This window comes from Adhaeribacter terreus (assembly GCF_042657365.1).
In the GTDB taxonomy this organism is placed as follows: Bacteria; Bacteroidota; Bacteroidia; order Cytophagales; family Hymenobacteraceae; genus Adhaeribacter_A; species Adhaeribacter_A terreus.
The window spans coordinates 57,672-115,342 of the sequence record NZ_JBHSKT010000007.1; the positions used below are offsets into that span (position 1 = coordinate 57,672).

Below are 57,671 nucleotides of genomic sequence, written 5' to 3' on the forward strand. Positions count from 1 at the left end.
TCGCGGACGCATAACCCAACCCGCACGCAGTTGCAAAACGCTTTAGCAGCGCTGGAAAACGGCAAACACGGCCTTTGCTTTGCCACCGGTATGGCAGCCATAGATGCGGTAATTAAAATGCTGAGTCCCGGCGACGAAGTAATTGCTACCAACGACCTTTACGGCGGGACCTACCGCATTTTTACGAAGATCTTCCAGAACTACGGCATCAAATTCCACTTCATTCCGATGGCCGATATTGCCAACGTGGAAAGATTCGTGAACGAAAACACGAAGCTGATCTGGGTAGAAACGCCAACCAATCCGCTCCTGAACATCATTGATATTAAAGGCGCGGCGGCCATTGCTAAAAAGCACAACCTGAAACTGGTAGTAGATAATACTTTTGCTACGCCATATTTACAGACACCGCTTGATCTGGGAGCCGATATCGTAATGCATTCGCTTACTAAATACATGGGCGGACACTCCGATGTGGTAATGGGCGCTTTAATTGTGAAAGACGACGAACTGCACGAAAAACTGGCCTTTATTCAGAATGCGAGCGGTGCCACACCAGGTCCGCAGGACTGCTTTTTAATTCTTCGCGGTTTAAAAACGCTGCATTTGCGCATGCAGCGCCACTGCGAAAACGGCCGTAAAATTGCCGAATATCTGAAAGCACACTCGAAAGTCGAAAAAGTATTCTGGCCGGGCTTCGAAGATCATCAGAACCACGCGATTGCGAAAGACCAGATGCGTGATTTTGGTGGCATGATCTCGTTTGTACTGAAAGGCGATAAAATGGAAGATGCTATTAAAACGCTGGAGAAATTCCACTTCTTTGCTTTGGCCGAATCGTTGGGCGGCGTAGAATCGCTTTGCGGCCACCCGGCCAGCATGACGCACGCCAGCATTCCGCGCGAAGAGCGCATGAAAGGCGGCCTTTCAGATTCTCTGATTCGTTTAAGCGTGGGCGTGGAAGATGTAGAAGACCTGATCGAAGACCTGAAACAAGCCATCGGCTAGTTTTTGAGACGAAAACGGTACCGTTTTTATAAGAAAAAGTCCTGGCGAAAGTCAGGACTTTTTTATTGCGGCCTGTGAAGGTTGTTTTTGTGTAGCAAAAGCTGTTATTTCAGGTAAATATTCTGATATGAGACATTTTCTTACGCTGCTTTTGGTAGCCTTTTTTACAGCAAGCCTGCCGCTGCATGCCCAGGTTTACCTCGAAAAGAGCACTTCCGATACGCTGACTTTCAAAGATCTGCAACGCCAGTTTGGTAATTGGAAACGCGACAAGAAAATAAGCAAAATTAAAGGCTGGAAATATTTCAAGCGCCTGGAAATGGAAATGCTGATGCATACCGATGGTAAAGGCGATCCCGCCGATCCGGCCATTTATGTGAACGAAGCCCTTAAAATTGCCCGTGAGAAAAAGAACCTGCAGTCAGCCCGGTTTGCCAACGACTGGTACCCGGTTGGGCCGAATGCAGTGCCGAATAACCAGACCGGCTACATGGAAAACGGGGTGGGGCGTATCAACTGCATTGCTTTTCACCCCACCAGCACTTCTACTTATTTTGTTGGCGTAGCGCAGGGTGGCGTCTGGAAAACCACCAACAACGGCGTTTCCTGGACTCCGCTAACCGATAATTTACCCATCACCCGCATCAGCGACATTGCCATAGATCCCAATAATCCGAATACGATGTACATTTCCGTGTGCGATTTTGCTTACATCGGTGCCGGGCTTTTTCTGGATGGCCGCAAGCGGAATACGCATTATGGTTTAGGCGTTTACAAAACGACCGATGGTGGTTTGACCTGGAACCCGACTGGCCTCAGTTTTCAGCAAACCAACCGCGATGCTTCCCTCATTAAAAAGATCATGGTGAATCCGGCGAACAGCAACAATGTGATCGCCTGCGGGGTGAGTGGCATGTATGTGTCTAATAACGGCGGAACCAGCTGGACCAAAAACGTGACCGGGCTTTTCTGGGATCTGGTGCAGCACCCAACCAATGCCAATATTTTATATGCCGCAACCGGTTGGGTTAAAGCAGCCAATACGGGGCAGGCCGGCATCTGGAAATCTACTGATTTCGGCACCACCTGGACCCAGCAAACTACTAATATTCAGGCTACCGGTGCGGTACAACGCATAAAACTGGCCATAGCACCTTCTGACCCGAATTATGTTTATGCCATTGCTGTTGATATTTCGAACGGACTTTACGGATTGTATAAAACTACCAATGGCGGAACAAACTGGCAATTTATAAATCCGGGCCTTAATATTCTGGAAGGTGGAAACGGTTCGCAGCCCGGCGGTCAGGGAAATTACGACCTGGCTCTTATGGTTAGCGGCACCGACCGGGATCTTATTTATACCGGCGGCGTGAATATCTGGGGTTCGATGGATGGTGGCCAGACTTTTAAACCGGTAAGCCACTGGACCACAAGTTACGGCCCTACGGTGCACGCTGATATTCAATTTATGGAACGTCAGGCCAGCACCGGAAACATTTTTGTCTGCAACGATGGCGGCCTTTACCGTACTTCAAACCTCGTTTTAGGCGATTGGAATGCAGCTGCCAGCGGAACGCCCTGGCCAACCCAATGGACCAATATCAGCAACGGTATGGCCATTACTTCCTTCTACAGAATTTCGAGCTCTAAAAACAGTGCCGGAAGAATTGTAGCCGGGGCGCAGGATAACGCTACTTTTTATTTCGATGGCACTAGCTGGAACACGATCTTTGGCGGCGATGGCATGGATAATTACCTGAGCCCGGTTAACAACAACGAAATAATCGGTTCGTGGCAATACGGCAGTTTTCAGCAATCTACTAATAATGGAGCCAGCTATATCAGCCTGATAGAACCGGGCGGATACTTTGAAAAAGGAGAATGGACTTCGCCGTTAGTGGTACACGATACCCAGCCGAATACTTTATATGTAGGTTTTGAAAACGTATTTAAATCTACCAATAACGGTGTTTCGTGGAGTGCTATTTCTAATTTTACGCGGGGCTTTAATGCTACCGAGATCAGCGCAATGGCCATTGCCAACGCGAACAGTAATGTGCTTTATGCAGCCCGCCGGGTTAGGCATGAATTTAACTTGCGGGGCAGCGTTTTTAAAACCACGAATGGCGGCGCTAACTGGATCAACATTACTGCCGGCCTGCCCGATTCCTTGTATTACACCAGCGTGGAAGTGAGCGAAAACAATGCTGATATTGCGTATGTTGCTATGGCAGGTTTCAGCGCGGGGAACAAAGTTTTCAGAACGAGCAATGGCGGCGCCAGCTGGCAGAATATTTCTTATAACCTGCCAAACCTGCCGGTAAACTGCGTAAAATATATTCCGGGGCAGAATTATATCATGGTGGCTACCGATCTTGGGGTTTATGTTTTAGCCAATGGCAGCACCACCTGGGTTAACCAGAGCAAAGGTTTGCCAAACGTAATTGTTACCGATATTGAATTTAACCCGAGCCTGAATAAAATTTATCTTGCAACCTTCGGGCGCGGCATTTGGGCGAACGATCTGAACAGCTTTGTTTCCGGCACCAAAGAGAAAATTGCTGACCTCGGCATAGAATTATATCCTTCACCCAACCAAGGCAGCTTTACTATTAAATTCCCAACTGGACAATCTGCGAAAGAAACGTATCAGCTGGAAGTGATCGATGTAACCGGTAAAATCATCCATCGTGCTTCGATTTCCGGCAAAACCGAATATCAGCAGAAACTGGATGTGCCGGCCGGCCTGTATTTTGCTAAAATTACCGGTAATAACGTGTATGGCATAAAGCGATTTGTAGTAGAATAATACCTTAAAACGGTATCGATTTTAACAGAAAAAGTCGCGGAGCAATCCGGGGCTTTTTTTATGGTTCCATTTTCTGAGACGCATTGATTCAGGAAAACCAAACAGTTGCTGGCTTGTTCTTCAGGTAGTTTTTAACCCGAAAATGCTACCGTTTTAAAACCCAAAATTAACCTATGGAAAAAGCGCAAACATTACCCCCCGGATTTCAGGATATGCTTTCGTTTGGTTTGGTAGAAGCGTTGCTGGGCCGCAGGTCGCGTCGCTTTTTTATGGGTGCCGAAATTCCGGACGGAGTTTTTAAATACAAGTCAAAACACGAACCGGTACCGCTTTCCGAATTAGAGAAGTTGCTTGTAGTTACAGCTTGCGGCGGCAATACGGGCTGGAATCATCTCATTTACCGGGCTCAACGCTACGCGCCGCATCTTTCAAATTATGCCGGTGCGGCTGGCGGAAGAACGTTTCCTTCGGCGGCTGGCTTTCATACTTCCAAAACGTTTTTCACCGACGATGAAGGCGTATATGTGCTCGATGTGCGTGATGCACCGGCGCTGGCTGAACGGGAAATAAACGGAGAAATAAATCTGGAAACGCTATTGCCGGAACTCAAAAAACACGTGCGTAAACTTCAGGATGGCCGCCTGAAAGTACCTTCGGAAGTGCCGTTTGTGGAAGCGCATAATACCTGGGTAGCCAATAAACCGGGAACGCTTTTGGTAATGCCGGTCGGTGATCTGGCGCAGCACGCGTTGTTGGGTTTGTGCTACATGCTGCAAAACGGCCAGGTACTTTACGACGACATCAACAAACGCGCTATTCCGGGAATTGAAAAATTCAGCCAACTAGTTGACGTAAAAAATGTGCTGCCGATTTCGTTTGCCGACCAACTTTGCCTGTCCGAAATTACTGTAGAACTTGCCACCAGTTGCTTCGCTGGCGCCTTGCTTTTGCAGGCCATGGGCTTAGGAGGCTGGATGTACGATGGCATCGATCCGTTCAGTTTACTAGGTGCGAGCGGCAAACCTGAAGTACCTGGTTTAGGTTTCCGGTTCGATAAGAAAGAAAGCTGGAGTGTGCCGAACGTAACGGGCCTGGAAGGGATTATGGAAGGTTTTTGTCCGCCGCACTTTAAAAATATGCGCGCTGCGGTAGATGCCGTTTGCGAACGAAAATTCGGGAAAAGCGGCCCATATAATCCTGAAACGCCGGGACCCTTTCAGGATACAAAAAAAGTACGTTCAGCGGCGCAGGTTCATTCCGAAGAATTTAAGGAATGCGTGGCTTTGCAGGCACAATACATCTACGATACGTTCGGGAAATTTCCGGCTACGGTTCCTTCCATTTTTACGCACATGTTCCTACAGGCGCATCATCTGGATCTGGATCATTACGATAAATTCTACAAACCCGGCGAGTATTTGCACACGCATAAAACGCATATGGAAAGGTGGCATAAAGCGTAAAGCCTGGCTCAATAGAAATATTAAAAGTAGTTTTTAAGCAAAAAACGGTAGCGTTTTAGAACAAAAAAGCCCCGGAATATTCCGGGGCTTTTTTGTTTTTTTATAAACTGCAGAAGTTGCTTAACGCTGGATCAGTAATTTTCCGGTGTAGGTCTTAGCGCCATTTTCCAGGCGATACACGTACAAGCCGGCCGGTAATCCGGAGGTGTTTATTTTCAGTGAGCCGGTATTGTTGTTAGGCTGCAGGTTTAAAACTTCCTGACCTAAATTATTGTAGAAGCGCAGGTGAGTTTTTGTGCTTAAAACCATACCGTTCAGCTCAACTTTTACTATGTCAGTTGCCGGGTTCGGGTAAAGAGCAAGGGCGTTTTGCATAATTTCCGGACGAATACCCGTAGCTGGTTTGGTATAGATCGGCGTAAAAATTACCTTTCCGTGGTTGGCATTATCTGTTTTATGAAAGATATGATCTTCAATAACTGTGGTATCGGTAGTGCCCCAGATGTTGTTTTGGGCAAAGATCGTATCAGTGGTATTGTTGTAAACGTCCCAGATCTGGCCGGAAGCACCGTTGTTGTAATTGTTGTAGATCTGGTTCAGGCCAACATCGGCGGTGTCAATTGGGTTAATTCTGCCCAGGCTTGGTTTTGGTCCTGTTTTCACGGTTGAACCGCTCTGCATGGTAATTCCCCAGCGGTTATCGCGGATTATATTGCGGGAAACGATAATATCCTGCGGACCGGTGCTGGAGAAGAAATTAATACCGCTGCCGGCAGCCATCGGGTCCGGGTAAACTTTATTGCCTTCCAGCAGATTGCCTTTAATGTAGCCTTTCATGTTGGTGCCCGTTACGTTTACGCCGTAGCTGTTCTGACGGATCGTATTATTGGCAATCAGGAATTCAGTAATAGCCGATGAACCCAATAAATTGGCAATAGCAATACCGCCGGAACGGTTGGTTGGAGCATTTATCCCAATAATAGTGTTGCCGGTAACTTCGATCGGGCCAGATTTGGCCGGACCCAGGTTAATTTGCGGATAAAGCCCCGGCTCCTGACCATTTTCGAAGAACCAGTTATTGCGGATAGTTACCGTAGCGCCGTTGGCCGGCGTTGAAACTCCTGCGCGCGCATTGTGGTGAACTTTAGAATTAGAAATGATAACGGGTACATCGCCGGAAACGTTGATGGCGCCGCTTTGCGCCGCCCGCTCGTTAAAACGCACAATGCAGCTATCCATAATAAGGCCGGCACTTATTACCCGCACGCCGCTGCCATGCTCTACAATGGTTTTCTTTAATAATGAAAGGTTGGGCGCAGTAGCACTGGCCGAAGTTTCGAAACGCAACGTATGGAATTTATCTGCAGGATTTGCCGCTGTAATTTTTACCGAATCAGGCGGGATTACCAGCAACGTACCCTCTATCGTGATCATGATCTTATTCCCGAGTTTCAGGGTTTCGTTCGAATCGATAAAAAGGGTATCGTTCTGAGCAATGGTAATAGAATCGTTTACAAAATACACGCCGCCGCTATACGTTACGCTGCCTTTTGCAGCCGAAGCCGTTACGAGGTTGTTCAGATTCCAACGCACACCGCTATTAGGCGAGGTATACTGCGCTTTTGCTGCGGAAAATGCCAGCAGCATGATAAAAAGTAAAAGTCTGGTTTTCATAAAAGTGGATGGAATTAAGTAGAACATAAAACGGTATAAAAATCCAGCTGAAAACTACTTCAGCCAACTGGCATACAGTACATAATTATTGGCAACTTTGTCCAGGTTTTCGATCTGTTCGTTACTCAGGGCTTTTACCTTTTTTGCCGGAACACCCGCATAAATAAAGCCACTTTCGCAAACCGTGTTTTCTAAAACTACCGAACCTGCCGCTACAATGCAGTTTTTTTGCACCACCACGTTGTCCATCACAATCGAGCCCATGCCGATCAGCACATTATCTTCTACGGTGCAGCCATGCACAATAGCGTTATGGCCAATGCTCACGTTGCTGCCCACCGTTGTGGCCGCTTTCTGATACGTACAATGAATTACCGCGCCATCCTGAATGTTGGTTTTATTCCCGATCCGGATCGCGTTTACATCGCCCCGGATTACAGCATTGAACCACACGGTGCATTCGTTTCCCAAAACCACATCGCCCACGATCGTAGCATTTTCAGCCACGTAGCAATCCTTGCCCAGCTCCGGCGAAACACCTTTAATTGGTAAAATAAGCGGCATCCTTTTTAATTAAAAATTAGAAAATATGAATTAGAAACAGGCTCTCAGCCCTTTATGTTTGAGCCGCAAAGGTAGAAAAGATATTGGAGTTGGGTAGCTACTTCCGGAATTTGTAGCTGGAATGGCAAGCGGACCAGTAAATATTGTCTGAATTGGGATTTGTCAGTTTGAAGTCTAGAACAGGATTTATAGGATTTTTGGGATGGGCAGGATTTTAAAAGTGTTAGAAGCTTTTTCGATTCTGGCAGGTTTCAATGCTGTTTGACATATTTTAACCTAGAAAATCAACCACCCCTGCCCCTCCTTGAAAAGGAGGGGAGCTTTTGCTTTCTGCTATCTTCAACTCACACACATATCGCCAGCGCAGCGTTTCCTGAAAACCACGTTTGCTAGAAAGCTAAACTAAAAAGAAGCTGACTACGAAGGTGAATGATCCCAGTTTCTGTGAGAGCGGCCTCCAAGCTTACCGGTTCCGTCAGGAAAGCCGCCATGCGGCTAGGTAAGGTTGCAGCCGCGAACGCAGAAACGAAGCCCGCCCGGCTTGAGGGTGAAAATTACCGATGAAAGTTAGAAGTCAGCTGTTTAGCAGAAACAGTGTTTCAAAAACGCTATCCTTTGTAACCCAAAAACTACTTCCCGCCGATGAGGTCCTTCGCTAGCGCTCAGGATGACAGAAATGGTATGCTTTCAGCTCGAAAAAGTCTAAAACAGCAAACAAAAAATCCCTCTTCTAAGCAGAACAGCATTAAATTTTCAGAAGCCTTTTCCAGGTACCCTTATAATAATTATACTTAAGCGTACTAGGCAGCGCCTTCCAGAAATACTTATTCATTTCAACCGCAAAACTAGGCTGCATATAGCAATTAATAGTGCAGCCTTCGCACTGCGGCAACCGGCCTTCCAGCGCAATCTGCTGTTTCACTTCCGCAGAATTGTACAATTCGTAAAGTTGCCCGTTTATTGGAAATTTTTTTTCGCCTAAATGATAGCAAGGCAGCACCAGTTCGTTTTCTGGAGAAATTACGAGCGTAGTGCTGGCAGCTTTACAAACCGGATCTGCAACATGATTTCCGCCGTCACGGCGAAGTTCAATAAAACCATCGTTCAGGTACACGAATTTACGTTTCCCGAAATCAGAGAGGTAATTTAGTTCTTCGTGGTTCAATGCATCGCCAGAAGCTACATCGTTGTAAGCAAAAGCCGGGTTTATGATCAAAAGCAGTTTGTTCGGCAGAATTATTTCCTGATAGATCTTTTCCAGCTGATCCAGATTTTCTCGGAAAACGGTGAAGATGATATCCGGATGTTCGCCCAGGTTTTTAGCAATTTCTATGCTTTGCATCACAAAATCGAAGCAAGCCACGCCGCGGCCCTTGTCATGTTGCTCTTTTTCGGAAGAATCGAGCGAAAAATGCAGCATATCCACTTTTCCTTTCAGCCGTTCGGCCCATTTGGGGTACAGCATGCCGTTGGTGGTTAGCGTGGTAATAAAACCCAGTTCGTGCGCCAGCTCCAGAAACTGATCGATTTCGCGGTGTAAAAGTGGTTCGCCGCCGGTAAAATCGATCACGTTCACGCCCAGTTTTTTCAGGTCGCGCAGGTTTTGCGTTACCTGCTCCAGCGTTACGTACGGGCTCGGTTTTTCCCAGATGTCGCAGAAGCTGCATTTGGCATTGCAACGATACGTTACGTAATAATTACACAAAACCGGCCGGTGAACAAGACGCATTTTTAATGTGCTGATTTTTTAATGTGCTATTCTCTAATTTGAAAAATCAGAGAATTATTGAATGAGAGAATGCGTGAATAATTATCTGGTTTCTACGTGAAGTTAATTGAATAAATCAAATATCGGCGGCTTCATTCTCTAATTCTCTAATTTATCCATTCCATAATTTAAAGGAATAGCACATTAGCACATTAAAAAATTAGCACATTACTTCACCACCTCCTGGTAATAATTACAGATCTTGATAAGCGGGCATTTTTCGCATTTGGGTTTGCGCCACACGCAAATCTTTTGGCCGTGCCAGAGCAAATGAATATGATAATTATAAAGTTCAACCGGATCTTTGGGCAGCATTTCAAGCAGAATGGTATGCGCTTTTTCCGGCGTGTCGGTAGCAGCCAGAATTCCGATGCGTTGGCTCACCCGAAAAACGTGCGTATCGACGGGCATAACCGGCTTGTGATAATTGAAAAGCAAAAGCAACGTAGCCGTTTTCAAACCTACGCCGGGCAGAGCTGTAAGCCATTCCAACGCAGCTTCGGTATCCATTTTCTCCAAAAAACCGATGCTTATTTTGCCTTTATTCGCCGGCTGTTCTTTCATTATTTTCAGCACTTTCTGAATGTTGGCCGCTTTTTGTCCGGGAAATTGCGCAGGTTTTAAAGCATCAGCCAGGTCTTCGAATTTAGCCTGCAAAACGCCTTCCCAATCGCCGAACGTTTCCAGCATGTTGAAGTACGCTTTTTCTTCGTTGGCATGGTTGGTGCGGTGCGAAAGCATGGTAGAAATGAGTTCGCGGAATGGTTCACGGCGCGGCTTGAGCTCCAGGCGGCCGTAAAAATCATTCAGAATTTCGTGGGTCTTTAAAATTTTCCGCTGCGCTTCATTTTTCTTCATAACCATCGCGTATATATTCCGGTTACCGCTTTACGCATAATTTCTGAACAATGGCATTTCGCCTGGCCTCCCTTTTTCCTGACCCCGATTATCCGGCGCCGCAGCCTTTCCGGCAAAACCTCTTGCTGAAAATGCACCTCGCCATTTTTATACTTTTCTGGCTTTTTACCGGCGCCACCGCCACCGATTTTATAAATTGGACGCTCGAAAATTCGCTCACTATTCCGGCCGTGGTTTTGCTTATTTATTTCTATCGGAAACTGCCTTTCAGCAATACTACCTACACGCTGATCTTGCTTTTTCTGCTGTTGCATTTATACGGCAGCCAGAACGCGTATGCCAAAAATCCCTTCGGTTTCTGGTTGCAGGAACAGTTTGGCACCAGCCGCAATCATTACGACCGCATTGTGCATTTCAGTTTTGGGTTTTTGCTGGCTTATCCTATGCAGGAAGTGCTGTATAAGGTTTTCGGGCAGCGAAACTGGCCGCTTTATCTTATTCCGGTAGAATTGGCCCTTTCTCTGAGCGCGTTTTACGAAATTGTGGAATGGCTCGTAGCCGATGTGTTTTTTCCGAAGCTGGGCATGCAATTTATTGGTGCGCAGGGCGATGTCTGGGATTCGCAGAAAGATATGTTTCTGGCAACGTTGGGCGGGTTTATTACCATGCTCTACGTGTTGCTCCGCCGCAAATTCCGAAGTAAAAAACGCTAGTTTATTGCATCGGAAAAGTCTGCGAGCCTTTCACAGTTTCAATTTTCATTTCCGTTTTACTGATCCGGATGCGCACCATATCGTTTTCGGCTTTTAAGTTACCTTTGCCCTTGTAATACGGGATCCGGGTTTTCATGTAAGCTATAAAAGCATCTGGTTTCATCTGCGCGGCTTTCATGGCATCGTTATTCAAAGCGCGTTTAGCTTCCAGGTCCGGGGAAACTGCTTTCAGTTCTGCTGCCGTGGGCATGGGTTTACGGGCCGCTTTGGTTTCTGAAATTTCCGGCATTTCCGGTTCTGCTTCTTCCTGCACGGAATCTACTTTTACAGCCGTTTTATCGGGTACTTCTTCTACCGGGTTAAATTCCTGGGGGGCAGTAATTTTACCGGGCTTTTTGCTTTCGCAGGAAAAGACCAGAAACAACATGGCTGCGCAGAACGCTATGGAAATACGGGGGGAAAGTGGCTGCTTCATAATGCTCTAAAGATAAACGTAGAAAATTAAAAAACGCTATGCTTTGGGGCCGAAAAAGTAAAGACGTAAAAAAAGCTGCTCCCATCCGGAAGCAGCCTTATTCTAACATTCACTTTTAACAATTAAACTACACATTATATCTGGCCTTTTTCGGCGGCTTTTTTCAGTTTTTCGTTGGCATAAATGGCAATTTCTACGCGGCGGTTGGCTTGTTTACCGGCTTCATTGTTGTTGCTGGCTACCGGCATGCTTTCGCCAAAGCCCTGCGTGGTTATGCGGTTTGCCGCAACGCCCTGGGTAGTGGTATAAGCGCTAACCGAATTGGCCCGGCGCACCGATAACGATTGGTTATAGCTGGCAGTACCGGTAGCATCGGTGTGGCCCTGGATCAGTACATTGGTATCGCCGTATTTTTTGAGGGTTTTAGCCAGTTCGGCAATATTATTCTGGGCAGTATAGCTTAGCTGCGAAGAGTTAGTTGCGAACAGGATGCCGGAATCGAAGGTAATTTTAATGCCTTCGCCAACGCGTTCTACCGTAGCTCCTTCCATTTCGCGTTTCAGTTCTTCGGCCTGCTTATCCATTCTTCGGCCAATAATAGCGCCGGCGGCACCGCCAACTGCTGCACCCACAATAACGCCGGCGGCAGTATTTCCGGTTTTCTTACCAACCACGCCGCCAATAATACCACCTGCTGCTGCACCGATCAGGCCGCCTTTCGTGGTTTTCTTCATTGGCTTTTTAGTGCTGGTCTGGGCATAGCCCGAAGTGATCATAAAAACTGTTGCCAGTAAAATTGCGACATAAGTTCTTAACGTTTTCATAATTCAGCGTTTTCGTTTTACAAATCAGGAAGCGGCATTTATGATTTTTGAGCCTACTTCCTGTACCGGCAATAGGCAAGCGCTATGCCAAACTTTAGAACTGGTCTTTTTCTGCCCTTTCTAAAGCGGTGTTTTGCTGCATGAAAAACAATGTTTCAGATGGCTGGGAGTAGTTTTTTTAATATTTATGTGGTTTGATTTCAGGCGAAAAAAAAAGCCGTTCCAGATAAATTCCGGAACGGCTTTTTAAAGCATTATTGCTGAATCAGCTTATTTAATATCGCCACGTTCGGCTGCTTTTTTCAGTTTTTCGTTTGCGAAAATTGCGATCTCTACACGGCGGTTCGCTTGTTTACCAGCTTCGGTCGTGTTGTCGGCAACCGGTTTAGAAGAACCGAAACCCTGGGTAGAAATACGGGATGGTTCAACGCCTTGTGCAATGGTATAGTTGGCTACAGATTGCGCTCTTCTTTCAGATAAAGGCTGGTTGATAGCATCAGAACCAGTATTATCGGTGTGGCCTTCAATAATTACGTTAGTATCGCCGTATTTTTTAAGAGTAGCAGCCAGCGTGCGGATATCAGCCTGTGACTGTGGGCGCAGCTCGGCAGAGTTAGTTGCGAACAGGATACCGGAATCGAAAGTGATCTTGATACCTTCGCCAACGCGCTCTACTTTAGCACCTTTCATGTCGCGCTGTAATTCTTCAGCTTGCTTATCCATACGGCGACCAATTACAGCACCGGCCGAACCACCAACGGCAGCGCCAATAATAGCGCCTGCAGCCGTGTTGCCAGCCATTTTGCCAATAATACCGCCCACAACCGCACCGCTACCGGCACCAATAATACCACCTTTAGCAGTTTTGCTCATGCCTTTCTTTTCAGGCTCATTTTGATATGTGCTGTCGCCGCCGGTTGGCATGGTATCTTTGCTAGATTTACAGGCCGAGAAGGCCATCATTACAGCTAAGAACAAGGACAGATAAACTTTCAGAATTTTCATGTTTGTGGGTTATTAGGTTTTTAATAGCAATGTTTATTCGCTAAACATACTCAATATCGTGCCAAAATGTTTACCCTTATATAGAAAATTGAATATTGTTTCTTGTGTTTAATAGTTGGTTGCTGATTTTCAGTAGTTTAAATTTTAAAAAAAATCGGTTAAGCGTAAAAGGCAGTTTTGAAGGGCAAAAGCATAGCGTTTTGCAGAACGTTTAAACTTTCCTGTGTTTCTAACAAAAAAAGAATTGTTAATTTGGCGCAAATATTCAACTCTAATCTATTTATGAAAAATAAACTTCTGTTTGCTTTAGCGTTTCTGGGTTTAAGTACGACCGCTTTCGCACAGTTCTCCGACTCTACTGAAACACAAAATCATCTTGGTATAATTGCCAAACCGCGTTTAGAGAAAATCTTTACAGCCAATCAATCGTTACCAGTAGGTTTAATTTACAAACGTCAGGTTAAATCAGATCAAGCTTTGCGATTTTCGGCAATAGGATTTTATAACAGGACCGTTAGCGATTTTGGAAATAATAATTATGGAGAATTTTTTGATGAAACTACTGAAAGTTCGTGGCAAACAATGATTGGCTACGAATGGCAAAAGCCTTTGAGCAAGCGATGGAATTTTTATTATGGTGCTGAGCTTGGAATAAGTTCTTACAAAATATCTAAAAAGACTAAATTTTCAAATTTTCAAAATAATCTCCCACTTAATCAGGTCATATTATATCCTAATCATACCAATCATAATTCGGTTAATTACTTATTACAGCATTTCGCGGGCTTTCGACTAAATTTACACACTAAATTATACTTAGCTACAGAAACTACTATTGCTTTCAGATATTCTAAAAATAGAGATGAGCATAATGAATTTACTGTTTCCAATGACGGAACAAATGGAAAAACAGAAAAAATAAGGACTAATACATTTGAGAATTATAACCTTCGCTATTTCCCACTTTCCAACATCCAGTTAGTTTATAAATTCTGATTTCGGAAAAGGCATAAAAAAACCGGGCAGCTTTTACACTGTCCGGTTTTTTGCTTTAAAAGCCTACCGTTTTTCAGGGAGGTTTTGACATCTATTTTACTTTTTTGGTCTTTTTGCCTACCGTTTCAGTTTCAGCCATTTCTGCGTTTCCTTCCGGTTGCAGCATGGTAAGCAGGTCGGTTAATTGCTGTTTCAGTTGCTTGCGGTCTACAATAAAATCGAGGAAACCGTGCTCTAAAACGAATTCGGCGCTCTGGAAACCTTTTGGCAGGTCTTTACCAATGGTTTCTTTAATAACGCGCGGGCCAGCAAAACCAATTAAAGCACCCGGTTCCGAAATATTGAAATCGCCGAGCATGGCATAAGAAGCAGTAACGCCACCCGTCGTTGGGTCGGTCAGTAACGAAATATAAGGAACCTTCGCGTTAGCCAGCAAAGCCAGTTTCGCGGAAGTTTTGGCCATCTGCATCAGCGAGAAACCAGCTTCCATCATACGCGCGCCACCCGATTTCGAGATCATCAGGAACGGGATGCGGTGGGTGCGGGCATAGTCAATAGCGCGGGCAATTTTTTCGCCTACTACCGAACCCATAGAACCACCAATGAATTTAAAATCCATGCAGGAAACTACCAGGTCTACGCCGTTCATTTTACCGTGGGCGCTGCGTACGGCATCTTTTAAATGCGTTTTGCGCTGCGTAATGGCAATACGGCTCGGGTAAGCCTGCGTGTCCACAAATTCCAGCGGGTCGGCAGAAGTTAAGTTCGGGTCCAGTTCTTCAAACTTGTTGTCGTCGAAAAGGATCTCGAAATATTCGGCTGAATCGATGCGGTCGTGGTGGTTGCAGCTTGGGCACGTGTACATGTGCTTGCGGTGCTCGGCGGTATTGGTTACCGTTTTGCAGCTCGGGCATTTGTACCACAGGCCTTCCGGCGTTTCTTTTTTCCCTTCGGTGGGGGTTATGATCCCTTTTTCTACGCGTTTAAACCAAGACATACAATATATTCGTTAAGCGCCAGGCGCAGTACCAAAATCAATTTCAAAAAAAAGCGAGCCGTAAAATTAACGACTAAAAATGAAAAAACGGCCGGTTGCTTCGCCTTTTTTTCGGGCACCGCAACCGGCCGTTCTGTTTATACTAAATGCGTATTTTGCAACAAAGCAAATACTTACGCTACCGTGATCTGGTTGTCCAGGTAAACATCCTGAATGGCGTTCAGTAACTCAACACCAACTTTCATGTCTTTCTGGAATGCTTTGCGGCCTGAAATTAAGCCCATACCACCGGCACGTTTGTTAACTACCGCCGTGCGTACTGCATCTGCCAGATCCGATTCACCTTTAGACTCACCACCAGAGTTGATAAGACCGGCGCGGCCCATGTAGCAGTTAGCCACCTGGTAACGGGTCAGGTCAATTGGGTTGTCAGAAGAAAGTTTATCGTACATAGCAGGGTGTGACTTCGCGAAGTTGATCGCTTTGAAACCACCGTTGTTCTCTGGTAATTTCTGCTTGATGATATCGGCCTGGATGGTTACGCCTAAGTGGTTCGCCTGAGCCGTGATATCGGAAGCAACGTGGTAATCTACGCCGTCTTTTTTGAACGCATTGTTACGCGCATAGCACCACAGAATAGTAGCCATACCCAACTGGTGCGCTCTTTCGAAAGCTTCAGCAACCTCGATGATCTGACGGGAAGATTCTTCAGAACCGAAATAGATAGTAGCACCAACCGCAGCAGCACCTAAGTTCCAGGCTTCTTCAACAGAACCAAACATGATCTGGTCGAATTTGTTCGGATAAGTTAACAACTCGTTGTGGTTGATTTTTACTACGAAAGGAATTTTGTGCGCGTATTTACGGCTCATCATGGCAAGGTTACCATAAGTAGTAGCCACGGCGTTGCAACCACCTTCAATAGCCAGTTTAATAATGTTTTCCGGATCGAAATAAATCGGGTTTGGCGCGAAAGAAGCACCGGCAGTGTGCTCAATGCCCTGGTCAACCGGCAGAATTGATAAATAACCGGTACCAGCCAAACGGCCGGTATTGTAAAGCTGACCTAAGTTACGCAGCACTTGCGGCGTGCGGTTGCTCTGACCAAAAACGCGGTCTACGAAATCCGGACCCGGCAGGTGCAGCATATCCTTGGAGATCGTTTTACACTCGTGCGTTAACAGGCTCTCGCCGTCTTTGCCCAACAGGGAAACAATATTATCGTGGTTCATTAGATTGTATAAAAGAGTTTTAGGAATTGAATTCGGCTCCGAAATTTTGCGCAAATATAGCTGTAAAAATTTACCCGCCATAATTTCCGGAATATGTTCCGCCGTAGTTTTGGGCTGAATGGTAATTATGCGGAATAAAAACCGTAATTCTGTACGGTAAACCTTGTTTTTAAAAGTGCATTTAGTTTTTGCGCCAGAAAACCTACCGTTTTATGCAGTACAGATTTTTGCGCCCCGTACAGGTTTTTAATTATATTTGTGAGCAATACTCTTTCATTTATCAATACTTATGAACACAACTTTTGTACGAAGCGCCTGCACGTTTTTACTGGGCGGCGCCCTGCTTTCGGGTTGCGTAGCGTCTAAAAAATACGACGACCTACTGAGCCAGAAAATGAACCTGGAACGCGAAAAGGCCGAATGCGATAACAGCCTGGCGAAACTTCAGGCTGATAAGAAAAATTTAGACGAGCTTTACGCCGAACTGACCAAAAGCAACAATAAACTGGTAGCCGATTCTATTCAGACCGGCATAATTCTGCGCAAAACCAAGCAGCTTTATAATGACCTGAACAATACTTACGACCGCCTGAACAAAAACCACGAAAAACTGCTGGCCAACAGTGCTTCCGAAACCAGCAAACTTTCCGGTGACCTGGCGCGCCGCGAAGCTGAAATGAAAGCCCTGGATGCCTCTTTAAACAAAAGCAAAGGCCAGATAGACCAGTTAAGCACCGATCTGAAAGCCCGCGAAGAAAAACTGAAAGAACTGCAGCGCATTCTGGACGAAAAAGACAAAGCGGTAGCCAACCTGAAAAACAAAGTGAACAATGCTTTGCTCGGCTTCAATTCCAAAGACCTGACCGTGAACGTAAAAAACGGCAAAGTTTACGTTTCGCTTTCGGAGCAATTGCTGTTTAAATCGGGCAGCACCAAAGTAGATAAAAAAGGTGAAGATGCGTTGCAGAAACTGGCCAAAGCTCTGAAAGATCAGGATGAAGTGAACGTGGTAGTAGAAGGCCACACCGACGATGTGCCGATCAGCAAAGCTTCGGGCGGCATTAAAGATAACTGGGACCTGAGCGTTTTACGCGCCACAGAAATTACCCGTATCCTGGCAGACGCCGGTTTCCCGGGTGCCCGCATTACGCCAAGCGGCCGCGCCGACAACGTGCCTTTGGAAGCAGCTAAAACCGCCGAAGCCCGTCAGAAAAACCGCCGTACCGAAATTATCTTAACCCCGAAACTGAACGAGCTTTTCCAGATCCTGGAAACGAATTAATTGCCGGAAAACGGTATGTTTTTATAGTAAAAAAGTCAGGCCTGTTGGTCTGGCTTTTTTATTTTATGCATTTCGGAATTCTTAAAAAATTCTACCTTTCCTGCACGATTTTCTGAGATGTTATTATTCCCGATATTCAATAAATTTTAAGCTTTATTTTTCAATGATTCCGCGAATAGAAACAATTACCGGTAAAAAACTCATCGGCCTGCACAAAACCATGTCGCTGGCCGAAAATAAAACCGCTGAACTTTGGCGCAACTTCATGCTCCACCGGAAGGAAATCAGGAATAATATTGATACTGATCTTTATTCTTTGCAAGTATATCGGCCCGATCATTTTGTAAACTTCCGGCCGCACAACGAATTTGAAAAGTGGGCATTAACCGAAGTGGCTGATTTTAAAGATGTTCCTGCCGGAATGGAAACGTTTGATCTGCCGGCCGGCACATACGCCGTTTTCAATTATAAAGGAAAACCAAGTGAAGCAGCCCAAACGTTTCAGTATATTTTTACCAACTGGCTCCCAAATTCTGCTTATGAACTCGACAACCGGCCGCACTTCGAAATTCTGAGCGAAAAATATAAAAATGAGCACCCCGATTCGGAAGAAGAAATCTGGATCCCGGTTAAGCTGAAAGCTGATAAAAACAAGTAATAAATTTTGCTCTGTTTGCATGAAAAAAGCCAGGCCGCGCGGCCTGGCTTTTTTCATGCAAAACGGTAGCGTTTTAAGTGAAAAAACTAATCACTAATTAAAGAATATCGTCGCGTTTGTCTTCGGTAACTCTCAGTTGCACCAGTTCAATTTTGCGGTCCGATTTCTCGAGCACCTTCACATCGTACACATCAAAAACCATGGCTTCTTCTTTATCCGGAATGTGGCCGAAAATGTAGTTCACAAAGCCACCAACGGTTTCGTAATCATCACCTTCGGGAAGCGGGTAAGGCAAGAATTCGTTTACGTCGGAGATATAAGCGGAGCCTTCGAGCTGGTATTCAAAATCGGAGGTTTTCTTTACAATGGCATTTTCGTCATCGTATTCATCCTGAATTTCGCCCACCAGTTCTTCCATAATATCTTCTATGGTTACAATGCCGGCCACGCCGCCAAACTCATCGGTTACAATGGCCATGTGCAAACGTTTGCGCTGGAATTGCTGTAAAAGGCGGTTGATCTTTTTGGTTTCCGGAACGAAATAAGCCGGTCGCATCAGCTTTTCGAGCTCAATTTCTTCATTCTGCCGCATTTTTATCAGCAGGTCTTTCACGTAAAGCACGCCCACAATATTATCGATGGTTTCTTTGTAAACCGGCATGCGGGTGAACCCTTCGGCAAAAATGCGCTCCATTATTTTTTCGGTAGGCATATCTATAGCCAGGGCCGTAACGCTGGTGCGGGGCACCATGATCTGCTTTACCATCCGTTCCGAAAACTGGAAAACGTTCTCGATCAGTTCGTGCTCCGAAACTTCTATTTCGCCGCTTTCCTTGCTTTGTTCAAAAAGTAAACGTAGCTCGGCGGCCGTATGTACTTCGGAACCATGCATCGGCGAAATACCCATCAGGCGGAGGATAAAATTCGAAAAACCGTTCAGGATCCAGATGGCTGGCTGAAAAAGGAAGTAAAAGAATTTTAAGGGATAAGCTACCGCCAAACTTGTGGATTCCGGCCGCTGAATGGCTAACGATTTTGGGGCTAATTCTCCGAAAACAATGTGCAGCACAGTAATTAAAGCAAACGAAATAGGTAAGGCAATGCTGTGTGCCAGTTCCGGGGTGCCTTTGTAGCCCACCAGTTCCATCAGGTGAATGATGATTTCGGAAACCACGCCTTCGCCAACCCAACCCAAACCAAGAGAAGCCAGTGTAATACCCAACTGCGTAGCCGAAAGGTAAGCATCCAGTTTATGGGTCATTTTGTGGGCTACTTCGGCGAGCTTGTTTCCGGCCTGGGCGCGGAGTTCCAGCTGCGAAGCCCGCACTTTTACCAGGGCAAACTCAGCGGCCACGAAAAAGCCGTTAAGAAAAACCAGGAAAATGGTAATAAGAATATTCAGGAGCATAGTTTGTATGGAGCATTCCGGGAGAATAGGAATTCCCGAAGCTAAGCCAAAATTACAGTTATCCGGTTAATTTCAAACAATTGACTGGCAGGCTTTACGTTATTTTAAAGTGTTGCGGCTGAAAACGGTTTCGGGAATTCTGAAAAAATGCTATCAAAATTGCCGAAAAAGTGCGTAATTGCTTTTAATTTTCAATGGCTTAGCGTTTTTAATAATCATTTCCTTTTAAATGAAAACCCGCATATTTTTCCTGCTGCTCTTAACATTTTTTGTCCGGGTGGCGGCAGAAGCTCAAATTCTGGAACCTGTAAAGTGGAGCTTCGATGTTTCGAAGAAAGAAGTGAAAATAGGGGAGGAGATCGAGCTGATCTTTAACGCCACAATAGACCAGGACTGGTATTTATATTCTTCCGATTTCGATCCGAATTTGGGTCCGACCGTAACGACTTTTAAATTCAAAAAAAGCCCGGCTTACGAGATCATCGGTAAAATAAAAGCGGTAAACCCGAAGAAGAAATTCGATGATATCTGGGGCGGGGAATATACCTACTTTGTCAAAACTGCGCAGTTCCGCCAGAAAGTAAAAATATTGCAGGCCAACCCGGTTATTAAAGGCACTTACGATTACCAGACCTGCACCGAAACCGACGGCAAATGCATTCCCTTCAACGAAGATTTTACCTTCAACCAAATAAAAGTTAGCGGTGCAGCAGCAACCCCGGAACCAGCTAAACAAACCGGCAGCGTAACACCCGTAAAAGCGCAAACCGCGGCTACACCAGTTGTAAAAACCGATTCATTAACAGCTTCTGCCGCACCTGCCGATAACGCCGTTGCCACAAACGTTCAGGCCGAAGTAGCCAATGATTCGGCTCAAAACGCTATAGTTTCGGAGGAAAAAACTGCTGTAAGTGCCACCGAAACCACTGCTGCTGCAACAGCGGCGGTGCCGGAAAGCCTGTGGTCATTTTTCCTGATCGCGTTTGGTTCCGGTTTGGTAGCTTTGCTCACGCCCTGCGTATTCCCGATGGTGCCCATGACGGTGAGTTTCTTTACCGGCAGCAGCGGCTCGCGCGCCAGTGGTATTTTTAAAGCGGTGGTTTACGGCCTTTCCATTATTGCCATTTATACCATTATCGGTACGCTTGTTTCCCGTATTTTCGGCGGCGATGCGGCTAATTTCCTGAGTACGCACTGGTTGCCAAACGTAGCATTTTTCCTGATCTTCCTCATTTTTGCCATGTCGTTCTTAGGCATGTTCGAAATTACCTTACCGAGTTCGTGGCTTACCAGCGTAGATAAACAAGCCGATAAAGGTGGTTGGCTGGGTGTGTTTTTTATGGCGTTTACGCTGGTATTGGTTTCGTTTTCCTGCACTGGTCCCATTGTAGGCAGTATTTTAATTGCTTCGGCCTCCGGCGATATTCTGAAACCAACCATCGGCATGTTTGCCTATTCGCTGGCTTTTGCGCTGCCGTTTACCTTATTCGCCATTTTTCCGTCGTGGCTGAGCGGTTTGCCAAAATCGGGCGGCTGGCTGAACTCCGTGAAGGTGGTTTTAGGTTTTATCGAACTGGCTTTGGCCCTGAAATTCTTAAGCATCGCCGACCAGGTTTACCACTGGAATTTACTGAACCGCGACGTGTATCTGGCGCTCTGGATTGTGATCTTTGCGCTTATGGGTTTCTACTTGCTGGGGAAATTAAAACTGCCGCACGATTCCGAACTGAAGCATGTAAGTGTGCCGCGCGTTTTATTGGCTTTGGTTTCTTTTGCCTTTGTCGTGTATCTGATTCCGGGTTTATTTGGTGCGCCGCTAAAGCCCCTTTCCGGTTACCTGCCGCCGCAAACTTCCCGCGATTTTAATATGAGTTCCGGCCCGCAGCAAGCATCGCTTTTACCGGTTCAGAACGAAAACGCGCTTTGCGAAAAACCGAAATATGCCGATTTCCTGGAATTGCCGCACGGCCTGCAGGGCTACTTCGATCTGGACCAGGCTTTGAAATGTGCGCAAGCTGTAAATAAGCCAATATTCATCGATTTTACCGGCCATGGTTGCGTAAACTGTCGCGAAATGGAAGCTAACGTCTGGTCCGATCCGCAGGTTTTAAAACGCCTCCGCGAAGATTATGTGGTGGTGGCTTTGTACGTAGATGATAAAACCGAACTTTCGAAAGAAGAACAGTACGTGTCGAAATACGATGGCAAAGAAAAAACTACTATCGGCCGCAAATTCGCCGATTACCAGGTAACGAAATTCAACGTAAATGCCCAGCCATACTACGTGCTGCTCGGCCCCGACGGCGAAAAACTGAACGAACCGGTAGCGTATAATTTAGACATCGCCGCCTTCGTAAAATTCCTGGATCAGGGAAAAGCAAATTACCAAGCCAAATTCAGCAAAGGCCTCGCAAAACGGTAGGGATTTCAGGTGAAAAACTCAAAAGCCGCTTCCGGGAAAAACCTTGGAGCGGCTTTTTTTATTCGATCTGTAGAGACGCAAAGTATTGCGTCTCTACTGCATTACAATTGATAAAAACGCCAGGGATTTACCCTTAAAAACTGATGGAATTTTAGGCTAAATTTGTTTTTGTTCACTCACATTTCCAGCCCTTATTTTTGTTATATGCGCCAGCTTTTCCTTCTATGTACCTTCGTTTTTAGCCTGAATGTGGTAGCATTTTCGCAGAAGGTCTATCCGATCACGCTGGTAATTCACGGTGGCGCCGGTAATATTTCGAAGCAAAACCTAACGCCGGAAAAAGAAAAAGCTTACCAGGAAGGGCTGAACGCTGCTTTAACGGCCGGTTATGCGGTTCTGGAAAAAGGCGGCACCAGTCTCGATGCCGTAGAAGCTGCTATTCGCGTTATGGAAGATAATCCGCTTTTTAATGCCGGCAAAGGCGCCGTTTTCACCAACGATGGCAAAAATGAACTCGACGCGGCCATCATGGATGGGGCAACCTTGAAAGCCGGTTCTGTAGCGGGAGTAAGCACCATCCGCAATCCGGTTTCGGCGGCAAGAGCAGTTATGGAAAGATCGCCGCACGTAATGCTGGTACGCCGCAGGGCGGAAAAGTTTGCGCAGGAACAAAAATTAGAGATCGTTTCGCCGGAATATTTCTACACCGAGCCGCGCTACAAACAACTGCAGAAAGCCCGCGAAGAAGACAACCAAAAGCTCGATCATTCCTCCGATACCACCGGCAGCACTTTACCCATTTTACTGGAAGGAAAGAAATTCGGAACGGTGGGCGCGGTAGCTTTAGATAAATACGGAAACCTGGCAGCGGCAACTTCCACCGGCGGCATGACCAACAAGCGTTACGGCCGGGTAGGAGATGCACCTATTATTGGCGCCGGCACCTATGCCAACAACCAGACCTGCGCTGTTTCAGCCACCGGCCACGACGAATATTTTATCCGCTATACCGTTGCCTCCGATATTTCCGCGCTGATGCAATACAAACACAAATCGGTAGGGAAAGCGGCTGAAAAAGTGGTGCTGGAAAAACTCGTAAAAGCCGGCGGCGAAGGCGGCGTGATTGCCTTAAACCGCAAAGGGAAATTTGCGATGCCATTCAATTCCAGCGGAATGTTCCGGGGCTATAAAAATGCTAACGCTTCGGAGGTTAAAATTTTCAAAGAGTAGTTTTTCGGCCCCAAACCCTACCGTTTTAAAACAAATTTTCAGCAAGATAAAGCTGCCAAAATGAAAAAATGGAATAAAGCCACCGGTTTTTTCAGCCAGCGCCTTATTCCATTTTTGTTACTGAATCCAGCAATCCCGAATCACCAGATTTTAAAATTCACTAATTCACTAATTAGCACATTAATTAAGGATATTCGTTACTCGGACTGTCCGGGCGTATAAAATCACGGTTTCCCGGATATCGTTGGGCAGAATTTTCGTGCTGTTTCGGGCCACTGCGACGCAGCAGTTCGTTATCTTCCACTTCCGGAATTTCGCCGTAAACCGAGAGGTTCATTTCTTCACCGTAATATGGGTGGTTATCCAGTGGGCTTTCTGCGGAATTTGCTTTATTATTCTTTTTCCGGCGGGAAATTGCAAAAGCTGCCAAACCTGCCACGGTAATTAAACCGGCAATTTTCAGCGCTTTGGTAGCTGGCGTAGAAACGGCATCCGGTACCGAAATTACGCCTTGTTCGTTCATTACAGCCGGTTGATTCACATAACGACCGTGGGTAGGCACTGCCAGTTGGTCAAAATATTTTGCGAGTTCTTCCAGTTCATCGCGCATGCGTTCGCCGCGCATCGGCACGCCGTGGCCGCTGGCAATTACGTTCGGTTGCAAAGCCGCAATGGCTTCTACAGATTGCCGGGCCGCTGCCCAGTCAGGCGTAAAATAGGTTGGCGGGCCACAAATTTCCGGATCATCCGTCAGCACAGCCAGCGCCGATTCTGGTTTGCGCGTTACTACGGCATCGCCCACTATCAACGTGCGGTCTCTTTCCCGGAAAAAGGATACGTGCCCCGGGCTATGACCCGGCGTATGGAACCAGCGCCACTCCGGTAAACCGGGCACAGAACCATCGGTTGGTAACGGCTGCACCAAACCACCCACATTGATCGGTTTTTTCGGGTACATAAAGCTCATGTAAGCCATGGCGCCGCCGCCCACGCTTGGGTCTGGAGGCGGGTAGCTCGAAAGACCAGTGAGGTAAGGAATTTCCAGGTGATTGGCGTAGATCGGTACATTCCATTCCAAGGCCAGTTCTTTCAGCGCGCCTACGTGGTCGAAGTGGCCGTGCGTAAGAATGATGGCGCTCGGACGGGCATCTTTCCCAAAATGGGCTTCGGCTACTTTTTTTATGCGCTGCGCCGAACCGTACAAGCCGGCATCTACCAGCACCCAGTTACCGCTTGGCCCTTCGGAGCCGCGCACAAAATACACATTCACGAAAATGATCTTCATGCCCGTAACGCCATCGGCTACGGCATACAAATTTTCTTTTTTATCTACGGTTAAAGTTCTAGTAGAATGCTCCATGTTCTGTTTTTTGGGTTTTTAACTATCTTCGCGGCCGGCAATGCTGTGCTCGTTCCCTCTGTCATGCATCGAATTGGTATCGGTATCGGTGGAACGGCCGCCTTTTCCGCCCTGGCTTTCCTGCGCATCTTTACTGCTGTGCATGTCCAGGTTTTCCTGATTAAAAGGTTGTTTTTCAGGCTTTTCTTTGTTTTTGTCGGTTTCTTCGGGTTGCATCGTTTTTCAGGTTTATGATGAAAGAAAGATACTGTTTCGGAAAAATTATGTACGGATGTGCGCGTGAATTGGCTGTTTTAAGTAAGATTAATTTTAACCTGCTTTTCTGGATTTATTCCCGTAATTTTGCACCCGCAAAAATGGTAGGGTTTTTGGGCTGAAAAGTAGAGCCTAAAAATCATCCGGTTAAAATTTATGAGCAAGAAGTGGGGAATGGTTTGGTTGGTTCTGTTTTGCAGCGCATGGCAGGTTTTGCAGGCGGCTGTATTGCCAGATTCACCAGATTCTACGGCCGTTCCGGCGTATAAAAAAGCCCGTTTCGTTTTCAATTTCGATACCCGCTATACCTTATTCGATAACGGGCCCATACGCGTGAATGGGTTGAAAACCGGCGTAGAATGGCATAATAAATTCCGGACCGGGATTGGGTATTATTTCCTACGGAACCCTTTCGTTACCAAGTTTCCAGGGGCCAGCGCCGATCAGCCGGCCACCGAAGCCCGCGTAAAGTTTCATTACGGCGCCGTTTACGGAGAATATGTGTTGCTCAGAAATGCGAAGTGGGAGTTAAGTTTGCCGCTTCAGGCGGGTTTTGGTAAACTTAAAAACGAACATTATACCGCCAGTGGAAATTTGCTGCGTTCCAAAACCGAACCGCTTTACCTGGTAGAACCTTCTGTAGCGGCCCATTATAAGGTCTGGAGTTGGGCTGGTATTGGTGCCGGACTTGGTTACCGGCAAATGCTGGGCCAGCAACACCGCGAAACCAGCCACCTGAACGCACCTATCTATTACATTAAAGTGAAGTTGTTTGCCGGCGAACTTTACCGCCAGTTACGCAGCAAATATTGCCCGCCTTCTTCGGAAATTTAGGATTATTCAGTTATTTGCAATTGCAGCTGGTTTCGGTCCAAAACGGAAGGTGTATAAACAAGTCCTGCATGCGATTCCGGAAAAATAATTGCATTAGCTTTTCTAAACGGTATACTTTTGGGTGCAAAAACTGCGTTTAGTAGAAAATGGTTTTTAAGCGTTCCGGGAATTAATTGGGGCGCAAAAGAGTTTTTTTAATATGGTAAATTTAATTGTTCCCCCAAAATACCAGGCCATGTATGCCTGGTGCATCGACGATACGCTGCCGGCCTTCGAGCCCGAGGCTTGGATCGAGGAAGGCCGGGTGTATGCCGTAAAACACATTTCTGAACCGCTTAATATTTCTGAAGGCTACGCCCTGACGATTTTAGATAAAAATGGAGCCGAAATTCATCCGTCCGATTCGCACTGGAGCTTTGCTTCCAATCGCTTCGAGATGTTCTCGGTGTTTCTGAATTAAATGTTGAAAAAGGATATTTACGATCCTGAAAGATGAAAGGGCTGCCGGCGGTAGTCCTTTTATTTTCTTCGCTTTTACGGCAAAACCGTATGTTTTCTTATGCTGAAACTGTTGGAATTTAGTGCGTTGTCATCGGCGGAAAAAGCGGCTTATGTGTTGGAGCATGGCCAGTATATTCATTTCCGGATAAAAGGCTGGTGTAAAATAGACCTCTACCTGGTAAAGTGCGGCCCCGGCTCAACCGAAAGTTTTTATGCCGAACTCTGGTATTATTACGATCTGAAAAGCGTTGGTTTGGTGCGGGTATTCGAAACTGCGCCGCCACTGGAACCCTACACCGAAAACATTAATCTTCGTTTTTCCGGGAAATAAAAAAAGTGCACCGGGGAGGTGCACTTTCAAGAAGGTTACTCGCTAAGAGAAAATCAAATATCTCACCCTTTAAAAAACCCTATGAGCGGAAATAACCTTTTTCTATTAAGCACTCGGCTTAAATATTTTTAAACGTAGCAAATATAGGATTTCACTATTTCATTTCCAAATTGTTACGCAAAATAAAATAATTACCCATTATCCGAAGCCTGCAGCCAGCATAAGTAAGAAATAATTTCCGTGATAAAGAAGAAAAGAAGGATCGTTTTCTTTCTTCTGATGCTAAAATGCTGTTATATAAAATGCTTCACGCAAATTTGTAAAATTCCTGCCAGGTCATCCCTTCCGGTTACTTTGTCTCTTACGCTGGTTTGCCCGTTTTATTGTATGGCCGACTAGTAATTCTTTGTCTTTATATTCTGCTTTTCCAAAAAAGTAAATTCTTTAGCTTGTCAACTTCAGCGTTGCAGGGTCGTAATTCTTTTTCAGATTTTCCTGTTTCTCTTTGTTCCGAATTTCCGGAATCTGTTACCTATTGGCAATTTATTTAACGTAAAAACCCTGCTGCTGCATTTACGTGTAAGGGAACAAATAAATCCACTTTCATGAAAGATATTGCCGATTACGTGCCTGGTCCGCCGCCCAAGTGGGTTGAGCGTTTTGCCCGGTTTGGGCTTATTGCAAAAGGAATTGTTTATAGTCTGGTAGGCATGCTTGCTTTTATGGCGGCCTTCGAATTACGCGGAAGCTCCGAAAGAGAAGCAGATAAGAAAGGCGTTTTTCAGTTCGTGCTGGAGCAACCTATGGGCAAAGTAATGCTGGCATTAATTGGTATCGGCTTACTTTTTTACGCGGCCTGGCGCTTTATTCAGGCTCTCCGCGACAGCGAAAATAAAGGTAAGAACGCAAAGGGAATCGGTAGAAGGATCGGTTATCTTTTCAGTGGTTTGGTTTATGGCGGTTTAGCCATTTATGCGCTTAAATTGGTATTGGGCAAACCTGCGAGTAACTCCGATAGCCGTCAGACATTGGCCAGTGAATTATTATCGCAGCCTTTCGGGCAGTGGCTTTTAGGTGCAGTAGCGTTGGGAATGGCCATAATTGGAATTTACCAGATCTATTATGGCCTTTCCGATAAATATAAAAAGAATGTGCAGGCCTCGGGAATCAAATCTGAATACGAAAGTCTGATGATCCGGGCGGGCAAATTCGGTTACATGGCGCGGGGCGTGGTGTGGCTCCTGATCGGGTATTTATTTCTGCGGGCCGCCATGCATGCCAATCCTAAAGAAGCAGGCGGAACCGGAAGTGCTTTTCAATTTCTGGAAGAAGCTTCGTACGGATCTTTTTTATTAGGGGCGGTTGCATTTGGTTTGTTTTGCTACGGCGTTTTCATGTTCATGCGCGCGCGTTATCAACCCATCAGCACCTGAGTTTTTCAGCCCGAAAGCATAGCGTTTTTAAGCACAAAACGCTATGCTTTTCATGGTAAAAACTGCTAGACCATTTTAACTTTTGGCTGCGGTTGCTTTACCGAAATATTCTGCTGCCTGCGCCGGTAAAACCAGATCACAAAACCGGAAACTGAAAGCAAGCCCGGCATTAAACCAAAAAAGGCATATAAAATTTTTACACCAATACCGGCATAATTACCGAAATGAAGCACCTGCAGCATTTTTGCAAGTCGCAGATTCCAGGGCTTATTTTTTAACAGGTCCGTTTTTTCGATCTCGCCGGTTTTGGAATTGGCCTGTAGGCTGCTGTAAAATTCGCCATAAATTACCGGATCGGATCTTAAATGACCAAGTAATTGCATGGCACCGCCTTCTTTGGCCGGAAACCGCAAATAGGTAACTTCAAATTCCGGATTGGCTTGTTTTACCTGCTGCAGCATTTTATCGATCGAAACACTTACTGCCGGACTTTCAATTTTCTGATCTTTCTTTTTCAGGGTATTTTCAACTACCAGGTAACCCAGCCAGATTCCGGAAACGCTCATGAGTACATTGAAAAGCAAACTCCAGACTCCTACAATGCGGTGCAACCCGGAAAAAAAGGCGCGCCGGTTTTGCAGTGTAATTTTCTGGCGGAAAAGCAGGACTTTCAGAAGCGATTTGCGGTAAAGCAGTAAGCCGGTTATGGTTAGAACCAGGAAGGCCAACCCGCAAAGCAGTACCATAATTTTCCCGGAAGTGCCGGCAAAAAGGGTATAGTGCAGCAGCAAAAAAGTGTGGGTAAGCCGGTTTTCGGCCCGATGATCGGTGTGTAAAATTACGCCGGTTTCGGGGTGAGCGAATATCCATTTTCGCAGCGTTTGCTGCCGCAATTCATATTTCAGCGCTTCGGTATTCGTTTTGGGCAACTCCGGAATCCTGATTTCCCAACCCGGATTTTCAAGACGAACTTTTTCGAAAGAACGGTCGATCTTCAAACTTGCGGCCGGCTGCGTTAACGTAAAATGCTGCGCGTAAATGGACCGGTCTATTTCCTCTTCAAAAAGCAATACCACCCCGGAAGCACTAATAGCCAGCAGAAATATGCCGGCTATCAGTCCGCACCAGTGGTGCAGGGAAAAAGTACGTTTGGTTCGTTTTTTCAAAAGGTTACCATTTAAAGGAAGCACCTAACTGGTAACGTGCGCCGTTAGCCCGAATATAATCGGCATCGCGGCCATAAGCGTAGGCAATAGGCAGGTAATATTTTTTATTCAGCATATTTTCTACCCCAAGGTTCAGGCTCAGTTTTTCAGTAACCTGGTAGGCTGCACTCAGGTTAAAAATATCGAATGCCTGTACCGGACCTTCCCCAATGCCGTAAGTGCCGTTCTTTTTCGGATCGGTGCTTACGATCGGCTCGAAACGGTCGCGGGCGCCGGAGTACAGCCATTGCAGGTTCAGGAATAGTTTTTCGGTAGGTTTGGCTGTTACGTAAGCCGTGATCTTTAAAGGAGCAATGCGGGTACCCGTCAGGTAAACATCTTTCTCGTCTTCAAAATTATTGTTGTTGTTCAGGTCAGCTTTGCCTTCGCTCTTCGCAATGCTGGCCCCGATCTGGAATTTTTTCGAAAGGAATACATCGGCTACGGCTTCAAAACCTTCCACGTGTTCCGGCGCGCGCTGAATCTGGTAAGCAGTATTTTCGGCATTTGCTACCAGGTTGGCTCCAAGTTGGGAAGTGCTGATAAAATAAGCACCGCTGAAGGAAACGATCCCTAATTTGCTATGGAAACCGGCTTCGTAATTATTAACCACCACCGGCTTAATATCCATTTTAGCTACGTAATCTTCGGTAGCGCCACGTACGTAACGGCCTATGTCGATAATAGAAAAACCTTGCGAATAGCTTACAAATGGTTTGAAATATTCAAGGCCGGCGTAGCGCAAACCTACATTAAAAGTAGAAGCATCGAATTTTATAGTACCGCCGTTTATGAATTTACCGCCGGAGCCATTTTCATTTTTTACCTGGGTGAAAGAAGGCACATCTACCTTAACATTATCGAAACGGTAGCCGGCTTTAAAGATAAAGTCTTCATAAACGTTTAATTGTAGCTGGGCATAAGGGGCAATGTTTTTCAGGTCCATTTCCGGAACCCAGGTGCGGCCGTCTACGAGCGGCTGCGACGTTACATCGTTCAGGTAATCTGCACCGTAGATCACATTTCCTTCCACGTGGTTGCCAAACATTAATGGTGAATTGAAGTTGAAACGGGCACCGTTCTTATCCGATTTAATGGTAGACTGGCCGCCGCCCGCGAAAGAAGTCGGAGAGAAGGTCCAGCCGTAGATGGTAGAGAATCGCTGGGTGTAAACGCTGGCTTCCAGGCTGGTATTCCCGATCAGGTTGCTGGCAATATATTTGAGTTGGGCGTTGTGGTTGTATTTGGTTCCTTCGGGCGCGCCTTTCCGTTCACCTAAAACCCCGATGGTAGGAAACTGGTTATATTTACCGATCTTTTCTACATAATGGCTGGCCTGCTGGCTCCCGAAAAAGTTGTACATCCCTTCCACGCGATGGTTGGAAGTTATGTTGTAGCCGCCCTTAAAAAAGCCGTTATACATCTGGGTTTCGCCTAAGCCGTAAACCGGCGACAGCACTTTCCCTTCCGCATCTTTATAAACGCCGGTTTGTTCGTACGTGCCGCTGGTCAGGTAATCGAATTGTTTTATTTTGCCGGAAAACTGTTGCGTTATGCGGCCGCCCATGGTGTTGTTGCGGTGTACCAGCATGCCGGTATTAGCAATAGAAGTATAAGCGCTGAAAGGTTTGGTAGCATCCGGTTTTTTGGTGATGTAATTGATCAGACCACCGTCGGCCCCGTTGCCATAAATGGCGGTGGCGCCTTTTACAACTTCCACGCGCTCAATGGCTTCCGGGTCTATGGAGCGAATGTCGCGGCTACCGGCCCGTAGTGGCGTAGATTGCGGAATACCATCTACCATTACCAATACGTTGCGGCCGCGCAAAGTCTGGCCCACGTTGCTGGTTGTATTCGAATTTAGTGCCAGGCCAGGAACTGAAGTAGCCAGCACGGCAGCAATATTCGGGTTAATCTTGATCTGGTTGCGCAGGGTTTGCTGATCGATCACGTGTACGGAAGCAGGCGTTTCATCCAAGGCTTCCGGCGTACGGCCTGCCGAAACTACTACTTCATCGAGGGCTCGGCCGTTTTCTTTTAGTGTAAGTTCCAGGCTTCTTTCTTCGCCGGCACCCAGGTTAATTTCCATTCTAACGGGGCTGTATCCAATGCCACCTACGCGCAGAAAATAACGGCCACTTTTTATTTGCTTCAGCTCGAAATTTCCTTCCGTATCTGTTGTAGTGCCCAGAACCGAGCCTTCTAAAGCAACCGGTACATAAGCAACCGGCTGGCCGTTCTCATCTTTTACAACACCGGCAAGCGTGCTTAATGGAGATTGGGCAAATGTGCTAAACGAAATAAGAAGAAAAATAAGCGAGAGCAAACAACGAACTTTCATTATTCTATTTTTAATTAATCTAAATTATGCTGCAAAAGTAAAGGTCATAATCTAGTTTTGCAAGGTATTTAGACTTAATCTAAATAATGATCTTTGTCATTTTCTGAATTGCTTCCCGCTGAGCCTGTTAAAGCAGGAATATTATAAAGAAATTTCGGGTTGCTGATTTTTATAAAAAAAAGCCAGCCGGTTTGCACCAACTGACTTTTCAGGCTTAAAAGCATAGCGTTTTTACCGGATGAAAACCGGGCGGATCAGGTTTTCGAAAGTGAAGATCTCATCCCACTTTTCCTGGGTAATTATTTTGCGTTCGTTCACAGTAATATCATAAACAGATTTTCCGGTGAGCAGGGCTTCTTTGGCAATTTCGGCGGAAAGCTCGTAGCCAATTACCGGGTTTAGCTGCGTAACAATGCCAATGCTGTTACGCACCATACTTTCGGTGTGTTGGGCATTGGCCGTTATGCCCACCACGCATTTTTCGCGGAGCGTGTTGCAGGCGTTCGTCATGTAAGCGAGCGAGGTGAAAAGCGCGAAAGAAATAACCGGCTCCATCACGTTCAGCTGTAATTGTCCGGCTTCGGCGGCCATGGTAACAGTTAAGTCGGCGCCGATCACGTAGAATGCGGTCTGGTTCACAACTTCCGGAATTACGGGGTTTACTTTGCCGGGCATAATGGAAGAACCAGGCTGCATAGGTGGTAAATTGATCTCGAACAAGCCGGTGCGCGGTCCGGAAGAAAGCAGGCGCAGATCGTTGCAGATCTTCGAGACTTTTACAGCCGTGCGCTTTAAAACGCCGGAAAGTTGTACGTAGGCGCCGGTATCGTATGTGGCTTCTATCAGGTCGTGCGCTAAAGTAAGTTTCAGGCCTGTAATGTCGCAGAGGTGTTTGGTTACGAGTTCGGCATAGCCGGCGGGCGCATTTACGCGGGTACCAATGGCGGTGGCCCCCATGTTTATTTCCGAAATCAGATTCTTGCTGTCTTCAATGCGCAGCAATTCTTCGCGTAAGGTAGTTGCAAAAGCGTTGAATTCGTCGCCCATGCTCATCGGTACGGCATCTTGAAGTTGCGTGCGGCCCATTTTCAGCACATTCTTAAATTCCACCCCTTTCTGCGCAAAAGCTTCGGCTAAGGAACCTAAAGCATGGCTGTAAACGGTTAAACGATTGATGAGTGCAATGCGGAAAGCAGTAGGGTAGGCGTCGTTGGTAGATTGCGAAAAATTAACGTGGTTGTTGGGGTGGCAGAAATCGTATTCGCCTTTTTCGTGGCCCATCATTTCCAATGCTACGTTCGCAATTACTTCGTTGGCATTCATGTTTACCGAAGTGCCCGCGCCGCCCTGGATCATATCGGTTAAAAACTGGTCGTTGAATTCGCCGGCAATTACGCGGTCTGAAGCAGCAATAATATAATCGGCAATTTTAGGGTCTATTACGCCGAGATCGCGGTTGGCCATGGCTGCCGCTTTTTTTACGTAGCCTAAAGCCTGCACAAAAACCGGTTCTACTTTAATGGGAATGCCGGTAATATTAAAATTCTCGAGGGCGCGTTCCGTCTGAATGCCGTAGTAAACGTTTTCCGGAATGGCGCGTTCGCCCAAAAAGTCGTGTTCTATACGCGGTTTTTTCATAGCCTGATGTTAGCGGGAAGATTAAATCCTTAAACCTGAATATAACGGTTTAAGTTAAGGTTTTTTCAAATTGTAATTTTTATTTTACTGGAAGGCTGGTGCAGGGTATAAAGAAAAACTCCCGATGGCTGCCGGGAGTTTTTAAGAGGAAAATGATACCGTTTTTCTACGTCGGAATCTTTCGGAATTAATTTTAATAAAGCTTGAAGCGGGGCGTCGTTACTTCGTAGGTTTCGCCGTTTTTTAGTTTATAGATCACTTTAAACGATTGGTATTCTTTAGGGTCTGGTTTTTCCTTTAGTTTTACGGTAAACTCCTGAAAGTTTATTTGCTGACTGTTTTCGATTAGATAATTAGAAACCGGCAAACTATTTATTAAGATCGCATTTGTAAGAGTATCGCCGGGTAGGAAATCTGCATTATATTTCCCCAATGAGATCATATAAAACCCTGCTAATATTTCTTCTGAGCCTTTATAGCCTGCACTCGGACAAGGTTCTACATCGCGGGCAAAAGCTCGTGGGAAAATTGTAAGGCCGGGTTTCGGAATTACCCCATAGTATTCAGCTTTTAACGTGCCCGTTAAATAAAAATCATGAAAATTCGCCGAATCCAGGTCATTCAGATTTCGGTTAATATAGCTTCCGTTTTGTAATTCATACGAGTTTGCCTTCACTCCTAAGCCGGTAATATTAAAGAAGCGATTGACTTGTGGACACTCCTGGCCATTGTCGCAAGCTAGTTGCAGGAGCGGGAAAATCAATAAAAGCAGAGCGACTTTTTTCATGGATTTTGATACCGTTTTTAAAGCTTTTAAATATACTTTGAAAGGTAACTTAACATTTTGCAACATCCAATCAGTGCAATAAAAAAGTCCTGCTACATATTGTAACAGGACTTTTTCGTATTAAAACCATACCGTTTTCACGGCAGGTAAATTACATAGCTTCTACTTTTTTCTCGTAGCGTTTACGGTCGTTTTCGTCTAACCAGATCTTACGCATCCGGATAGATTTCGGCGTTACTTCCAGGTATTCATCTTTCTGGATGTATTCCATGGCTTCTTCCAGCGAGAATTGTTTCTTAGGAACGATCTTCACGTTGTTGTCAGAGCCGGAAGCACGCATGTTGGTCAGCTGCTTGCCTTTCTGAATGTTTACCGTTAAGTCGTTACCGCGCGAGTGCTCGCCAATTACCTGACCCATGTAAACATCTTCACCTGGCTCTACGAAGAATACACCACGGTCCTGCAGTTTATCGATAGAATAAGCAGTACCCGGACCAGTTTCCATGGCAATTAATGAACCGTTGATACGGCCCGGGATCGGACCTTTAAATGGTTCGTAGCTCTGGAAACGGTGGTTCATGATCGCTTCACCGGCAGTTGCTGTTAAAACGTTATTACGCAGACCGATCAGACCACGCGCAGGAATATTGAATTCCAGGTGTTGTAAGTCACCTTTCGGCTCCATGATGGTCAGTTCACCTTTGCGCATGGTTACCAGTTCAATTACTTTACCAGCAACTTCGTCCGGAACGTCAACTACTAAATGCTCAATTGGTTCGTGACGTTCGCCATCGATCTCTTTGAACAATACCTGCGGCTGACCTACCTGTAATTCATAACCTTCACGACGCATCGTTTCGATAAGAACTGACAAGTGAAGAATACCACGGCCATAAACCAGGAACGTATCTTCTTTGTCGGTTTCAGCAACGCGAAGTGCTAAGTTTTTCTCGGTTTCTTTAAACAGACGCTCACGTAAGTGGCGGGAAGTTACAAATTTACCTTCTTTACCAAAGAACGGCGAGTTATTGATCGTGAACAACATGTTCATGGTCGGCTCGTCGATCGAGATACGCTCTAATGGCTCCGGATTTTCGAAGTCAGCAATAGTATCGCCAATGTCGAAACCTTCGATACCAGTTACAGCGCAAATTTCGCCGGCAGAAACTTCTTCTACTTTCGCTTTGCCTAAACCTTCAAAAACCTGAAGTTCTTTGATCTTTACTTTTTTCATGCTGCCATCACGCTTGCACAGCGTCATGTTAGCGCCTTCCTTCAAAGTACCGCGGTGCACACGACCAATGGCGATACGACCTACGAAAGAAGAATAATCAAGGGAAGTGATTTGCATCTGCGGAGTACCTTCACGGAACGGCGCCTGCGGAATTACTTCAATAATAGCATCTAAAAGAGGCGTGATGTCTTCGGTTTTGTTGTTCCAGTCGGTGCTCATCCAACCTTGTTTCGAAGAACCGTAAAGCGTAGTGAAGTCTAACTGGTCTTCGGTAGCGCCTAAGTTGAACATCAGGTCGAAAACCTGCTCATGTACTTCATCAGGGCGGCAGTTTTCTTTATCTACTTTGTTTACTACCACAATTGGCTTCAAACCTAAGTCGATGGCTTTGCCCAGTACGAAACGGGTCTGTGGCATGGCGCCTTCAAAAGCATCAACTAAAAGCAATACGCCGTCAGCCATTTTCAATACACGCTCAACTTCACCGCCAAAGTCGGCGTGACCAGGCGTATCGATTACGTTGATCTTTACACCTTTATAACGAACGGAAACGTTTTTAGAAACGATGGTGATACCGCGTTCGCGCTCCAGGTCGTTGTTGTCCAGGATCAGGTCGTCGAACTGCTGGTGCTCGTCAAAAAGCTTAGAAGCGTGGATGATCTTGTCAACCAGGGTCGTTTTGCCGTGGTCAACGTGGGCAATAATGGCAATATTACGGATACTTTGCATTGAGTTTTTATATCAGGCCGCAAAGGTACGAAGAAAAAATCGTTTTTATAGGCAATTTTTCTAACCTTTACAAACTGCTGTTTCGTGTTTAGTTTTTTAGTTGATAATGATACCGTTTCAGAGGTATTTGTGTGGTAACGCAGCGGTTAGGCAAAAGAGTTCAAACCCCACCCCAGCTCTCCCTTAATTCAGGGGAGGAAGCTTTTTCGGGAATGTGTTTTGGAAACGCTATGGTTTTGTTGCTTAAAACTCTGGGTGAGTTTTAGGTAGCTTTTTGTCTTTGGAAATTTTCTACAATTGTTCTTAAAACGGCATCCGGATAAATGAAAATTGCTTCGTTTGGGAAATCGCAGAACTTTATAATTCAGTTGCTGCAGGCGGGCATTTCTTATTTCGTCATTTTCGAAAATCTCCTTTTCAGCATGATGGACGCCGTCCAGTTCAATAACTAACATTTCGGAAGCGCAATAAAAATCGACAATGAAATTTTCGATGCTATGCTGCCGCCGGAATTTTCTTCCAAATAATTGTTCCTTGCGCAAAAGCTGCCAAAGCGTTTCTTCGGCTGAAGTTTGATTTTTGCGAAGTTCCTGTCGGTTTATTTTTAAGTGCGGCAGGTTATGGATCTCGTATTTAGTCAGTGTTGCAGATTTCCGGCAGCAACGCGTTGATCTTAGCAGTAGTTCCACCCCACCTAAATCCTCCCCTAATTCAGGGGAGGACTTTCGACGCAAAATGCGTGAGAAATTTCAGCGAAGCTGAAAAAAAAGAAGAAGCTCCCTCCCCTGTTTTTAGGGGAGGGGTGGGGTCAAGCCAGTTTATCTGTAACCACCGCATAATGCGGATCTTCCAGGATATTTACGTCTATAACGGCGTCGGCATTTTTGAGCAGCAACAAGCAATCAGGGCTCAGGTGTTTTAAGTGCAGCTTTTTGCCGGCTTTCAGGTAGCGTTCGGTTAGTTTATTCAGCGCTTCAATACCGCTCATATCGGCTACGCGGCTTTCTTTAAAATCGATTATCACTTCCTGCGGATCGTTCATGACATCGAACTTTTCGGTGAAATTCACGACAGAACCAAAGAAAAGCGGGCCGTAAATTTCATAATGTTTCACGCCGTTTGCATCTGTGTATTTCCTGGCGCGAATGCGTTTGGCGCTTTCCCAGGCAAAAACCAGGGCAGCAATTATAACGCCGATCAATACTGCCAAAGCTAAATTATGCAGCCAGATGGTAATTACTGCCACGAGTATGCCCACAAAAATATCGTGCTTCGGCATTTTGTTTATGATCCGGAAACTGATCCACTCGAATGTGCCGATAGCCACCATGACCATTACACCAACCAAAGCTGCCATCGGCACGTTTTCGATAACCGGCGCACCCACCAGAATAATTACCAGAATGGTAAGTGCCGCAATTATGCCGGAAAGCCGTGCTCTGGCGCCGGCGCTTAAATTTACCAGTGTTTGTGCGATCATGGCGCAACCACCCATGCCGAAGAAAAAGCCGTTCAGAATATTGGCACTACCCTGTGCCACACATTCCTGATTGCTGCGGCCGCGCGTACCGGTTATTTCATCTACCAGGTTCAGCGTAAGCAAACTTTCAGTTAAAGCTACTCCGGCCATTATTAAGGCATAAGGGAAAATAATTTGCAACGTTTCGAATGTAAAAGGTACCTGCGGAATATGGAAAGGCGGGAAACCACCGCTCACCGAAGCAATATCTTTAACAGTTTTGGTATCGATGTTCAGGCCCATAACCAACGCAAAAACTACGATTATAGCAACCAGCGATGGCGGAACAGCTTTGGTGATCTTCGGAAGAAAAACAATAATGGCAATGGTTAAAGCCACAAGCCCCAGCATGGTGTAAAGCGCCTGACCGGCAAGCCAGGTTGTTTCGCCGTTTACCACAGATTTAAATTGCTCCAGCTGGCTCATGAAAATGATTACCGCCAAACCATTTACAAACCCGAACATAACCGGTTGCGGCACCAGTCTGATGAATTTGCCAAGTTTAAAAATGCCCACCAGAATTTGTAAAACACCAGTTAGAGCCACTGCTGCTAACACATATTCCAGGCCGTGGCTTTGCATTAAAGCAATTAAAACTACCACCGTAGCGCCCGCACCGCCGGAAACCATGCCGGGTCTTCCGCCAAAAGCAGCCGTAATCAAGCCCATTATAAAAGCGGCATATAAACCAACCAGCGGTGGAAATCCGGCCAGAATGGCAAACGAAAGCGACTCAGGAATCATGGTCATGGCTACGGTAAGGCCGGCCAGGATCTCAACTTTATAGTTAATTTGCTTAAAAGCAGGTAAACTGAAATTCATAAATTTTTGGAAAAGGAAATGCTATGCCTTAGCGCCTAAAAAGTATGGGCGTTAGATATTATTGTTACTTAAAATATTTGCTGGAATTATAAAAAGCAGACAAACGCAACAGCCGGGAAGCTACGCAGAATAATTGCCTGAAAGCAGGGAAAATCAGTGTGGGGCAGAAGCCAAAAGACTGGTAAGGTTTTTCATTGCGGGTGCAAAAATACGAAATTTAATGCGCTTTTTAAAACAGAAGTCGATTCCAAACTTTTTGCCTTGCTTAAACTTATTAATAAAGAGCGGCTTTCTATTTCTTTTATAACAAGATCATGTTTGCCTTTCCGGAATTTAAAATCGAACTAAACCATGAAACAAGTATTTATTTTTCTCCTCCTTCTGAATTTCAGTTTAACAGCCTGCGGCCAGAAAAGCGACACTAAAAACGCTATGCAAAATGGGCAAAAAAGTCCGGGCTATGAGGGAATAAAGATCACTAAAAGTCCGAAAACCGGCCGGGATACGGTTGTGAAATCTGAGGCCGAATGGCGAAAACAATTAACGCCGGAACAATTTGAAGTAACGCGCCGCAAAGGCACCGAAACACCTTTCCGCAACAAGTACAACAGCAACAAACAAAAAGGAATTTATAAATGCATCTGTTGCGGGTTAGATCTTTTCAGATCGGAAACCAAATTCGAATCCGGAACCGGCTGGCCCAGCTTTTACGATAAGATCGGCAACAATGTAAAGGTAGCGAAAGACAACCGCATGGGCATGACCCGTGACGAAGTATTGTGTAACCGCTGCGGCGCGCATTTAGGTCACGTTTTCGACGATGGGCCGAAGCCAACGGGTTTGCGCTATTGCATGAATTCGGCGGCGCTGGATTTTGTAAAGAAATGAAAAACCAAATCTGGCTTGCAGCACCTTTTAGTAGAAATATAAGGATTTTAATAAACCGTTTGTGCTGCAGTAATTTCAGGAGCGCACCCGCCCGAACTTCCAACAATAAAGCTTGCCGGAGCGTAAAGCCTGAGAAAATAGATGCAGATGGAAACCGCAGGTAAATTGTTTGAAAAATTATTGAAGTTGCCGGCCATTGGCGCTTTGGCTTTTTGTTTTATGCTGGCTTGCTCCACAGTAAAAGAGCAGGGCGAACCCGATGTAACGGTTACGCCAGCCGTAATTTCAAACGATGCCCAACGCCAGGCTATTTACGAACAAGGCACTGAAAGAACCATCCGGCAAAATGCCAACCCGATTCCTACCGGCGATCAGTTACGCCTGAGTGAAAAAGCCAGCGAAACCAACCGGAAACAGAACATTGAAGAAGGCAGTAACCCGAATGCGCCGGCTAATGTACCAACCGAAGAGCGCCCCCGCCAGATGCGCAACGTTGGGAACGATACCATTGTAAGATAATTCCGGAAACGATATACTTTAAACACAAAAAACCGGCTCTTTTAGTAAGATGCCGGTTTTTTTGTGTTTGTTTATCAGATCTGGTACTTATTCTACCCCGGTAGTTTCGTTGCTTGCAGCAGAAGGAACATTTTCGGAGGAGGCAGCCGGACGGCGACCTCGTCCGCGACCAGTGCTGGTGGTAGTGGTTTTGGTAGTACGAGTAGTGCTGGTGCGGCCGCGGGTAGCGGTGGTTGCACCAGCCGGTTTACGGCCCCGGGTTGTTGTGGTGGTTTTGGTAGTAGTTTTAGCAGCCGTTGCAGTGCCGGTTTTTCTGCCACGTTTTGGTTTTGCTCCGCCGGTCAGTTCTTCAAATTGTTCTGCGATCGGTTCCAGCATTTCTTCGCTCACATATTCGGAGCTATCCTTAAATTTGCGTTTAGCGTCTTTTATCAGGCTTTTCAGCGTTTTCTTGCTATCTTTTTTCAGTTCTTTAATAGCTTTTTTCAGCTTTTTATCCATATCGCGTTCCAGCTGTTTGGTAGCTGCAGCCAGCGATTTTTTGCCGGTTTTTTTCTTTCCCGGTTTTTTCTCAGAGCTTTTAGTGCCTTTCTTATTTTCTTTTTTCATAGTAAGCGGTTATTAATAAATAGTAGATCGTTGCTGGCTTTGCCAGAAAATTCAGGTTCAGAATAAATTATTAACTTAAAGAGCCGTTAAATTTTAGATATTCAGATATTTAGATGCAGTAATATACGGGATTTGAATTGAAAAGGTAAATTAATTTAAGATCAATTACTGAAAATAGTTGCCGGTTTTGCTAAACTGTTACCAGAAAGAACTTTTCGTAAAGCAGTGTTACTGAAAACGCTATGGTCTCGGCTATAAAAAGTAAAGCATTTCAGCCCTTTATTCAGCCTGCTTTTTGTGTATCTTTGCACGTTTTTCAGAAACCGGAAAGCAGTTTTTTGCCCGAAAATCCTACCGTTTTTAAAGATTTTTAAGTTGGCAGCTTTCAATTTCTGAAACTCGATTTGTAAGAAAACTGAAATTGAATTTCAGATCTTCAAATTTTCAAATCTCCAAATTGAAAGAAATGCAACCGAAAAGATATACCGTTACCGCCGCCCTGCCATACGCCAACGGACCCGTACACATTGGCCACGTAGCCGGCGTTTACCTTCCCGCCGATATTTACGTGCGTTATTTGCGCTCCAACAACCGCGACGTGAAATTCATTTGCGGCTCCGACGAACACGGCGTTCCAATTACGATCCGGGCCCAGAAAGAAGGCGTAACGCCGCAGCAGGTGGTAGATAAATACCACAAATTGATGGGCGATGCGTTCCGCGATTTCAACATTTCCTTTGATATTTATTCGCGCACTTCCAACCAAACGCACCACGAAACCGCTTCCGGATTTTTCAAAAAACTGTACGAAGAAGGCAAGTTTGTTGAGCAGGTTTCGCAGCAATATTTCGACGAGAAAAATCAGCAATTCTTAGCCGACCGTTACATTGTAGGAACCTGTCCGAAATGCGGCAACGAAAATGCGTACGGCGACCAGTGCGAAAGTTGCGGAAGTTCGTTGAATGCCACGGACCTGATCAATCCGAAAAGCATGCTGAGCGGCGAAAAACCGGTGATGAAGGAAACCAAACACTGGTATTTGCCTTTAGATCAATACGAAGGCTGGCTGCGCGAATGGATCGTGGAAGGCCACAAAGACGATTGGAAAACCAACGTGTACGGCCAATGCAAAAGCTGGATCGATGGTGGTTTGCATCCACGTGCGGTAACGCGAGATCTGGATTGGGGCGTACCGGTTCCGGTAGAAGGCGCCGAAGGCAAAGTGCTGTACGTGTGGTTCGATGCGCCGATCGGTTACATTTCGGCTACTAAAGATCTAACCGATGATTGGGAAAAATACTGGAAAGATCCGGAAACGAAGCTGCTGCATTTCATTGGCAAAGACAACATCGTTTTCCATTGCATTATTTTCCCGGCGATGCTTAAAGCGCACGGCGATTTTATTCTGCCAGATAACGTACCAGCCAACGAATTCCTGAACCTAGAAGGCGATAAAATTTCTACCTCCAGAAACTGGGCCGTTTGGCTGCACGAATACCTGGAAGAATTCAAAGGCAAAGGCGACGTTTTGCGTTACGTTTTGTGCGCCAACGCCCCGGAAACCAAAGACAATGATTTCACCTGGAAAGATTACCAGGCGCGCAACAACAACGAGCTTTTAGCCATTTTAGGCAACTTTGTAAACCGGGCTTTGGTGCTTACGCATAAATATTTCGAAGGCAAAGTTCCGGCTAAAAACGAACTGACCGAAATGGATAAGCTGGTACTGGATGAAATGTCGAAATTCCCGGCGTTGATTGCCGCTTCCATAGAACAATACCGTTTTAAAGAAGCCTTACAGGAAGTAATGAACCTGGCGCGCTTAGGGAACAAATATTTAGCTGAAACCGAGCCCTGGAAACTAATTAAAACCGACGAAGCCCGCGTTCAAACCATCCTGAATATTGCCCTGCAGATCTGCGGTTCGTTAACCATTGTAATGGAGCCATTCCTGCCAACTTCGGCCAAAGCTTTAGCCGATATGCTGAACATTCATTTAGGCAAATGGGAAGAAGCTGGCACGGCGGAATACATTTTACCAAACCACCCGATTGGCGAAGCAAAGCTGCTTTTTGAAAAAGTGGAAGATGCCACGGTAGAGAAACAGGTCCAAAAACTGCTCGATACCAAAACTGCAAACCAACTGGAAAACGCGAAAGCAGCGCCGGCCAAAGAAAACATCAGCTTCGACGATTTTCAGAAAATGGATATCCGGATCGGAACCATTCTGGAAGCCGAAAAAGTAGCCAAAACCAAAAAACTGCTGAAGCTGAAAGTAGATACCGGCATTGATCAGCGCACCATTGTAAGCGGCATTGCGGAGCATTTCGTGCCGGAAGCCATTGTTGGACAGCAGGTAGCCGTTCTGGTAAATCTAGCGCCGCGCGAAATAAAAGGAATTGAAAGCCAGGGGATGATCTTGATGGCGGAAAATGCGGATGGTAGTTTAAAGTTTATGCAGCCTTCGGCGGTGGTTAATAATGGAAGCGGGGTGAGTTAACTGTTGGCCTAAGTTTTATTCATTGATCAAAAAAAGTAGCGCAGGGTTTAAACCCTGCGCTACTTTTTTATTTTGTTTTGCACAGCTGACAATAACCACTCCCGAACCCCTCCTTGAAAAGGAGGGGAGTTGCCGCACTGCTGAATTTTAACTTCAGAAATTTGTAGCAAACGGCAGAAAACGTTATGCTAATAGGCTCAAAAAGTCAGAAAATAGCAGGAACCAAAAGCTCCCCTCCTTTTCAAGGAGGGGTTCGGGGTGGTTATTTCACTGCCGCTGGAAATAAAGAAAATGCCGCCTTAATGATTTAAAAAATCAGTACTTTTTTCAGCCCAAAACCTACCGTTTTTCCGGCCGCACTTTATTCTCGTGGCTACCGATTATCATGCCGTCATTCATTTCTACAATACGATCGGAATTAGCGGCAAAATCTTCGTCGTGGGTTACGGTGATAATGGTTTGGCCGAGTTCGGAAGTTATTTGCCGGAACATATCGAAAACTACCTGGGAATTGTAGCTGTCGAGGTTGCCGGTTGGTTCGTCGCCCATAATGATGGCGGGATCGTTGATCAAGGCTCTGGCAATGGCTACGCGCTGCTGCTGTCCGCCGGAAAGTTTGCTGGCCGGTTTGGTTGCGTGTTCTTCTACACCGAGCAATTTCAGTTTTTCCATGGCGCGCGCTTCTATTTCTTTCTCCGGATATTTACCCAGTTTCAGCGCGGGGATCATCACGTTTTGCAGCACTGTAAACTCCGGTAAAAGGAAATGAAACTGAAAAACAAAACCAATGTGTTCGTTGCGGAAGCGCGCCAGTTCGTTCTGAGTTTTTCCGGTCAAATGCATACCATTTATTTCCAGCGTGCCTTCGTAATCAGTATCCATGGTGGAAATGACGTAAAGCAAGGTAGATTTCCCGCAACCAGATTTTCCGACCAGCGACAAAAACTCGCCCTGCCGCACTTCCAGGTTAATGTCTTTCAGTACCTGAAATTTCTGCGGCTCATAAAAGTATTTGTTTACATGGTCAGTTTTCAGTACTGTTTTCATAGCGTTTAATATTGTCTGTCGCCATCACATTTTGCGGTCATCCCGAGCGAAGCCGAGGGAACTAACGCATACCGAACTTTCTGAAAGAGATTTATTACTTCGCTCAAATTCAATAGTAGTACCCATAAGTTTCCTCGGCGTTGCTCGGAATGACGCAATAAATTAATTTCTCATTCAGTCAATCATACAAAATCATTGTCCCCGAATAATCTCAATCGGATCAATTTTGCCGGCGCCGCGACTTGGTAAATAACCGGCAATGGAAGTCGTTCCCAAACCGAAGATCAGGCCGATGATGTAGAATTTTGGGTTAAAGTTTACCGGTAAATGGTTGATGCTGATAAAATCGCCGCCGTTGAACGGAGCCAGCGAAATAAGGTAGGAGAGTCCCAAGCCAATAATTAACCCGAAAATGCTGCCGAAAAAACCAATAACCAGCGACTGGATCATGAAAATATTCCGGACATCGCGCGCGCCGAAACCGGTAGCTTTCAGAATGGCGATGTCTTTCATTTTGTTGTGGATCGTCATGTTCAGGATATTGTAAATGCCGAAGCCTGCCACAACTAAAAGTGTGATGGAAACCGAATAGGTGAGAATGTTGCGGATGATCGAACCGGTTAAAAAGGTCGCATTGGCAGTTTCCCAGTCTTCGGCTTTGTAGCCAAAAAGCTTCTGCAATTCTACGGCTTTGGGTTTTGCCAGATCGATGTCACGGAGCTTTACGTTGATATCGGTAATGTAGCTCTGGTCTTTCTGCAGGATCTTTTGCACCGTGGAAATATTGGCGTAGGCTTTCGTGTTGTCGATGGTGCCCAGGCCGAACTGGAAAGTGCCCACAATTTTCAGGGTCATGGTATAGCCTTCGGGCGTGGTAATAATGATGCGATCGCCGACCTGCATGTTCATTTTTCGGGCCAGGCCGCTTCCCACCAGGATGCCATCGGAAGAAGTGAGCAAATCTTCGAGCCGGCCGGTTTTTATTTTGGCGCGCAGGTTAAAAAGTTTGTCTTCCTCCATAATATCTACGCCGGCAATATTTCCTGGCAATTGCACCGGACCATAATTGTAAAATACCTGCGAAGTAAGCAACGGCGCAGCGCCTAAAACTATTGGATCGCGGCGCAACAAATCGGCCATCTGGAAAGCATTTCTTAGCTTGGGCGTTTCCTTTTTCGGCTTCGGATGATGGACAACTTTCAGACTTTTATTATTCGGTAAAGCTTCTTCCAGAATACTGGGCCGCGGCTCGGTTACATCGTTGTAAATCCGGATGTCGGGCGTGGAGGTCATCGTCAGCTCTTCTGTGAAATTGTTCAGACCGGTCATTAAACTAACCATCGCAATGAACATCGCAATGCCAAACGTTACGCCCAGCATTGCCACAATGGTTTGCTTCGGTTTGGCGTAAAGGTGCGTTTTGGCTATTTGAAATGCGAGGTTCATTATTTTGGTTTTTCTGAGTTTTTTAGTTGAATTCGATACCGTTTTTACGTCAATTTATCAGGTCATCCCGAACGAAGTTGAGGGAACTAGCGCATACCGAACCTTTAAGGAATTCAATCGCTCATCGCTCTGAATTTCATAGAAGTCCCCATAAGTTTCCTCGGCGTTGCTCGGAATGACGCAATAAGTTGTTAAAGTTTTAAAGCACTTTTTTACCCCAAAACCCTACCGTTTTCTATGGCTGCACAACTTCCGAATCCTTATCTAAACCAGCTAAAACTTCAACTTCCGAAAGCGTTTCCACGCCTTTGGTGATCTTTATTTTCTGCACATCGCCGTTCTTTTTTAACTCCACCGAATCGCCGGGAAGCAGTACCGTGCGCGGAATTACCAGCGCCTGCTCTTTCTTCCGGATGATGATATTTGCTTCCAACGCAAGGCCGGAATAATAGCCCGGTAGTTTATCGATAAGCTCGGCATCTACGCGCAAACTCTGATCCCGCTGGTCTACGATGGGGTAAACTTTAGCGATCTTGGCTTTGAAGATCTTGTTCGGATAAGCATCGATTTTTACCAATGCAATTTGACCGGTTTTTACGCGATTTACGTCCAGTTCATCTACGCTCAGTTTCAGGTAAAAATTGCTTAATTGACCAACTATGCCAATCACTTCGCCTTTTTTCACGAGTTCGCCGGGTTCTTTCAGGGTTTTCAGGAGAACACCTTCTATCTCGCTTTTTACCTCCGAACGGCTGGTTTCATCTTTGGCTACTTTCAGGTTGGTTTCGGCGTTTTGCAGGTCGAGGTAAAGCTGGTTTTTGAGTTTGTCGTAGCGGCTTTTGGCGGCCTGGTATTCGCTTTGACTGTTTTCGTAAGTAAGCTGAAATTTCTCGAATTCGGCTTTGGAAGTGGCGCGGTTTTGAAAAAGATCCTGGTAGCGTTTGTAGTTGGCTTCGTCGAACTGAAGTTTGGTCTGCGCTACATCCAGCGCCGAACGGGCTTCGCGCAAAGCCGGACCCTGGTTCTGGTAATTCCTGTTGGCTACGTCGTAAGCTTCCTGCGCAAATTGCTGCTTGGCCGTTTGCTGAGGACTTTCCAGCACAAAAAGCACCTGACCTTTAGCTACCGGCTTGCCTTCTATCACCTGCTTTTCATTTAAAATGCCTTCAGTCTGCGCAAAAACCTGGTATTCCTGGTCCGAAACTACGTGGCCGGAAGCGTAAACGGCTTCGGTTAAAGGTTTTATTTCAGGTTTAATGGTCTCGTTTTTTGAATTGCAGGCCGCCGCAAAACCCAGCAAAATTGCCAGCCCGAAACGGTAGGGAAAACGGCTAAAAAAGTGCCGGGTGCTATTCATAAGGCAAGTTGTTTTCAGGTTGGGCAAACTGATTTTTAAGCTGGATCAAAGAGCGGCTGATGTAGTAATTTCCCATGGCGTAAATGTAGCGGTTCTGCGAACGAAGTTTTTCGCCGTAAACCTGTAGCAACTGGTCGGTGCTGTAAACGTCGTGGCGGTATTTATACATGGCCAGCGCGTAATTATCCTGGTACAAAACGTAGTGTTCACGGTAAGAATCGAGGCTGCTTTTGGCATTGCGGTAATCGACCAATAATTCGGCATATTCCTGTTTGGTTTTCAGGTTTTGCTGCGCCAAATTATTCGCCGCAATTTGCCGGTTCAGGTTGGCTTGTTTTATAGAAACGCTCCGATTGAAGCCGGTAAAAATAGGCCAGTCGAGCCGCAGGCCAACCACGCCAATTTCAAACCAGGGCAAGTCCGAAGCAAAAACGTTGAATTCTTCGCTTTGCACCTGCCGCGTAAAACGCCCGTAACCCGAAATTTCCGGCGCCCAACGCGCTTGCTGTTTGTGCCATTCCCGTTCGGCTACCCGCGTTTTCCATTGCAAAGCCAGGTATTGGTTGCTTTCTTCGGAAGTGGTGGTGAGGCTTATATCTTCCTGTTGCGTATCCGATAACTTTTCGGTGAGTTCCAAAGGTGCATCGGGCGGCAAAGCGAGCAGGTTTTTGAGCAAAAGCAAATTGCGTTCGTAAGCCGTCTGGTTATCCTGCCAGGTTTGCCGGGTTTCAATTTGCAAGGCTTTCAGGCGGTTGTGTTCCAGCGGTTCTAAAATGCCGCTCTTAAATTTCTGATCGGCGGTGAGCAGCAGCGTATCGTTCACCTGCATGTTTTCGAGCGCAATGGCCGTGGCTTCGCGGGTAAGCAGCACGGTGTAATACGTGCGGGCAATTTGTTCGGCGGCCAGCTGAAAACTGCTGAATTTGCGGTATTTGGCAACCTCGGTTTCGGTTTCGGCAATTTTTCGGTTATACCAGTTTTGCGTGCTTATTAAAGGCAAATTCGCTTCCAGTCCGTAATTAAAATTATACTGCGTACCGAATTGGATCGGCCGGAATTCGCCCGGCGGTTCTCCCAGAAATTCGGAAGGAATAAGTTGAACCGGCAGGCTCAGGTAATCGTCGAAGGTAGAAATGGCTTTAACCTGCGGCAATAAAGCGGAAGAAGCGAGTTTTTTCTGGTTTTGCACTACCGTTTCCGAAAGGCGTTCGTTTTGAAGATCGGGCCGGTTCTTGAACGCAAACTTAATGCAGCTTTCCAGCGACGGAAAACTGTTTTGCGCAAAACCCCAGCCTGGAAACCGGAAGAGCAACAGCAAAACGAGCAAATATTTTTTCATAAGCCGGTAGTTTAATTGGCTTTGGGAGCTGCAAAGTAGCACTTACACAGTTAGGAAAAAATGATTCAGCCGGGAAATTTGTCTGAACACGATTTTGGGAATTTTTAGGATTGACAGGATTTTTGGTAGGGACAGGGCTTGACCTGTCCGGACGCATTCCTGATCCCACATTTTCATTAATTATAATCCAGGCAATTATCAGAATCCCAAAAATCGTGTTCCGGATAATTTGTCGCAATATTCAGTCGCAATAATGTGCGGACAGGTCAAACCCTGTGCCTACGATGTCTGGCTGGATTCCCATTGTAATTTCGGTACCAGCAAATAAAAACCGGTAGCCGCAATTATACTCATTCCGCCCAACGTCCACCAAAGCGTTTCGAACCCGAAACTGGCAATAATATTGGTTCCCAGATAAGGACTGATAATGTGCGCCGCTGAATAAGAGAGGGTGTACAAACCCATGTAAGAACCGCGGTTCAGAGCGTTGGAACGTTGTACGGCCACAGTTGCCATAAACGGCATAGCCAGAATTTCAGAAGCGCTCAGAATAGCCATTGCCACGTAAAGCACCGGGTGCCCTTCGAACAGGTTCAGAATTACAAAAGAAAAACCCATTACCAGCGTACCCAAAGCCATTAAATGCGACAATTTGAATTTATCGCCGATCAGGTAAACCACCACCATTTCCAGCGCAAAAACCAATAGTCCGTTCAGCGCTAAAAGCAAACCAATTCCGGATTCGGAAAGCTCGTAAACTTTGCGGTAGTAAATGGGAAGGGTAGTGAAAAACTGGAAAAACGTAGTGGCAAAGATGCAGCTCAATATCGCAAACAATACAAATTTTAAATCGGTGTAAGGCGAGCGGGCCTTGGCAGTTTTTTGTCCGTTTTCGGTAGCGTTTTGCGGAGGATTGTCCGGATCGCTATGCTTTTGGGTTTTAAAACCGGTGCGGCAACGGAAGTATAAATAAAAGAAAATACCCGCCGAAAAGCAGGTAATAGCATCGCCGATGAAAAGCCATTTATACGCAATGCTCGCCAGCAAACCACCTAAGGCCGGACCAATGGAAAAGCCCAGGTTGCTCGCCATCCGGTTCAGTGAAAAAGCCCGCGTTACATTTTCCGGTTTCGCGTAATAACTCACTGAAGATGCATTGGCCGGTCGCAGACACTCCGCTACCAGGCTCAGGGAAAAAATTCCTACGGCCAGGCTTTCAAAAGTCTTAAGTTGCAGTACAACCAGAAACATGCCGCTGCTCAGAAACAAGCTGGTAAGTTGTACCTTGAAATGCCCGATCTTATCCGTGAGCCAACCGCCCAGAAACGCTCCGCAAGTTGCGCCCATGCCAAACAAACTCATAATAATACCGGCATCCTTCAGCTTAAAACCCATGGATTCAGTTAAATAGACGCTCAGGAACGGCACCACCATCGCGCCCGCCCGGTTGATGAACATGATAAGCGCCAGCATCCAGGAAGCCTGCGACAGACCGCCAAACGCATTCCGGTAAAGGTTTATAACCTGCGACATTTTGTTGAGTTTTGGGAGGGCAAAGGTACGAATTTACCCCACCTAAATCCTTTCCTAAAACAGGGGAGGACTTTGGTTTTATACTCTGAAGTTGCTGTTGAGCTTGAAGTGAAATTTCGAAGCCCGGAAATCAACCACCCCCAAACCCTCCTGTCCAGGCGGGGAGCTTTGCTGTACTGCTTCTTATGAGTTTTTGGGATTTATACCATAGCGTTTTACGGTTTTGAAACTTATGAAAAAGAAAATCAGAAGGCTATTACCAAAGTAAAATCTGGCTAAGAACAAGCTCCCCGCCTGGACAGGAGGGGTTGGGGGTGGTTGATTTTAGAAGCAGAATTGTTTACTTGAAGCAATAAGGTTGTAATAAACTGAAAACAAAAAAGCCGCCAGAGAAAAATTCCCAGCGGCTTTATATAATATAATCTGCAACCAGCAATTAGTTAGCTTTTGCTTTCGGCTTATTACTCCACCAGCCCTGCTTTTTCTGCTTCGGTTTATTGGTATTGCTTGAATTCCGGAACTGCGGTTTGCCTGGTCTCTGCGGAAGCGGAACGGCGGTGACCTGCAGGTGCGCGGCATTGGCCATCACGTACGGATGCTCTTCCACTACCGGAATCGCGCGGTTTATCAGTTTGTTGATGTCGCGTAAATACTGGTGCTCTTCGGCGTCGCAGAACGAAAAGGCAATACCAGCGTTTCCGGCGCGACCGGTACGGCCGATGCGGTGTACGTAGGTTTCCGAAACGTTCGGCAGCTCGTAGTTGATTACGTGGCCGAGTTCTTCCACATCGATGCCGCGGGCTGCAATATCGGTAGCAACTAAAATGCGGGTGGTTTGCTCTTTAAAGTTGCTTAACGCGCGCTGACGGGCATTCTGGCTTTTATTGCCGTGAATGGCTTCCGCCGTAATACCAGCTTTTACCAGGTCTTTTACCACCTTGTCGGCGCCGTGTTTGGTGCGGGTAAATACCAGCGCGGTTTTAATGGCTTTGTCCTGAAGCACGTGGATCAGCAGGTTCTTCTTGTCTTTTTTATCGACGAAGTAAACCGACTGGATAATGGTTTCGGCGGTAGAAGAAATTGGCGTTACTTCCACTTTCTCCGGGTTCACCAGCATGGTATCGGCCAGTTTAATGATCTCCGGAGCCATAGTTGCCGAGAAGAATAAACTCTGGCGTTTAGCTGGAAGTTTGGCAATTACCTTTTTCACGTCGTTCACAAAACCCATGTCCAGCATGCGGTCAGCTTCATCTAAAACGAAATGCGTGATGTGGTTCAGGTTGATAAAGCCCTGGTTCATCAGGTCCAGCAGACGGCCCGGCGTTGCCACCAGGATGTCGATGCCGTTGCGCAGCGCATCGGTTTGTGGTTTCTGACCCACGCCGCCGAAAATAACGAGGTGTTTCAGGTTCAGATTTTTGCCGTAAGCCTTAAAGCTTTCCTCGATCTGGATGGCCAGTTCGCGGGTTGGGGTTAAAATAAGCGCCTTGATGCGGTTTTGTCCGCGGGCTGGTTTTGGCAGGGCGCTCAGGTGTTGCAGAATAGGAATGGCGAAAGCCGCCGTTTTCCCGGTACCCGTCTGGGCGCAACCCAGCAGGTCTTTTCCTTCCAGTAAAAGCGGAATGGCCTGTTGCTGTATAGGCGTAGGGTTGGTATATCCTTCGGCTTGTAGTGCGCTCAGGATAGGAGTAATCAGGTTTAAATTCTCAAATGTCATTAAAGATTTTGTTGTAATTGCAGCCTGAAGCAGGATAAGGGCTGAAGCCGCGATCGGATGTTGTGAAGGAGGTTCACTTTACTTAAAGGCATCCTTCGGGTTTGTTGGAGGTATAACTCCTATTCCGCCGTAACAATTCAATTATCGGGTGATATTGTTGGAGAAGTGGCGGAGGGTTTTTTGATGGGGCAAAGGTAGGGGTTTTTGGGGTGGGATGCTAATTGTTAACCTACCGCCATTTTAGCAGCAGCTTTCCATAAATAAGGCGGCATCGGTTCTTCTAGCTGCCAATTTATGCTCATCGGTTTCGACCCGCTATGCGATATATAATCTACCGAGCCCAGGAAGTGATACGGGCTGGTGAAGCCGTAGTTGTCTTTTTTCTCTTCCCTTACGAATAACAGCAAGTTCTTTTGATTTTCTTTGTGCTTGATGTATGATATTCCAACCGAACTTTCGGGCGCCGTTTTGTTTTGCGATTGCCAATGAAAAATCTTTTCCGTTATGGCATAATCTTCATATTGGGTACTAGGAGAAAAATCTTTATCCGATTTATTTAAAGTTACCATAAGTAATTCGGTGTTTAAATGCTTTATGGGAACGACACCTTCTCTGGAGGTAAATTGTTTTTCCGGAGTTGATAAACCAAATGCGCATAATATTTCATCGCGGGGATAACGTGCGTGAACTTCCAACGAAAGCGGATAGTTTAAGTCAATTTCTTTAGTGGTATGGTTGAGGTGATTTCTTAAATAGGAAATGATTTCTTTTATTTCCTCCGCTAAAATTGGATAATTGGCTATTTCTTTAATGCCTTCCTCAATTGAAGCAAATTCAAATTCACCAATTCCTTTTTGCCAGATGTCGTAATAAAACATTAATGCCAATTGTTCATCTTCTTCCTGGTTACGAATATATTTGAAATCAGCTTTTATTAATTCTGAAATAAAGTTTAAGTAACGCGGTGAATCAATATGCACAAGTCTTTTTAAGCCTCGAGAAATCTGGTCAAAATTCCCTGTTGGTTCAAATTGAATGACGCCCGCATCGCGCTTTAAATTAGACCAGGAATTATTCGAATAAATGGTGCGAATATCTAAGTGATGATGTTCAAGAAAATTTGCCAGCGTTAAAGGTAAGTGCGAATGCGTTTGAAATTGGGAGATTTCTTTTCGTAGTCTTTTGGCGTTAAAAACTGCATTTCGGATGTTCTCTAAAATGTAGCTTTTGGCTTGGTGCTCCATCCGGATATTGCTTCCGGCTGGTAAATGCGGGAAACTGTTTTCAATTTCCTTTTGAATATTATCTTTTGATTTCCCAACCAGTGCTCTGAATTTTTCAGCGAAATTATAATTGGCGTGCGCCTGGCTTACGAAGTCTAAAACCGTTAAGCATTCTTTCCCTTCTGAAAGTCTTAAGCCGCGGCCTAATTGCTGTAAGAAAATAGTTAAGCTTTCGGTTGGGCGCAGAAACAAAACCGTGTCAATTTCCGGAATGTCTACGCCTTCATTAAAAATATCTACTACAAAAACGAAGTTAACTTCTCCGCTAATTAGTTTCTGCCGGATGTTGGAACGATCGTCGTCAGTACCATTGCCGCTTACCAAACAAATTGCTTTAAAACCGGCTTGGTTAAAAGAATCTGCCATAAATTGCGCGTGCACTTTTGAGGTGCAAAACCCTATCGTTTTGGTTTCGAAAGGATCGGTTAAATAATGATTTACGGCATTAATAATTAAGGAAACCCGCTTTCTCGTAGTTAGACAATGTGTGAGTTCGGTAGTGTCATATTTACCTGCACTCCATTTTACATCTTTTAGATTTACGCTATTGTCAGCAATGCAGAAGTATTGAAATGGACTCAGTAATTTTAAAGTTAGCGCGTCGGCCAATCTGATTTCAGCGGCAATTTTATCGGAAAAGTCGGGAAGTAAACTTTTGCCATCCATTCGTTCTGGCGTAGCAGTTAAGCCCAGCAATATTTGCGGTTCAAAAAGCTCGAATATTGGCCGGTACGTATCTGCTTGACTATGATGCGCTTCATCAATAATTATGAAATCGTAATAGTCTTTAGATAGCCGATTCGCAAAGAATTCTTTTTGGGAATTGAACGTCTGAACCGAAATAAAAAGATGTTTTAAATCGCCTTCTTGTGGTTTGTAATCGCCAACCCATAATTGGCCAAAATCACGGTAGCCAGCGCCTAAAACAGCTCTGAAGGTGCCAATTGCTTGTTCTAATATTTCTTTCCGGTGCGCAACAAAAAGAAGGTTTGCTTTTCCTTTTTGGTTTTGATTAAAACGCTGATAATCGAAAGCTGAAATTACTGTTTTCCCCGTTCCCGTGGCTGCAACAATTAAATTCCGAAATTTTCCATAAAATTCTCTTTCGACCGCAAGTTTCTCCAGAATTTCTTTCTGAAAAGGGAAAGGTGATATTTGGAAATAATTGGTTAGCGAAATACTTTGGTCGCGTTGTTTTTCCTGTTGAAGCGCTGCCTTGAATTTCGTTAGACCGCCAATTTGAAAATCCTCAAAATCGATGCTGTTCCAATAATGCTCAAAAGTAGCTTTCGACTTTTCAATAATGTGTGGATTTTCCTGACTGGTAATTCTTAAATTCCACTCTAAACCTTTCGTAAGCGCAGACCTTGAAAGATTAGAAGAACCAATATAAGCTGAATTAAAACCGGTATTTCTATCAAAAATATATGCTTTGGCGTGAAGCCTTTCAATTTTAGTTTGGTAAGAAATTTTGATTTGGGTTCGCGGAAGTTGCGACAGAAATTCTAACGCGCGGGCTTCTGTAGCGCCCATATACGTGGTGGTAATTATCTTTAATTCTGCACCTTCGCGGGCAGTAAATTCCTTTAAAGCTTTCTCAAAAATCCGAAGACCAGACCACCTGATAAAAGAAACTATCCAAAGAATTTTATCTGCCGATAATATATCGCGCTCAATTTCTGTATCAATGGAAATGTCAGAATTATTACCGGTAAAAAGAGTACTAACGGAAAGGCCGGTTTGTGGAATTTTCCGTTTTAAATCATCCTCGAGTTGCTTATCCGTTTTGCCAATTTTATTTAAAACGGCCGTGAGGATTTGACCTTCCAATGCGATTATACTATCGCTTGAATCCAGATTTACTTTTTTGTCAATAAACACTATGATTTCGTTGCAAAAAACTATCTGCTTTTGGACGCTGTTCTCTTCCTTTATTTCCTTTAAAGCAAATTGAATAAGGTCAATTAAGTAGGTAGAAAGAACGTTAGCCGCTTCCTCTTTATCAAGAGAAGTTTGGTTGATGTAAAACCGATCAACCGAGATTTGATTTATCTTTTCTTGTAAAGAGGTATTAATTAGCTGTTCGTAAATTCCTTCTTTAAGCATTCTTTAGCGATAAGTAGTTTTCTAAAATTGGGATGTCTGCCTCCGCCCAATCTAGTGTTTTTAATTCACTTAAAGAAAGCCATGTTACTTGTTTGTGCTCTTTTAGATTAATTTCGCCGGCATCAATGCGGCAAATATAAGGCAGCAAACAAATTTCTTTGGCGTTCGGATATTGAAAAATGCTTGGAGGAAGTGTATCTAAAATCGAAATCTCTAAGCCAAGCTCCTCTTCAATTTCTCTTACAATACAGCTTTCATTTGTTTCGCCAACTTCCACTTTGCCACCCGGAAATTCCCATTTCAAAGGTAGATTCATTAATTCACTACGCTGCGCACAAAGTACTTTATCGTCTTTCTCAATAATGGCGCAGGTAACGTAAATCATATTCGTAGTCTTAAATATTACTTCGTATTATAAAAATTCATAGTCCGCTCAATGCCAATCGTCCCAAACGAAATCGCCATTTCCGCAGATTTCTCGATCAAGCCCGGCAGGTCAATTTGTTCGTCTTCGGAGAAAGGGCTTAGTACGTAATCTACCTGGCGGCCTTTCGGGAAGTTGGCTTCCACGCCGAAGCGGAGGCGGGCGTATTCGTTATTGCCCAGGGTTTCTTCAATGTGTTTCAGGCCGTTGTGGCCGCCCGCCGAGCCTTTGCCGCGCAGCCGCAATTTGCCGAACGGAATGGCGAGGTCGTCGGTAATCACGAGCATCTGGCTGGCCGGAATTTTAAGGGTGCTGAGCCAGTGTTGTACCGCTTTGCCGCTCAGGTTCATGTAAGTGGTAGGCTTTACGAGCGTAAAAGTGCGGCCCTTGGTTTTTATTTCGGTTACAAAGCTGTGGCGGCCTGTTTCAAACGTAGCATCGTGTTTTTTAGCCAGGTAATCGAGCACCATAAAACCAATATTGTGGCGCGTATTTGCGTATTCGGGGCCAATGTTGCCGAGGCCTACGATCAGGTATTTCATATCGGTGGGTTCCGTTGCAGAGGCTGCCTTTTCAGGCTGAAAGATGTTGAAAAGACTTTTAAGCACTTCCGGTTGGGTTGGTTTAGTAAGAATACAAATTTAAGGTTTGTTTCGGAAACCGTTGGCTAAAGTCCACGGCAACGAAAATTTTTGAATATTTCCCGGAGCTTCATTGTCGTCTGCTTCAGCTGACGGTTTTCGGGGCAGAAACGGTAGCGTTTTAATGGGAAAACTGCTGAGGAAAATTCAGCAATAATTAACCTCCCCCTTGCCCCCTCCAAAGGGGGACTTATCAGATATGCGTCAAATTTTTGTAAAACTTTAAAATTCTGGCCATCCTTTAATCCCTTAAATCGTGTTCAGACACACAAAAAAACTCCTGCCTTCCGAAGAAAACAGGAGTTTTTAAAGTCCTTCCCTGAATCAGGAGAGGCCAGGTTGAAATTACTTGCCTTCGTTGGCAGCTTGTTTCAGCGCACGTGGAATAGTTACGGTTGCAACCGGAGCAGAAGCGTTAGTTAAGATTGTGTAGTTTTTAGCTTCTATCTTGCTAACTTTTACAGATTTACCCAATTCCAGGTCAGAAATGTTAACTTCAACGAAATCTGGCAAGTTAGCAGGAAGCGCTTTCACTTTCAGTTTACGCAGTTTGCTAACCAGTTTACCACCGGCTAATACACCTGGTGATACACCTACGTAACGAACCGGAACCTCCATTTTAACTTCTTTGTTGTCGTTCAGCTCCAGGAAATCTACGTGCATCAGCATTTCGTTTACCGGGTGGAACTGTGACGCCTGAACTACTGCTTTATATTCATCACCTTCAATGTTCAGGTGTACCTGAGCAGCTTCTGGTGAATATAATAAGTCGCGGAACATGATCATAGGAGCATGGAAATGTACTTGCTTCTCGCCACCGTAAAGTACGCATGGTACCATCGCTTCAGCGCGCAGGTCTTTCGACTCCTTTTTACCGAGATTTGCTCTTTTAAACCCTATAATCTCTAACGTTTTCATAAAATTGTTTTTAAAAATGTAAGTTATATTGCTAATAAGTATAGCCAAATTTTTAATTAAAAATTATGAATTAGAAATTAGAAATGACTTTAAAAGAACAATTTTTAATTTCTAATTTTTAATTTCTAATTAGATAAACAGTGAACTGATCGAATCATGTGTTACCACGTTGCTGATAGCACGGGCAAACAGATCGGAGAAGCTCAGTACTTTAATTTTAGGAGATTCCTGTTTTAATGGAATAGTGTCTGAAACCACCAGTTCTTCCAATACAGAATTCTCGATGCGCTCCAAAGCCGGACCGGAAAGAATTGCATGCGTAGCAATGGCCCGTACCGATTTTGCGCCTTTTTCTTTTATCAGTTGCGCAGCCGTGGTCATGGTGCCGGCTGTATCGATCATGTCGTCCACCAGAATTACGTCGCGGCCTTCTACGTTACCAATTACCTGCATCGAGGCGATCTCATTGGCGCGGGCGCGGTGCTTGTCGCAAACCACAATGTCGGAACCAAAGTTCTTGGCGAACATACGGGCACGACCCAAACCTCCAACGTCAGGCGAAGCGAAAACCAGGTTATTGCCTAAATTCAGGCTTTTTACATACGGAACGAAGATCGCAGAACCATCTAAATGATCTACCGGAATATCGAAGAAACCCTGGATCTGACCGGCGTGTAAGTCGCAGGTCATTAAGCGGTCAGCTCCAACAGACTGGATAGCGTTGGCCACTACTTTCGAACCGATGGAAACGCGTGGTTTATCTTTGCGGTCCTGGCGGGCATAACCAAAGTAAGGCATTACCACAATTACTTTGTGCGCCGAAGCGCGTTTGGCTGCATCTACCATCAACATAAGTTCCATCAGGTTGTCTGCCGGCGGAAAAGTTGACTGGATGATGAACACTTCCGCACCGCGGATCGATTCGTTGTAATGCGGTGCCATTTCGCCGTCGCTGAATTTATAAAG

Annotated in this window: 47 protein-coding genes (2 of these 47 cut by a window edge); 16 read left to right on the top strand and 31 right to left on the bottom strand. The window is 45.6% G+C overall.

The window, feature by feature from the left end; all coding sequences use genetic code 11:
* The 3 genes from ACFPIB_RS12360 to ACFPIB_RS12370 all read left to right on the top strand — a co-directional run.
* Window positions 1-1,008, top strand: partial view of a cystathionine gamma-synthase gene (locus tag ACFPIB_RS12360; RefSeq protein ID WP_378017771.1) — the 3' portion only. Its footprint begins 132 nt before the window's first position; only the last 1,008 of its 1,140 coding nucleotides appear in the window; the start codon falls outside the window, past its left edge; the stop codon is at window positions 1,006-1,008.
* Window positions 1,009-1,135: 127 nt separating this feature from the next.
* On the top strand, window positions 1,136-3,820 hold the full coding sequence (locus ACFPIB_RS12365; RefSeq protein WP_378017772.1) for a VPS10 domain-containing protein: 2,685 nt from the start codon (window positions 1,136-1,138) through the stop codon (window positions 3,818-3,820).
* 173 nt (window positions 3,821-3,993) lie between these two features.
* On the top strand, window positions 3,994-5,283 hold the full coding sequence (locus ACFPIB_RS12370) for a hypothetical protein (RefSeq protein ID WP_378017773.1): 1,290 nt from the start codon (window positions 3,994-3,996) through the stop codon (window positions 5,281-5,283).
* 120 nt (window positions 5,284-5,403) lie between these two features.
* Here ACFPIB_RS12370 and ACFPIB_RS12375 read toward each other — a convergent pair whose 3' ends face one another.
* The 4 genes from ACFPIB_RS12375 to ACFPIB_RS12390 form a co-directional block, all read right to left on the bottom strand.
* Window positions 5,404-6,957, bottom strand: a complete 1,554-nt coding sequence (locus ACFPIB_RS12375) for a T9SS type A sorting domain-containing protein (RefSeq protein ID WP_378017774.1) — start codon at window positions 6,955-6,957, stop codon at window positions 5,404-5,406.
* A 54-nt stretch (window positions 6,958-7,011) separates the two neighbouring features.
* The gene (locus ACFPIB_RS12380; protein ID WP_378017775.1) at window positions 7,012-7,521 is read right to left on the bottom strand and encodes a gamma carbonic anhydrase family protein; all 510 of its coding nucleotides are present in this window, start codon (window positions 7,519-7,521) and stop codon (window positions 7,012-7,014) included.
* Between the two features lie 745 nt (window positions 7,522-8,266).
* A complete protein-coding gene (locus ACFPIB_RS12385; protein ID WP_378017776.1) occupies window positions 8,267-9,250 on the bottom strand; it encodes a radical SAM protein in 984 nt (327 codons plus the stop codon).
* A 207-nt stretch (window positions 9,251-9,457) separates the two neighbouring features.
* Entirely contained in the window at window positions 9,458-10,147 is a 690-nt protein-coding gene (locus tag ACFPIB_RS12390; RefSeq protein WP_378017777.1) for an endonuclease III domain-containing protein, read from the bottom strand.
* Between the two features lie 50 nt (window positions 10,148-10,197).
* On the opposite strand from ACFPIB_RS12390, the gene ACFPIB_RS12395 reads away from it, so the two are divergent.
* The gene (locus tag ACFPIB_RS12395) at window positions 10,198-10,860 is read left to right on the top strand and encodes a DUF2238 domain-containing protein (RefSeq protein ID WP_378017778.1); all 663 of its coding nucleotides are present in this window, start codon (window positions 10,198-10,200) and stop codon (window positions 10,858-10,860) included.
* A gap of 1 nt (window position 10,861) precedes the next feature.
* On the opposite strand, the gene ACFPIB_RS12400 is transcribed toward ACFPIB_RS12395, so the two are convergent.
* The 3 genes from ACFPIB_RS12400 to ACFPIB_RS12410 form a co-directional block, all read right to left on the bottom strand.
* Window positions 10,862-11,335 carry a hypothetical protein gene (locus ACFPIB_RS12400; RefSeq protein WP_378017779.1) on the bottom strand — a complete coding sequence of 158 codons (474 nt, stop codon included), beginning with the start codon at window positions 11,333-11,335 and terminating at the stop codon, window positions 10,862-10,864.
* 134 nt (window positions 11,336-11,469) lie between these two features.
* Window positions 11,470-12,159: a YiaD family glycine zipper/OmpA-like lipoprotein gene (locus tag ACFPIB_RS12405; RefSeq protein ID WP_378017780.1), complete on the bottom strand. Its 690-nt coding sequence runs from the start codon at window positions 12,157-12,159 to the stop codon at window positions 11,470-11,472.
* Window positions 12,160-12,429: 270 nt separating this feature from the next.
* Complete coding sequence (locus ACFPIB_RS12410; protein WP_465251498.1) at window positions 12,430-13,119, bottom strand: YiaD family glycine zipper/OmpA-like lipoprotein; 690 nt, start codon at window positions 13,117-13,119, stop codon at window positions 12,430-12,432.
* A 327-nt stretch (window positions 13,120-13,446) separates the two neighbouring features.
* Between ACFPIB_RS12410 and ACFPIB_RS12415 the strand changes: the two genes are divergently transcribed.
* Window positions 13,447-14,160, top strand: coding sequence for a hypothetical protein (locus ACFPIB_RS12415; RefSeq protein WP_378017782.1), 714 nt, complete (start codon window positions 13,447-13,449; stop codon window positions 14,158-14,160).
* Window positions 14,161-14,251: 91 nt separating this feature from the next.
* Here ACFPIB_RS12415 and accD read toward each other — a convergent pair whose 3' ends face one another.
* Together accD and ACFPIB_RS12425 are read right to left on the bottom strand one after the other, a co-directional pair.
* Window positions 14,252-15,157 (bottom strand): acetyl-CoA carboxylase, carboxyltransferase subunit beta, encoded by a 906-nt coding sequence (gene accD, locus ACFPIB_RS12420; protein ID WP_378017783.1) that lies wholly within the window; start codon window positions 15,155-15,157, stop codon window positions 14,252-14,254.
* 173 nt (window positions 15,158-15,330) lie between these two features.
* Complete coding sequence (locus ACFPIB_RS12425) at window positions 15,331-16,389, bottom strand: class I fructose-bisphosphate aldolase (RefSeq protein ID WP_378017784.1); 1,059 nt, start codon at window positions 16,387-16,389, stop codon at window positions 15,331-15,333.
* Between the two features lie 289 nt (window positions 16,390-16,678).
* Between ACFPIB_RS12425 and ACFPIB_RS12430 the strand changes: the two genes are divergently transcribed.
* Both ACFPIB_RS12430 and ACFPIB_RS12435 read left to right on the top strand, forming a co-directional pair.
* Window positions 16,679-17,671 carry an OmpA family protein gene (locus tag ACFPIB_RS12430; RefSeq protein ID WP_378017785.1) on the top strand — a complete coding sequence of 331 codons (993 nt, stop codon included), beginning with the start codon at window positions 16,679-16,681 and terminating at the stop codon, window positions 17,669-17,671.
* 163 nt (window positions 17,672-17,834) lie between these two features.
* Window positions 17,835-18,329 (top strand): GyrI-like domain-containing protein, encoded by a 495-nt coding sequence (locus ACFPIB_RS12435; protein ID WP_378017786.1) that lies wholly within the window; start codon window positions 17,835-17,837, stop codon window positions 18,327-18,329.
* A gap of 97 nt (window positions 18,330-18,426) precedes the next feature.
* Here the strand turns inward: ACFPIB_RS12435 and ACFPIB_RS12440 are convergent, their stop codons facing one another.
* A complete protein-coding gene (locus ACFPIB_RS12440) occupies window positions 18,427-19,737 on the bottom strand; it encodes a hemolysin family protein (RefSeq protein WP_378017787.1) in 1,311 nt (436 codons plus the stop codon).
* A 229-nt stretch (window positions 19,738-19,966) separates the two neighbouring features.
* Here ACFPIB_RS12440 and ACFPIB_RS12445 point away from each other — a divergent pair, with 229 nt between their 5' ends.
* Window positions 19,967-22,159, top strand: coding sequence for a protein-disulfide reductase DsbD family protein (locus ACFPIB_RS12445; RefSeq protein WP_378017788.1), 2,193 nt, complete (start codon window positions 19,967-19,969; stop codon window positions 22,157-22,159).
* A gap of 204 nt (window positions 22,160-22,363) precedes the next feature.
* Complete coding sequence (locus ACFPIB_RS12450) at window positions 22,364-23,389, top strand: isoaspartyl peptidase/L-asparaginase family protein (protein ID WP_378017789.1); 1,026 nt, start codon at window positions 22,364-22,366, stop codon at window positions 23,387-23,389.
* 184 nt (window positions 23,390-23,573) lie between these two features.
* Here the strand turns inward: ACFPIB_RS12450 and ACFPIB_RS12455 are convergent, their stop codons facing one another.
* Together ACFPIB_RS12455 and ACFPIB_RS12460 are read right to left on the bottom strand one after the other, a co-directional pair.
* A complete protein-coding gene (locus tag ACFPIB_RS12455; RefSeq protein WP_378017790.1) occupies window positions 23,574-24,749 on the bottom strand; it encodes an MBL fold metallo-hydrolase in 1,176 nt (391 codons plus the stop codon).
* A gap of 18 nt (window positions 24,750-24,767) precedes the next feature.
* Complete coding sequence (locus ACFPIB_RS12460) at window positions 24,768-24,965, bottom strand: hypothetical protein (RefSeq protein WP_378017791.1); 198 nt, start codon at window positions 24,963-24,965, stop codon at window positions 24,768-24,770.
* Between the two features lie 195 nt (window positions 24,966-25,160).
* On the opposite strand from ACFPIB_RS12460, the gene ACFPIB_RS12465 reads away from it, so the two are divergent.
* The 4 genes from ACFPIB_RS12465 (at window position 25,161) to ACFPIB_RS12480 (ending at window position 28,103) form a co-directional block, all read left to right on the top strand.
* The gene (locus tag ACFPIB_RS12465) at window positions 25,161-25,838 is read left to right on the top strand and encodes a hypothetical protein (protein ID WP_378017792.1); all 678 of its coding nucleotides are present in this window, start codon (window positions 25,161-25,163) and stop codon (window positions 25,836-25,838) included.
* A gap of 199 nt (window positions 25,839-26,037) precedes the next feature.
* Entirely contained in the window at window positions 26,038-26,298 is a 261-nt protein-coding gene (locus ACFPIB_RS12470; protein WP_378017793.1) for a hypothetical protein, read from the top strand.
* Window positions 26,299-26,397: 99 nt separating this feature from the next.
* The gene (locus tag ACFPIB_RS12475) at window positions 26,398-26,670 is read left to right on the top strand and encodes a hypothetical protein (protein ID WP_378017794.1); all 273 of its coding nucleotides are present in this window, start codon (window positions 26,398-26,400) and stop codon (window positions 26,668-26,670) included.
* A 605-nt stretch (window positions 26,671-27,275) separates the two neighbouring features.
* Window positions 27,276-28,103: a DUF1206 domain-containing protein gene (locus ACFPIB_RS12480; RefSeq protein ID WP_378017795.1), complete on the top strand. Its 828-nt coding sequence runs from the start codon at window positions 27,276-27,278 to the stop codon at window positions 28,101-28,103.
* Window positions 28,104-28,168: 65 nt separating this feature from the next.
* On the opposite strand, the gene ACFPIB_RS12485 is transcribed toward ACFPIB_RS12480, so the two are convergent.
* The 7 genes from ACFPIB_RS12485 to ACFPIB_RS12515 all read right to left on the bottom strand — a co-directional run bounded on the left by ACFPIB_RS12485 (window position 28,169) and on the right by ACFPIB_RS12515 (window position 38,378).
* Entirely contained in the window at window positions 28,169-29,269 is a 1,101-nt protein-coding gene (locus ACFPIB_RS12485) for a PepSY-associated TM helix domain-containing protein (protein ID WP_378017796.1), read from the bottom strand.
* Window positions 29,270-29,273: 4 nt separating this feature from the next.
* Window positions 29,274-31,649, bottom strand: a complete 2,376-nt coding sequence (locus ACFPIB_RS12490) for a TonB-dependent receptor (protein ID WP_378017797.1) — start codon at window positions 31,647-31,649, stop codon at window positions 29,274-29,276.
* Window positions 31,650-31,880: 231 nt separating this feature from the next.
* Window positions 31,881-33,287 carry an aspartate ammonia-lyase gene (aspA, locus tag ACFPIB_RS12495; RefSeq protein ID WP_378017798.1) on the bottom strand — a complete coding sequence of 469 codons (1,407 nt, stop codon included), beginning with the start codon at window positions 33,285-33,287 and terminating at the stop codon, window positions 31,881-31,883.
* 193 nt (window positions 33,288-33,480) lie between these two features.
* Entirely contained in the window at window positions 33,481-34,074 is a 594-nt protein-coding gene (locus tag ACFPIB_RS12500) for a hypothetical protein (protein WP_378017799.1), read from the bottom strand.
* A gap of 151 nt (window positions 34,075-34,225) precedes the next feature.
* Window positions 34,226-36,037: a translational GTPase TypA gene (gene typA / locus ACFPIB_RS12505; protein ID WP_378017800.1), complete on the bottom strand. Its 1,812-nt coding sequence runs from the start codon at window positions 36,035-36,037 to the stop codon at window positions 34,226-34,228.
* 188 nt (window positions 36,038-36,225) lie between these two features.
* Window positions 36,226-36,726, bottom strand: a complete 501-nt coding sequence (locus ACFPIB_RS12510) for an endonuclease domain-containing protein (protein WP_378017949.1) — start codon at window positions 36,724-36,726, stop codon at window positions 36,226-36,228.
* Between the two features lie 119 nt (window positions 36,727-36,845).
* The gene (locus ACFPIB_RS12515) at window positions 36,846-38,378 is read right to left on the bottom strand and encodes a SulP family inorganic anion transporter (protein ID WP_378017801.1); all 1,533 of its coding nucleotides are present in this window, start codon (window positions 38,376-38,378) and stop codon (window positions 36,846-36,848) included.
* A gap of 351 nt (window positions 38,379-38,729) precedes the next feature.
* Between ACFPIB_RS12515 and msrB the strand changes: the two genes are divergently transcribed.
* Both msrB and ACFPIB_RS12525 read left to right on the top strand, forming a co-directional pair.
* Window positions 38,730-39,266 carry a peptide-methionine (R)-S-oxide reductase MsrB gene (gene msrB / locus ACFPIB_RS12520; protein ID WP_378017802.1) on the top strand — a complete coding sequence of 179 codons (537 nt, stop codon included), beginning with the start codon at window positions 38,730-38,732 and terminating at the stop codon, window positions 39,264-39,266.
* A gap of 141 nt (window positions 39,267-39,407) precedes the next feature.
* On the top strand, window positions 39,408-39,785 hold the full coding sequence (locus tag ACFPIB_RS12525; RefSeq protein ID WP_378017803.1) for a hypothetical protein: 378 nt from the start codon (window positions 39,408-39,410) through the stop codon (window positions 39,783-39,785).
* 87 nt (window positions 39,786-39,872) lie between these two features.
* On the opposite strand, the gene ACFPIB_RS12530 is transcribed toward ACFPIB_RS12525, so the two are convergent.
* Window positions 39,873-40,394 carry a hypothetical protein gene (locus tag ACFPIB_RS12530; RefSeq protein WP_378017804.1) on the bottom strand — a complete coding sequence of 174 codons (522 nt, stop codon included), beginning with the start codon at window positions 40,392-40,394 and terminating at the stop codon, window positions 39,873-39,875.
* A gap of 448 nt (window positions 40,395-40,842) precedes the next feature.
* Between ACFPIB_RS12530 and metG the strand changes: the two genes are divergently transcribed.
* Window positions 40,843-42,894 (top strand): methionine--tRNA ligase, encoded by a 2,052-nt coding sequence (gene metG / locus ACFPIB_RS12535; protein ID WP_378017950.1) that lies wholly within the window; start codon window positions 40,843-40,845, stop codon window positions 42,892-42,894.
* Window positions 42,895-43,233: 339 nt separating this feature from the next.
* Here the strand turns inward: metG and ACFPIB_RS12540 are convergent, their stop codons facing one another.
* From ACFPIB_RS12540 to ACFPIB_RS12590, 11 genes are all read right to left on the bottom strand, one after another.
* On the bottom strand, window positions 43,234-43,941 hold the full coding sequence (locus ACFPIB_RS12540) for an ABC transporter ATP-binding protein (protein WP_378017805.1): 708 nt from the start codon (window positions 43,939-43,941) through the stop codon (window positions 43,234-43,236).
* A gap of 192 nt (window positions 43,942-44,133) precedes the next feature.
* Window positions 44,134-45,387: an ABC transporter permease gene (locus ACFPIB_RS12545; RefSeq protein ID WP_378017806.1), complete on the bottom strand. Its 1,254-nt coding sequence runs from the start codon at window positions 45,385-45,387 to the stop codon at window positions 44,134-44,136.
* A 235-nt stretch (window positions 45,388-45,622) separates the two neighbouring features.
* Window positions 45,623-46,744, bottom strand: coding sequence for an efflux RND transporter periplasmic adaptor subunit (locus ACFPIB_RS12550; protein ID WP_378017807.1), 1,122 nt, complete (start codon window positions 46,742-46,744; stop codon window positions 45,623-45,625).
* Window positions 46,737-48,083 carry a TolC family protein gene (locus ACFPIB_RS12555; RefSeq protein ID WP_378017808.1) on the bottom strand — a complete coding sequence of 449 codons (1,347 nt, stop codon included), beginning with the start codon at window positions 48,081-48,083 and terminating at the stop codon, window positions 46,737-46,739. The genes ACFPIB_RS12550 and ACFPIB_RS12555 overlap by 8 nt, the downstream gene beginning before the upstream one ends.
* A 279-nt stretch (window positions 48,084-48,362) precedes the next feature.
* The gene (locus ACFPIB_RS12560) at window positions 48,363-49,616 is read right to left on the bottom strand and encodes an MFS transporter (RefSeq protein WP_378017809.1); all 1,254 of its coding nucleotides are present in this window, start codon (window positions 49,614-49,616) and stop codon (window positions 48,363-48,365) included.
* A 436-nt stretch (window positions 49,617-50,052) separates the two neighbouring features.
* Window positions 50,053-51,333: a DEAD/DEAH box helicase gene (locus tag ACFPIB_RS12565; protein ID WP_378017810.1), complete on the bottom strand. Its 1,281-nt coding sequence runs from the start codon at window positions 51,331-51,333 to the stop codon at window positions 50,053-50,055.
* Window positions 51,334-51,557: 224 nt separating this feature from the next.
* Entirely contained in the window at window positions 51,558-54,722 is a 3,165-nt protein-coding gene (locus tag ACFPIB_RS12570; protein ID WP_378017811.1) for a DEAD/DEAH box helicase, read from the bottom strand.
* The gene (locus tag ACFPIB_RS12575; RefSeq protein ID WP_378017812.1) at window positions 54,715-55,107 is read right to left on the bottom strand and encodes a (deoxy)nucleoside triphosphate pyrophosphohydrolase; all 393 of its coding nucleotides are present in this window, start codon (window positions 55,105-55,107) and stop codon (window positions 54,715-54,717) included. The genes ACFPIB_RS12570 and ACFPIB_RS12575 overlap by 8 nt, the downstream gene beginning before the upstream one ends.
* Window positions 55,108-55,124: 17 nt before the next feature.
* Window positions 55,125-55,688 carry an aminoacyl-tRNA hydrolase gene (gene pth, locus ACFPIB_RS12580; protein WP_378017813.1) on the bottom strand — a complete coding sequence of 188 codons (564 nt, stop codon included), beginning with the start codon at window positions 55,686-55,688 and terminating at the stop codon, window positions 55,125-55,127.
* A gap of 444 nt (window positions 55,689-56,132) precedes the next feature.
* Entirely contained in the window at window positions 56,133-56,705 is a 573-nt protein-coding gene (locus tag ACFPIB_RS12585) for a 50S ribosomal protein L25/general stress protein Ctc (protein ID WP_378017814.1), read from the bottom strand.
* A gap of 129 nt (window positions 56,706-56,834) precedes the next feature.
* Window positions 56,835-57,671, bottom strand: partial view of a ribose-phosphate pyrophosphokinase gene (locus ACFPIB_RS12590; protein WP_378017815.1) — the 3' portion only. It continues 93 nt past the right edge of the window; the window shows 837 of its 930 coding nt (coding positions 94-930); the start codon falls outside the window, past its right edge — the gene reads right to left on this strand; the stop codon is at window positions 56,835-56,837.

Coding starts and splice junctions, on each gene's coding strand:
- ACFPIB_RS12365 (WP_378017772.1), top strand. CDS start 1,136: ATGAGACATTTTCTTACGCTGCTTTTGGTAGCCTTTTTTACAGCAAGC.
- ACFPIB_RS12370 (WP_378017773.1), top strand. CDS start 3,994: ATGGAAAAAGCGCAAACATTACCCCCCGGATTTCAGGATATGCTTTCG.
- ACFPIB_RS12375 (WP_378017774.1), bottom strand. CDS start 6,957: ATGAAAACCAGACTTTTACTTTTTATCATGCTGCTGGCATTTTCCGCA.
- ACFPIB_RS12380 (WP_378017775.1), bottom strand. CDS start 7,521: ATGCCGCTTATTTTACCAATTAAAGGTGTTTCGCCGGAGCTGGGCAAG.
- ACFPIB_RS12385 (WP_378017776.1), bottom strand. CDS start 9,250: ATGCGTCTTGTTCACCGGCCGGTTTTGTGTAATTATTACGTAACGTAT.
- ACFPIB_RS12390 (WP_378017777.1), bottom strand. CDS start 10,147: ATGAAGAAAAATGAAGCGCAGCGGAAAATTTTAAAGACCCACGAAATT.
- ACFPIB_RS12395 (WP_378017778.1), top strand. CDS start 10,198: ATGGCATTTCGCCTGGCCTCCCTTTTTCCTGACCCCGATTATCCGGCG.
- ACFPIB_RS12400 (WP_378017779.1), bottom strand. CDS start 11,335: ATGAAGCAGCCACTTTCCCCCCGTATTTCCATAGCGTTCTGCGCAGCC.
- ACFPIB_RS12405 (WP_378017780.1), bottom strand. CDS start 12,159: ATGAAAACGTTAAGAACTTATGTCGCAATTTTACTGGCAACAGTTTTT.
- ACFPIB_RS12410 (WP_465251498.1), bottom strand. CDS start 13,119: ATGGCCTTCTCGGCCTGTAAATCTAGCAAAGATACCATGCCAACCGGC.
- ACFPIB_RS12415 (WP_378017782.1), top strand. CDS start 13,447: ATGAAAAATAAACTTCTGTTTGCTTTAGCGTTTCTGGGTTTAAGTACG.
- accD (WP_378017783.1), bottom strand. CDS start 15,157: ATGTCTTGGTTTAAACGCGTAGAAAAAGGGATCATAACCCCCACCGAA.
- ACFPIB_RS12425 (WP_378017784.1), bottom strand. CDS start 16,389: ATGAACCACGATAATATTGTTTCCCTGTTGGGCAAAGACGGCGAGAGC.
- ACFPIB_RS12430 (WP_378017785.1), top strand. CDS start 16,679: ATGAACACAACTTTTGTACGAAGCGCCTGCACGTTTTTACTGGGCGGC.
- ACFPIB_RS12435 (WP_378017786.1), top strand. CDS start 17,835: ATGATTCCGCGAATAGAAACAATTACCGGTAAAAAACTCATCGGCCTG.
- ACFPIB_RS12440 (WP_378017787.1), bottom strand. CDS start 19,737: ATGCTCCTGAATATTCTTATTACCATTTTCCTGGTTTTTCTTAACGGC.
- ACFPIB_RS12445 (WP_378017788.1), top strand. CDS start 19,967: ATGAAAACCCGCATATTTTTCCTGCTGCTCTTAACATTTTTTGTCCGG.
- ACFPIB_RS12450 (WP_378017789.1), top strand. CDS start 22,364: ATGCGCCAGCTTTTCCTTCTATGTACCTTCGTTTTTAGCCTGAATGTG.
- ACFPIB_RS12455 (WP_378017790.1), bottom strand. CDS start 24,749: ATGGAGCATTCTACTAGAACTTTAACCGTAGATAAAAAAGAAAATTTG.
- ACFPIB_RS12460 (WP_378017791.1), bottom strand. CDS start 24,965: ATGCAACCCGAAGAAACCGACAAAAACAAAGAAAAGCCTGAAAAACAA.
- ACFPIB_RS12465 (WP_378017792.1), top strand. CDS start 25,161: ATGAGCAAGAAGTGGGGAATGGTTTGGTTGGTTCTGTTTTGCAGCGCA.
- ACFPIB_RS12470 (WP_378017793.1), top strand. CDS start 26,038: ATGGTAAATTTAATTGTTCCCCCAAAATACCAGGCCATGTATGCCTGG.
- ACFPIB_RS12475 (WP_378017794.1), top strand. CDS start 26,398: ATGCTGAAACTGTTGGAATTTAGTGCGTTGTCATCGGCGGAAAAAGCG.
- ACFPIB_RS12480 (WP_378017795.1), top strand. CDS start 27,276: ATGAAAGATATTGCCGATTACGTGCCTGGTCCGCCGCCCAAGTGGGTT.
- ACFPIB_RS12490 (WP_378017797.1), bottom strand. CDS start 31,649: ATGAAAGTTCGTTGTTTGCTCTCGCTTATTTTTCTTCTTATTTCGTTT.
- aspA (WP_378017798.1), bottom strand. CDS start 33,287: ATGAAAAAACCGCGTATAGAACACGACTTTTTGGGCGAACGCGCCATT.
- ACFPIB_RS12500 (WP_378017799.1), bottom strand. CDS start 34,074: ATGAAAAAAGTCGCTCTGCTTTTATTGATTTTCCCGCTCCTGCAACTA.
- typA (WP_378017800.1), bottom strand. CDS start 36,037: ATGCAAAGTATCCGTAATATTGCCATTATTGCCCACGTTGACCACGGC.
- ACFPIB_RS12515 (WP_378017801.1), bottom strand. CDS start 38,378: ATGAATTTCAGTTTACCTGCTTTTAAGCAAATTAACTATAAAGTTGAG.
- msrB (WP_378017802.1), top strand. CDS start 38,730: ATGAAACAAGTATTTATTTTTCTCCTCCTTCTGAATTTCAGTTTAACA.
- ACFPIB_RS12525 (WP_378017803.1), top strand. CDS start 39,408: ATGCAGATGGAAACCGCAGGTAAATTGTTTGAAAAATTATTGAAGTTG.
- ACFPIB_RS12530 (WP_378017804.1), bottom strand. CDS start 40,394: ATGAAAAAAGAAAATAAGAAAGGCACTAAAAGCTCTGAGAAAAAACCG.
- ACFPIB_RS12540 (WP_378017805.1), bottom strand. CDS start 43,941: ATGAAAACAGTACTGAAAACTGACCATGTAAACAAATACTTTTATGAG.
- ACFPIB_RS12545 (WP_378017806.1), bottom strand. CDS start 45,387: ATGAACCTCGCATTTCAAATAGCCAAAACGCACCTTTACGCCAAACCG.
- ACFPIB_RS12550 (WP_378017807.1), bottom strand. CDS start 46,744: ATGAATAGCACCCGGCACTTTTTTAGCCGTTTTCCCTACCGTTTCGGG.
- ACFPIB_RS12555 (WP_378017808.1), bottom strand. CDS start 48,083: ATGAAAAAATATTTGCTCGTTTTGCTGTTGCTCTTCCGGTTTCCAGGC.
- ACFPIB_RS12560 (WP_378017809.1), bottom strand. CDS start 49,616: ATGTCGCAGGTTATAAACCTTTACCGGAATGCGTTTGGCGGTCTGTCG.
- ACFPIB_RS12565 (WP_378017810.1), bottom strand. CDS start 51,333: ATGACATTTGAGAATTTAAACCTGATTACTCCTATCCTGAGCGCACTA.
- ACFPIB_RS12570 (WP_378017811.1), bottom strand. CDS start 54,722: ATGCTTAAAGAAGGAATTTACGAACAGCTAATTAATACCTCTTTACAA.
- ACFPIB_RS12575 (WP_378017812.1), bottom strand. CDS start 55,107: ATGATTTACGTTACCTGCGCCATTATTGAGAAAGACGATAAAGTACTT.
- pth (WP_378017813.1), bottom strand. CDS start 55,688: ATGAAATACCTGATCGTAGGCCTCGGCAACATTGGCCCCGAATACGCA.
- ACFPIB_RS12585 (WP_378017814.1), bottom strand. CDS start 56,705: ATGAAAACGTTAGAGATTATAGGGTTTAAAAGAGCAAATCTCGGTAAA.